Consider the following 57671-nt stretch of genomic DNA (forward strand, 5'->3'; position numbering starts at 1 on the left):
CAGACACAAGATCAGCAGACACCCAGCAGATCCTGCCGACATGTGAACCACCTGCCAAGGGTTGCAACAAACTTCATTCTGAAACGATCAGTTAGAGGAAGCCGTCGCGGTGGGGCGGCCTGCCTTCGAAGCTCCATGGGGAAGCCCCCTGCAAGGGGTGGTGATCCTGCTCGCCGACAACGGGCTCCACGACCGTGCGCTGCAGCTCCTGGACGAGTGCGGCCCGCGACGCAACGCCGTCACAGACCGCGCACCTGCTGGCACGCCGGAACCGTCCCGGGGAAGCGCTGGCCGCCATCCCCGGCGTTGCCGCTCAACGGGAAGCACGGGAAGCGCGGGAAGTACGGGAACACGGGAAGCGCAGGAAGACGGGAAGCACCGGAAGCACGGGAACGCGGTCAGACCTGCACGATCACTCAACCTCCGGTGAGGGAACCGAGCGGTCGCCGGCCTCCGATGACAGCGCTCGATCTTCGCCGCGAGAGGCCGCGGGCCACCTGGGCATGACCGAGCGGCGGCTATGTACTAGAGTTATCTCGACATCGAGATATCTGCCGAGGCGCACCGCAGCCGCCGCCCGGTAAGGGTTACCTAACTAATCCTTACCTTAGCGGATGGTCGGGACCGTAGACGGCAAAACGCGGCGCCGACTGCCAATGAGGCGCGGCGCGGAGATACGCGCACATTGAAGAAGGAGACTGTCGTGTCGGCGAACAGCTTCGACGCCCGCAGCACGCTGCGCGTGGGTGACGAGTCGTACGAGATCTTCAAGCTGGACAAGGTAGAGGGCTCCGCGCGCCTCCCGTACAGCCTGAAGGTCCTGCTGGAGAACCTGCTCCGCACCGAGGACGGCGCGAACATCACCGCCGACCACATCCGGGCCATCGGTGGCTGGAACTCCCAGGCGCAGCCCAGCCAGGAGATCCAGTTCACGCCGGCCCGCGTGATCATGCAGGACTTCACCGGCGTGCCGTGTGTCGTGGACCTGGCCACCATGCGCGAGGCCGTCAAGGAGCTCGGCGGCGACCCGGCGAAGATCAACCCGCTGGCCCCGGCCGAGCTGGTCATCGACCACTCCGTCATCGCCGACAAGTTCGGCACGAAGGAAGCCTTCGGCCAGAACGTCGAGCTGGAGTACGGCCGCAACAAGGAGCGCTACCAGTTCCTGCGCTGGGGCCAGACCGCCTTCGACGAGTTCAAGGTGGTCCCCCCGGGCACCGGCATCGTCCACCAGGTGAACATCGAGCACCTGGCCCGCACGGTCATGGTCCGGGGTGGCCAGGCGTACCCCGACACGCTCGTCGGCACCGACTCGCACACCACCATGGTCAACGGCCTCGGCGTGCTGGGCTGGGGCGTCGGCGGCATCGAGGCCGAGGCCGCGATGCTCGGCCAGCCGGTCTCCATGCTCATCCCGCGCGTCGTCGGCTTCAAGCTGACCGGCGAGCTCCCGGCCGGCACCACCGCCACCGACCTCGTGCTGACCATCACCGAGATGCTCCGCAAGCACGGCGTCGTCGGCAAGTTCGTCGAGTTCTACGGTGAGGGCGTCGCCGCCACCTCGCTCGCGAACCGCGCCACCATCGGCAACATGTCGCCGGAGTTCGGCTCCACCGCCGCGATCTTCCCGATCGACGACGAGACGCTGAAGTACCTGCGTCTGACCGGCCGCGACGCCCAGCAGGTCGCGCTCGTCGAGGCGTACGCCAAGGAGCAGGGCCTCTGGCTCGACCCGGCCGCCGAGCCGGACTTCTCCGAGAAGCTGGAGCTCGACCTCTCCACCGTCGTCCCCTCCATCGCCGGCCCGAAGCGCCCGCAGGACCGCATCGTCCTCGCGAACGCCAAGGAGCAGTTCGCCCAGGACGTGCGCAACTACGTCGTGGACGACATGGAGGCGAGCAAGGAGTCCTTCCCGGCCTCCGACGCCCCGGCCGTGTCCCCGAACGGCGTCCCGTCGAACCCGGTCACCGTGACGGCCCCCGACGGCACGACGTACGAGCTCGACCACGGCGCCGTCACCGTCGCCGCGATCACCTCGTGCACCAACACCTCCAACCCGTACGTCATGGTCGCCGCCGCGCTCGTCGCGAAGAAGGCCGTGGAGAAGGGGCTGACCCGCAAGCCGTGGGTCAAGACCACCCTCGCCCCGGGCTCGAAGGTCGTCACCGACTACTTCGACAAGGCGGGCCTGACCCCGTACCTCGACAAGGTCGGCTTCAACCTCGTCGGCTACGGCTGCACCACCTGCATCGGCAACTCCGGCCCGCTGCCGGACGAGGTCTCCAAGGCGGTCAACGAGCACGACCTGGCCGTGACCTCGGTGCTCTCGGGCAACCGTAACTTCGAGGGCCGGATCAACCCCGACGTCAAGATGAACTACCTGGCGTCCCCGCCGCTGGTCGTCGCGTACGCCATCGCCGGTTCGATGAAGGTCGACATCACCAAGGACGCCCTCGGCGTCGACCAGGAGGGCAAGCCCGTCTTCCTCCAGGACATCTGGCCCTCCGAGGCCGAGGTGAACGACGTCGTCGCCAACTCCATTGGCGAGGACATGTTCAACAAGTCCTACCAGGACGTCTTCGCGGGCGACGCCCAGTGGCAGGCGCTGTCGATCCCGACCGGCAACACCTTCGAGTGGGACTCCGAGTCCACCTACGTGCGCAAGCCCCCGTACTTCGAGGGCATGACGATGGAGACGTCCCCGGTCGAGGACATCACCGGCGCCCGTGTCCTGGCCAAGCTGGGCGACTCGGTCACCACCGACCACATCTCCCCGGCCGGTGCGATCAAGGGCGACACCCCGGCCGGCAAGTACCTCACGGAGCACGGCATCGAGCGCCGTGACTTCAACTCCTACGGCTCGCGCCGTGGCAACCACGAGGTCATGATCCGCGGCACGTTCGCCAACATCCGCCTGCGCAACCAGATCGCGCCGGGCACCGAGGGCGGCTTCACCCGCGACTTCACCCAGGCCGATGCCCCGGTGTCGTTCATCTACGACGCCTCGCAGAACTACCAGGCCGCCGGCGTTCCGCTCGTCATCCTGGCGGGCAAGGAGTACGGCTCCGGATCGTCCCGCGACTGGGCGGCCAAGGGCACCGCGCTGCTGGGCGTCAAGGCCGTCATCGCCGAGTCGTACGAGCGCATCCACCGCTCGAACCTCATCGGCATGGGCGTCCTGCCGCTCCAGTACCCGGAGGGCCAGAACGCCGAGACGCTCGGTCTCACCGGCGAGGAGACCTTCTCCTTCACCGGCGTCACCGAGCTGAACGACGGCACCACCCCGCGCACGGTCAAGGTCACCACCGACACCGGTGTGGAGTTCGACGGCGTCGTCCGTATCGACACCCCCGGCGAGGCGGACTACTACCGCAACGGCGGCATCCTGCAGTACGTGCTCCGCAGCCTGATCCGCAAGTAGGCGGGCAGCGGACCGGCCGGCAGCGGACCGGCAGGTAGCGCGCGGCCAGGCCACGGAACGGAAGGGCCGCACCACGGGTCGCCCCGGGGTGCGGCCCTTCCGCGTTCCCGCGCCGCGGCCGAGGGCCCCGCCTCAGGACTTGCGGGGAGGCAACGCCTTGATCCCCTGCGAGCCCTGAGCGGAGAAGCCGTGCCCGGGCGGGCTGCGCACCGGTCAGCGGTCATGCTGCGCGGCCAGGGCTGTCACGCCGCGTCGCAGGCGGCGGAAGTACGTGGCGCGGCTGAGGTGCAGGCTGTGGGCGACCTGCCAGTGGGTGCCCGACCGGTCGACGTAGTACGCGCGCAGGACTCTCCCGGCATCGGCGTCGGCCACTGAGGGGCTTGCCGCCAGGGCGTCCACGGCTTCGACGAGCCAGGCGCGCAACGCCCGGACCGTCGGTGTGTGCGCGGCGGCGAGGAGCGGACTGCCGGCCAGCCCCTTGGTGGTGTGCAGGTTGCCCAGCGCTTCGGTCAGGTGGGCCGCGGCGGATGCGTCGGCGGCGTCCGGAGCGGCGGCGGTGGCGCTCAGACGGCGGAGCCAGGCGGGGAGCGCCGCGCCGGTGAAGTCGTTGCTGTAGACCTGCGGGGCGCGTCCGCAGCGGTAGATGTCGTCGTGGATCGCCCCATGGCGGCGGAAGGCGAGACTGTCGAGAAGCCGGTGGTAGCCGGGGTCGGCGGTGGACACCAGGAGCCTCCCGCTCGTGACCGCCTGCCGCAGGATGTGGCGCAGCACCTGGGCGTGGACGGCCGGTTCGGGGCAGAACGCCGCCCCCAGGAACAGCCCGCCGCGGTCGCCCGCCGCGAGGCGCTCAGTGTGTTGCTGGAGCAGAGGCTCCATGCCCGCCAGGGTCTGCTCCCGGACGCCGATCAGACTGATCAGCCCGATCGGCTGTCCGTCGATGTCCCGGGCCAGGCGGAACCCGGTGATGTCGTCGTCCAGCCACCGGGTGACCAGCCGTTCCGTCCTGCGCTGGTCGAACCCCTTGAGTGATGCCCAGCCGTGCATCAGGCGGCCGATGTCGTCGGCGTCTGCGCCCCGGGCTGTCACGATCGGGACCGGTGGGCGGCCGGGCGGGAAGAGCACCTCCCGTACGACCCGGTCACCGGCCAGGAGCATGGACTGCTCGGCCAGTTCGGCCCGCCGCTCGGGCGAGGCCGTCCCGGTGAGCATCGCACCGCGGTAGCGCGCCGCGCGGGCGAGCAGCGCGCCGTGCTGGTCCGGCCGCCGCCACTGGTAGGTCATGTCGAGCACGGCGCGGTACGGTTCGGCGACGGCCAGGCCCAGGGCGGTCCGGCGGACCAGGCTGAGCCCGGCCAGCTCCGTGAACAAGTCCGGACCCGTGGCCAGCAGCTTCTCGTCCGCCGCGCCGACGGCGGCGAGCAGCCGGAGCGTATGGGCCCGGCGGCGGCCCGGCATTTCGCGCGCCAGGCGCTGGAGGATCTCGGCGCTGACCTCGTCGGCCACCGCTGCGGGGACGGTGGGCGTGGCGCCGGCGTGCATCGCCCGGCAGGCGGCGAGCGCCAGCAGGGGGATCCCGCCGGCCAGTCGGACGACGAGGTCCCGCGCGTCGGGGTCCGCGAGGCCCGCCCGGCTCGCGAGCGTCCTGATCTCGCTGTCGGGCAGAGGAGGAACGGCGAGGGTGATCATGTCGCCCCCGGCCCATCCCCGAGCCGCCCGCAACGGCCTGCGGCTGAGCACGAGTACGGGGCGGCGGCCGGCGGGGGCGGCGTCGAGCGCCCCGGCGGCGTACTCCATCGCCGTAGCCCCGTCGACGCCGTCCAGCACCAGCGGCCTGCGGTCATCCCCGGTCACGGCCCGCCGCAAGCCGCCGGGGGCGTGCGGGCGGGACAGATCGACGCGCTGGGCGTCGAGCGAGCGGGTGAGCCAGGTCTTCCCCACGCCGAGCGGACCGGTCAGATTCACCAGCGGACGGGCCGCGACCGCCGCGCCCAGTTCGGCGGCCAGGGCCGCCCGTGTACCGCTGTCACCGTCGTTCGCCCCCATCGGGCCCCCCATCGGATGGTCCCCTGACGCAGTCCGAGGCCCCGATACGGGTTGAGACGCATATGAGACTCCCGGCGAGGCGGGAGCCTATACGTTCATCCACGTGTCCTGACCGACTAGCAACGGAGGAACCGTGAAGAAGTTCATCGGGGCGGCCGGAGCCGTGTTCAGCGTCCTCGCCCTCGCCGTGGGAATGGCGCCCCCAGCCGCGGCCGACAGTCCGTCCAACGGCCGTTGGAACAACATGCGGGCCCTGCACACCGGAATGTGCGCCGCCGTGGGCAACAACTCGACCAAAGCGGGCGCCGGGCTGATCCAGTACCCGTGCGACTACAAGTCCAACAAGCAGTTCTACGCCCAGGGGGCGGGCACGAACGCGTACTTCCTGCGGATCAGATCCACCAACATGTGCGTGACCCCGCAGACCGGCGCCGACCACGCCCTCCTCGTCCAGTCCCCGTGCGCCAACGTGGACTCGCAGGTGTGGGTGGCCGAGCACGCCGGCAACGACAGCTGGAAGATGCGGAACCGGGCTACGGGCTTCTGCATGGGCGTCGCGTGGGGCACCACCAACAGCGGCCAGCCGTTGGACCAGTCCGCCTGCGGCTCGTTCAACGGCCAGACCTGGCGGTTCACCGCGGTGTAGTACGCCCGGTCGGCCGGCCGGCCAGGAGGTAGCGCAGCCTTCTCGGCCCCGAACCTCTGCGGGGGTGCGGAGCCCGGGCCCTGTCAGGCGGCCTTACGTTCTTGGCCAGGTTGATCGAGCCATTCCGCAGAGTTGGGTCGCCCAGGGGTGCTGGGTGGGGCTTTGAGACGGCTGCCGTCCGCGGCTGTGCTCGAATCGCCGCCCGGCACCCCGCGACGACCTGGCCGCTGAGCAGCCGGCGCCTCAGCCCGCCGACGCCGACACAGGCTCCGCCTCCGACTCCGAGCCCGCCTCCGGTGCGGCCTCCGACTCCGACGGTGTCCGCGAGAGGTCGTCGATCCGGCACGTCGTGCCGCGGGGCACCTCGCCCAAACCCTGGACCTTCTTCTCGGCGGACCGGCCGGGGCCGAGGCCCAGTATCCCGGTCACGCCCTCCGAGACCTTGACACCGTTCTTGTCGAGGAACTCGACGCTGATGACGTAGTCCGCCGCAGCGGCCGAGCCGTTCACCACCGTCACATCGGCCGACTGCCACCCGATGGCCGGGTCGCGCGTGCACGCCGTGATCGTGACGTCCTCCGCCACATCCGGCTCGGTCGCGGTGGGCTTCGGCGCGGGTTCCACGGGCGCCGCGTCATACGGGGCGTCCCTCCGCTCGGGCGGCAGCGCGATGGAGTCCGAGACCGAGTGCAGCAACGAGTAGACGAGCGCCACCACCGCCCCCGCCAGGACGAGAGCCCCGCCCACGGAGAGCGTCACGACCAGCCCCGTACGCTGCTTGCGCGGCGGCGCGGCGGGAGCGGCCCACGGGGAGGGCACCGGCCCGGCCGCCCACGGGTCCGGCTGCTGCGGTCGCGGCTGCGGCTGTTCGGGCGGCGGAGGCGGAAAGTTCTCGGACATGCGGTCCCCCCACGGGAAGGCGTTCAGGTGCGGGACTTACGGTACGTGGCCCGACCCGAACCACGCGTACCACCACCAGCAGCAACCCACGCCACCAGCAGCAACCCACGCCACCGGCACCACCCGTACCACCCGTACCCGACACACCACCTGTACCCGACACACCCCGTACAGAAAGCGAACGGACCGTCATGGGCGAGCTGATCCTCATCCGGCACGGCGAGACCGAGTGGTCCCGCTCCGGGCAGCACACGAGCTACACCGACCTCCCCCTCACCGACGTCGGTGAGCGCCAGGCCCGCGCGCTCGTGCCGCTGCTGGCCGACCGGCACATCGAGCTCACGCTCGTCAGTCCGCTGATCCGGGCCCGGCGCACCGCCGAACTGGCCGGGCTCACCGCCCCCCGGGTCACCCCCGAGCTGCGGGAGTGGGACTACGGCGGGTACGAAGGCGTCACCACGCGGGAGATCCGCCGCACCCGGCCGTTCTGGAACCTGTGGACCGACGGCGTCGACCCCGGCTCCCCGGAGCACCCGGGGGAGAGCCCCGAACAGATCGGGCAACGGGCCGACCAGGTGCTCGCGGGCGTCCGGTCGGCCGCCGAGGAGATCGGGGACGGGGACATCGCGCTCGTGGCGCACTCGCACTTCCTGCGTGTCCTCACGGCCCGCTACCTCGGGCTGACCCCGGCCGAGGGCCGGCTCTTCCAGCTCGCCACCGGTGCCGTCTCCCGGCTCGGCACCGAACACGGCCGGCCGGTCGTCGTCGCACTGAACCTCGCGCTGCCCGAGCGCCTCCAGGACCGCTGAGCGGCCTTGCGGGAGCCGCGTCGGCGCACCGGAGACCGCCGCGCGGCCCCTCCACGAGTGCGGGGGCCGCGCGGGGCGGCCCAGGACGCCGACGGCCGGTGCCCCGCCACGGGACACCGGCCGCCTGCGCTCACCGCGTACGGGTCAGGAGAGCAGCTCGACCTCCGCGAGCGTCGCCGGACCCGTCAGCACCAGCCGGTACTTCGTGTACGCGCCGGGACGGTCCACCGAGAACACCCGGGTCTGCCGGTCCCAGGCGAACGACTGGCCGGAACGGCGGTCGATGTCCTTCCACTTCCTGCCGTCGGCCGAGCCCTGGAGCGTCCAGCCCGTCGGGGCCTTCTCGGCCGCCGCCGACGTCAGCGTGTACTGGACCCCCTTCGTGGCCGAGGCGGAGCCGACCGGCAGCTCCACCGACTCGACGGTCGCCGAGGTGGCCGAGGTGTCGTCGAAGAGCGCGCCGTCGCCCTGGAGCGCGTCGCTCTTGGGCGTCGGGACCTTGTCGTCCTTCTGGACGGAGACCGGCGCCGCGTCCTTGCCCGTGCCCCACGCCGACGGCTTCGGGCCCATGTCGAACTTCAGCGTGCCGCCCTTCGCCAGCACGTCGTGCGGGAGCGCGGTGGAGGTCCACTTCTTGCCGTTGACCTTCACGCCCTGCACGTAGATGTTCTCCGCGCTGTTCTTCGGGGCCTTCACGACCAGCTTGCGGCCGTTGTCCATGCGGACGGTCACCTTCTTGAAGAGCGGCGAGCCGATCGCGTACTCCCCGCTGCCCATCACCAGCGGGTAGAAGCCGAGCGCCGAGAAGAGGAACCAGGCCGACTGCTCGCCGTTGTCCTCGTCGCCGTGGATGCCCTGCCCGATCTCGCTGCCGACGTACAGCCGGCTCAGCACCTCGCGGACCTTCTCCTGCGTCTTGTACGGCTGCGAGGCCGCGTTGTACATGTACGTGGCGTGGTGGGCGACCTGGTTGCTGTGCCCGTACTGGCCCATCCGCACGTCACGCGCCTCGGTCATCTCGTGGATGACGCCGCCGTAGCTGCCGACGAACTCCGGGCCCGCCGTCTCCGGCGTCGAGAAGTACGTGTCCAGCTTCTCGGCCAGACCCGCCCGGCCGCCGTACAGGTTGGCCAGGCCCCGGCTGTCCTGCGGGGCGGTGAAGGCGTAGCCCCAGCCGTTGGTCTCGGTGTAGTCGTAGCCCCAGACGCGGGGGTCGTAACTGCCCGAGGGCAGGCGCCAGTCGCCGTTCGGCTTCTTGCCCTGGAAGAACCCGGCCTTCTCGTCGAAGAGCTTGACGTACTTCTGCGCCCGGTTCATGAAGTACTCGGACTCTTCCTTGTACCGCGCCTTCTTCGTCTTCCTGTACAGCTCCTGGCCCATCCGGGCGATGCCGTAGTCGTTTACGTAGCCCTCCAGGGACCAGGACAGGCCCTCGTGGGTGGCGGTGTCCGCGTAGCCGGTGAAGACCGAGGTCCGAAGGCCCTTGCGGCCGACGCCCGGGGACGGCGGGGCCACGGTGGCGTTCTTGAGCGCCGCGTCGTACGCAGCCTCGGCGTCGAACTTCACGCCCTTGACGTACGCGTCGGCGAACGCCACGTCCGAGCTGGTGCCGGTCATCAGGTCCGCGTAGCCGGGGGAGGACCAGCGCGAGGTCCAGCCGCCGTCCTTGTAGTGCTGGACGAAGCCGTCCACCAGCTTCCCGGCCTTCTTCGGGGAGAAGAAGGAGTAGGCGGGCCACGTCGTGCGGTAGGTGTCCCAGAAGCCGTTGTTGACGTACACCTCGCCGTCAACGATCTTCGCGCCGGTCCGCGTGGGGGTGTTCTCGCCGACGGCCTTGGAGAAGGGGCTGGCGTACCTGTTCTTCCCCTTCACCTTCTCGTGGCCGGAGTTCGGGTAGAGGTAGAGCCGGTAGAGGCTGGAATAGAGCGTCGTCAGCTGGTCGGCGTTCGCGCCCTCCACCTCGACCGTGCGCAGGATGTCGTCCCAGGCGCTCTGCGCCTTGCGCTGCACCCGGTCGAAGGAGGCGGACTCCGGGATCTCCATGGCCAGGTTCCGCTTCGCCTGGTCGACGCCGATCAGCGAGGTGGCCAGACGCAGGTTGACCGTGCGGTCCTTGCCCGCGTCGAAACGGAAGAACCCGGTGACGTCGTCGCCCCCGCCGCCCTTCAGCCTGCCGCTGTCGGTGACCGGCGCGTCGAAGACGCCGTACACGAACATGCGGGTCGCGCCGGTGGACAGGCCGCTCCTGACGTCCGAGTAGCCGGAGAAGCTTCCGGTCTTCGGGTCCAGGGTGATGCCGCCGTCGTTCGAGACGTTGTCGAAGACGAGGCTCGCGTCCTTGCCGGGATAGGTGAACCGCATCCGGGCCGCGTGGTCGGTCGGCGTCATCTCGGCCTTGAGGCCGTTCTCGAAGGTGACGCCGTAGTAGTGCGGCTTCGCCGTCTCGTTCTCGTGCCGGAACGGCAGCGCGCGGGCGCTCCGGGACGCGTCGGGGGTGCCGCTCGCGGCGGACGGCATCAGCTGGAAGGTCTGCCGGTCGCCCATCCAGGGGCTCGGCTCGTGGCTGGCGCTGAACGCCTGGAGCGTCGGGAGGTTGTCGGCGTTGTTGCCCCGGTGGTAGTCGTACAGCCAGCTGGTGGTTCCGGCGTTGGTGACCGGCGTCCAGAAGTTGAAGCCGTGCGGGACAGCCGTGGCCGGAATGTTGTTGCCGCGTGAGAAGCCGCCGCTGGAGTTCGTGCCGCGGGTCGTCAGCGCGTAGTCCGACAGGTGCGCCTTGCGCTTCTCGGGGGCCTTCGGGGCGATCGTGATGTCGTCGACCCAGCCCTGGAACTTCGCCGGGCCCTTGGGGGAGTCGTACGCCACCAGGATCCGGTCGACCGTCTTGCCCGCGGCGACCGTGCCGAGGCGGGCGGCGACCTTGTTCCACTGGTTGACGTAGAGGCGCTTGGCGTCCGCCTGGCCCCGCGGCGTCAGCAGCCCGCCGTGGCTGTCGGTGGCCTTGAGATCGCTCAGGTACGTGCCGTCGGTGAAGGCCAGGTCCACCGCGACGTGGGTGGCCGGGTAGCTGAGGTCCGTCTCGCCCATCTGCGGGTAGACGAGGTAGGACAGCTCGGTGTCCTTGGTGACGGCCGTGTTCACGTCGAAGATCTTGTTGTACGAGTAGGCGCGTCCGTCCGGGGTGTGGGTGCCCGCGTAACGCAGTGCCTTCTTTCCGGTGAATCCCGCGCCCGACTTCGCGGTGGGGGACCCGGAGGGGCCGCGATCGGGCCGGCTGCGCATCTCGTCCGGCACCGGCGCGGAGGTGTCACCGTTCGAGAACTGAACGTCGGCGAGCTGGAGCACGCCCGAAGCGCCGTTGTTCTTCGTGATCTCCAGCCGGAAGTGCCGGTAGGCGGTGTCGCCCGCGATGTCGTACGTCTTCGTCTCGTGCCGTTTGGCGAAGGTCTCGCCGTCGCGGGTGTCGAGGTCGGTCCACTCCTTCCCGTCCGCCGAGCCCTTGAGCGTCCAGTCCCTCGGATCGCGCTCGGCGTGGTCGTTGGCCGAAGTGAGGGCGTACGTCACGACCTTGACGGGTTCGTCCAGATCGAACTCGGCCCAGCCGGTGGCCTGGAACGTGAGCCACTTGGAGCCCGGTTCGACGTCGACGAGGTTCTCCTTGACCTCGCCGCCGCCGGTGTTCTCGGCGCTCGCGCGGACCTCCGTCACCCGATCGGTGACATTGCCCGGTATGCCGGAGGAGAAGCCTCCGTCGACGCCGGAGGACCGCTTCTCGCCGTCGGGTCCCTCCTCCACGGTGTCGCGCCAGTCCGGCTGCGTCTCGTCCGCCTCGAAGGAGGTGCTGAAGGTCCGGTCGCCGGACGGTTTCCGGTCCGGCGAGGAGGGTTGCGCGGTGGCGACCGCGGGGGCGATCACCACCAGCGCCAGGGATGCAGCCAGGGCGGCTGCTGTGGGGGTCCGTCTCCGGCGCGGGGCCGGGCGGGGGGCCGTGTGAGGGGCCGTGTCGGAGTCGTGTTCGAGGCCGCGTGGTGGCTGCATGCCGAGCCGTTCCTCCCCGGGAAAATGCATGGACAACGTTGTCATTGCGCAAGGCAAGGTCCAGTAGGGAGCCAAGTGACGGGACGTGTCAAGGGTGTTGTCGCGGGACTCGTCGACGAATCGGCCGGAATGCGGAAATAGCCACCGCGGGAGGAGGGCGCACGGTGCCGAGGTGTCCGTGAGGTCTCAACTCGGGAAAGACTGCCGCCCAAACCTGCTTTCGATCTTGCTCAGTTGGCGACAAGTGGACTATACCTGTCGGCATCTGCACGGTCGCTTCACGCGGACGTGCGCGCGGGGGAAACAGGAACGTTCGCGAGGACGCCGGAGGCGTCCGCGCTGTACGGTCTCCCGAACTCCCCGCTGCACCGGCCCGTCCGGTACAGCTGCACATCCGCACGACCCAAGCGCAACTGACCGCGGTGGCGGGCCCCTTCGCCTGAGGCGAATTTTCGACGGGTGACCGGTACACCGCCTGAGTCCTGGAGAAGGCGAGGACTTGAGCATGGGATCCACCTCCGCCCACAACAATGAGGGCCTTGGCCGTCGCGATCTGATCAAGCGTTCTGCCGCACTCGGCCTGATCGCTGTTCCGACGATGAGCTTCCTGTCCGCCTGCGCGAGCGGCGACAGCGGCAGCGACGACAAGGTCGAAAAGGGCGAAAAGACCGAGAAGAACCCGCTGGCCGTCAACGGCAGCGCTCCGCTGGAGATCGTCATCTTCGACGGTGGCTTCGGCACCAAGTACGCCGAGGACGCCAAGGCCGTCTACGAGAAGACCTATCCCGACGCGAAGGTCAAGTTCTCCGCGACGCAGAAGATCCAGTCGGTTCTTCAGCCGCGGTTCAACGGTGGCACCCCGCCGGACCTGATCGACAACTCCGGCGCCCAGCAGATGGACATGGGCGTCCTGGTCGGCAAGAAGCAGCTCACCGACCTGACCCCGCTGCTCGACGCCCCCTCCATCGACGACCCCGCCAAGAAGGTTCGCGACACCCTGCGGCCCGGCATCGTCGAGATGGGCCAGTTCGACGGCGAGCAGGTCTGGATCATGTACTACGCGTACACGGTCTACGGCGTCTGGTACTCGCAGACCGCCCTGGAGAAGCTCGACGCCACGTACCCGGAGACCTGGGACGAGATGCTCGCGCTCTGCAAGAAGGCGAAGAAGGAGGGCATCGCCGGCTGGACCTACCCCGGCAAGCACCCCTACTACCTGCCCTTCTCGCTGTACCCGTTCATCGGGAAGATCGGTGGCGTCGAGGTCCTCGACGCGATCGACAACCTGGAGCCGAAGGCGTGGGAGCACCCCGCCGTCAAGGCGGCCTTCGAGGCGTACTACGAGCTCGTCGCCAAGGACTACATCCTGGAGGGCACCCCGGGCCTGGACCACCGAGGCTCCCAGGGCGCGTGGGCCCGCGGCAAGGCGCTGTTCATCCCGAACGGCTCCTGGGTCGAGAACGAGGAAGCGGCGATCATCCCCAAGGACTTCAAGCTGTCCGTGGGCGCTCCCTCCAGCCTGGACTCCTCGGACAAGCTGCCCTTCGGCACCCTCTGGGCGTCCGGCGGCGAGCCGTTCATCGTCCCGAGCAAGGCGAAGAACCAGGCGGGCGGCATGGAGCAGCTGCGCATCATGCTCAGCGAGGCATCCTCCAAGTCCTTCACCAGCAGCACCAAGTCGCTCTCCGCCTTCAACGGCGGAACGGACGGCATCGAGCTCTCCGACGGCCTGAAGTCCGGTGTCGCCGCGCTGGAGAAGGCCGGCACCAATGTGGTCAACCCGCGCCTGCAGGACTGGTACGTCAAGCTCCAGAAGGAGCAGATCGGCGTCTCCGCGCTCGGCGAGATGATGGCCGGCCGCGCCAAGCCGGCGGAGACCATCAAGAAGATCCAGGCTTTCGCCGACGCGACCGCCAAGGACCAGTCCATCAAGCACTTCAAGCACCAGTGACCACGCGTCACCAGCGGCGGGCAGCACGGGAAGGTCGGAGTCGGTAACGATGCAACACGGTAAATACCGGTTCATAGTCGGGTTCTTGGTGGTCCCGATGGCGTTGTACGTCATCTTCGTCATCTGGCCCTTCATCCAGTCCATCTACTACTCGTTCACGGACTGGACGGGCCTGAGCCCCGACTTCAAGATGGTCGGGTTCGACAACTACACCAAGATGCTCGACGACGACGTCTTCTGGAAATCGCTGCAGCACAGTGTGCTGCTGGCCGTGCTGCTGCCGTTGGTGACGCTCGGGCTCGCGCTGTTCTTCGCCTTCATGCTCAACGTGGGCGGGCGGCGCCGCAAGGGCGCCGCCATCGCCGGCGTACGGGGCTCGGGCTTCTACAAGATCGCGTACTTCTTCCCGCAGGTGCTCTCGATCGCGATCGTGGCGATCCTGTTCCAGTTCGCCTTCGACCCGGCCCAGGGCATGATCAACGGCACGCTCAAGGCCGTGGGGATCAGCGACGTACCCGACTGGCTGGGCGACCCGAAACTGGCCCTGTGGTGCATCATGGCGGTCCTCGTCTGGTGCACGACCGGCTTCTTCGTGGTGCTGTTCTCCGCGGGCATGGCCTCCATCCCCAAGGACTTCTACGAAGCCGCCCTGCTGGACGGGGCGAGCCGCTTCACGACCTTCTTCCGGATCACGCTGCCCCTGCTGTGGGACACGGTCCAGTCCGGCTGGGTCTACATGGGCATCCTGGCGCTCGGCGCCGAGGGCTTCGCGATCGTCCACATCATGAGCGTCGGACCCGGCGGGCCCGACTACTCGACCACCGTCCTGCCGCTGTACGTCTACCAGTCGGCGTTCCGTGACGGACAGGCGGGCTACGCGACCACGATCGGTGTCGCCCTGCTCATCGTGACGCTGGCGTTCGCCGCCGTCGTCATGCGGGTGGGCCGGCGCGAGCGGCTGGAGTTCTGATGAAGACCACTGACACCCCTCCCTCCGACGCCGCGGGGCCCTCCACCGGCGCCGACGCCCCGCGGGTCCCGGCCCAGCGCACCGGCCCGGTGGGCAAGAGCCCCTCGGCCCCCGCGAAGAGCGGTGAGGGCAAGGTCCTCAACGTCTTCTCGCACGGGATGCTCGTCCTGTGGGCGATCATGGTCGTCCTGCCGCTGTTCTGGGCGGTGATGTCCTCGTTCAAGACCGACGCGGACATCTTCAACACGCCCTGGTCGCTGCCCAGTTCGCTGAACTTCGACAGCTGGGGCCGGGCCTGGAGCCAGGCCCACATGAGCGAGTACTTCCTCAACACCATCCTGGTGGTCGGCGGGTCGCTCGTGGGCACCCTGGTCCTCGGGTCCATGGCCGCCTATGTGCTCGCCCGCTTCGAGTTCCCGGGCAACCGTTTCATTTACTTCTTGTTCGTCGGCGGCATGAGCTTCCCGATCATGCTGGCGCTGGTCCCGTTGTTCTACGTCATGGACAACATGGGGATGCTCAACACGATCCACGGCCTGATCCTCGTGTACATCGCGTACTCGCTGCCGTTCACCGTGTTCTTCCTGACGTCGTTCTTCCGTACGCTGCCGACCTCGGTGGCGGAGGCGTCGATCATCGACGGGGCTTCGCACACCCGTACGTTCTTCCAGGTCATGCTGCCGATGGCCAAGCCCGGCCTGATCAGCGTCGGGATCTTCAACTTCCTCGGGCAGTGGAACCAGTACATGCTGCCGACGGTGCTGAACACCGACCCGGAGAAGCGGGTCCTGGCCCAGGGCCTGGTGGAGCTGGCCTCCAGCCAGGGCTACAAGGGCGACTACTCCGGCCTCTTCGCCGGCCTGGTGATCGCGATGCTGCCCGTACTGGCGGCGTACATCGTCTTCCAGCGGCAGGTCGTGTCCGGCCTGACGGCGGGCGCCCTGAAGTAGCCCGCGTCTCGCGTACGGCCCGGTGCCCCGGCGGAATCCCTCCGCCGGGGCACCGGGCCGTTGCGGTGTGCGCGTGCTCAGGTCTTGACGGGAGGCACCCCAGAACGGTCAGCTTAGGGTTCACATGTTGGAGGAAGCCGGGGTCTCATCGCTGCGGCCCCGGCCGGGGCGGTCCTCAGGACCGCCCGCCAAGGGCAGGAGTGGATGAGTCGATGGAGACTCCCGGGTCGCAGACATCGCTGCACAGGGCCAATCTGGAGCGGGTCGTACGCGCCGTACGGATGGCAGGATCGCTCACCCAGGCGGAGATCGCCCGGAGCACCGGGCTCTCCGCGGCCACGGTCTCCAATATCGTCCGGGAGCTGAAGGACGGCGGAACGGTCGAGGTCACCCCGACCTCGGCGGGCGGCCGGCGGGCCCGCAGCGTCTCGCTCAGCGGGGACGCCGGCATCGTCATCGGCGTCGACTTCGGCCATACGCACCTGCGCGTCGCCATCGGCAACCTCGCCCACCAGGTGCTCGCCGAGGAGTCCGAGCCGCTGGATGTCGACGCCTCGTCCGCCGAGGGCTTCGACCGGGCGGAGGTGCTGGTCAAGCGGCTGATCGAGGCCACCGGGATCGGCCCGGGCAAGGTGATCGGCGTCGGTCTGGGCGTGCCGGGCCCCATCGACGTCGAGTCCGGCACGCTGGGCTCCACCTCGATCCTGCCGGGCTGGACGGGCATCAACCCCAGCCAGGAGCTGTCCGGCCGCCTCGGCGTGCCCGTGTACGTCGACAACGACGCCAACCTCGGGGCCCTGGGCGAGCTGGTCTGGGGGAGCGGGAGGGGTGTCAAGGACCTCGCGTACATCAAGGTCGCCAGCGGCGTCGGCGCCGGTCTGGTGATCGACGGGACCATCTACCGGGGCCCCGGCGGCACGGCCGGGGAGATCGGGCACATCACGCTCGACGAGTCGGGCCCGGTCTGCCGCTGCGGCAACCGGGGGTGCCTGGAGACCTTCACCGCCGCCCGCTACGTCCTGCCCCTGCTCCGGCCGAGCCACGGCCCCGGGCTCACCATGGAGCGCGTGGTCCAGCTGGCCCGGGAGGGCGACCCGGGCTGCCGCCGGGTGATCGGCGACGTGGGCCGCCACATCGGCAGCGGTGTGGCCAACCTGTGCAATCTGCTCAACCCCAGCCGGGTCGTGCTCGGGGGCTCGCTCGCGGAGGCCGGGGAGCTGGTCCTCGGGCCCATCCGGGACTCCGTGTCGCGTTACGCGATCCCCAGCGCGGCCCGGCAGCTCTCGGTGCTGCCCGGCGCGCTCGGCGGCCGTGCGGAGGTGCTGGGCGCGCTCGCCCTGGTGCTCAGCGAGATGGGGGATTCGACCCTTTTGGAAAATACCCTCCCCGCGGCGACTCCTGCCTTCACTTAGATAACGAATGGCACCGTTGTCATCTCGTTAAGGATTTACTCCTTGACGCTGACGCTGGGGCCGAGTTGACTTCCAGCCACCTCGGCCGCAACGTCGCGGCCTCGTCAGGGAGGTTCGAGAATGAACACGCGTATGCGTCGTGCCGCCGTTGCCGTCGCCGCCACCACGATGGCGGTCTCGCTGGCCGCGTGCGGGAGCGCCAAGGAGTCCGGCGACAAGGCCGACCAGAGCTCGGAGAAGAAGGGCGACGACCTGAAGATAGGTCTGCTCCTCCCCGAGAACCAGACGGCCCGCTACGAGAAGTTCGACCGGCCGATCATCGAGAAGAAGATCAGCGAGCTCACCGGCGGCAAGGCGGAGGTCGTCTACGCCAACGCCAAGCAGGACGCGACCACGCAGGCGCAGCAGGTCGACACCATGATCACCAACAAGGTCGACGCGCTCATCCTGGGTGCGGTGGACGCCAAGGCGATCGAGAACAGCGTCAAGAAGGCCAAGAAGGAAGGCATTCCGGTCGTCGCGTTCGACCGCCTCGCCGAGGGCCCCATCGACGCCTACACCTCCTTCGACAACGAAGAGGTCGGCCGGGCCCAGGGCACCGCCCTGCTGGAGGCCCTGGGCGACAAGGCCGACGGCGGCACGATCGTGATGATGAACGGCGCGATCACCGACCCGAACGCCAAGCTCTTCAAGAAGGGCGCCAAGTCCGTCCTCGACGGCAAGGTGAAGTACGGCAAGGAGTACGACACCAAGGAGTGGAAGCCGGAGAACGCCAACGCCAACATGGAAGCGGCGATCACCGCGCTCGGCAAGGACAAGATCGACGGCGTCTACTCCGCCAACGACGGCATGGCGGGCGGCATCATCACCGCCCTCAAGGCCGCCGGCATGCCGAAGCTCCCCCCGGTCACCGGTCAGGACGCCGAACTGGCGGGCGTGCAGCGCATCGTCACCGGTGAGCAGTTCATGAGCGTCTACAAGTCCTACCCCGCGGAGGGCATCGTCGCCGCGGAGATGGCCGTCGCCCTCGCCAAGGGCGAGAAGCTCGACTCCATCGCCACCTCCAAGGTCGACAACGCCGGCCAGAAGGACATCCCGACGGTGCTCGTCCCGGTCATCTCGCTGACCAAGGACAACATCAAGGACACCGTCGTCAAGGACGGCATCTGGACGGTGGACGAGATCTGCTCGGCCAAGTACAAGGCCGCCTGCGACAAGATCGGTCTGAAGTAGGCACCCGGGACCCGGCCCGCCCCCGAGCCGCCGGGTCCCGCCGCCCCGACGCCCGCCGCCACGCCCGCCGCGACCCCGCGAGGGCCGGCGGCCCCACCGCCCGCGCACGCCCGCCGGACCCCGGCCCGCACGCGCCACGAAGCCTGTCCGGCGCCCCGCACACCAACCGTCCCGCTACCGGGCGGGGCGCCGGACGGAACGCTCACACCTCATCTGTTCTCTTTGCTCGACACCGCCGCGCCTTTCCCCCGGGCGCGGCATCCCCGCCGGTCAGGCGGCGAAGGAGATGGTTCATGTGTCCGCTACGCCCGTGTTGGCGTTGCGAGGGGTCTCCAAGCGATTCGGTGCCGTACAGGTACTCACCGATGTAGAGCTTGAGGTCCACGCCGGCGAGGTGGTCGCCCTCGTGGGCGACAACGGCGCCGGCAAATCAACGCTGGTCAAGACGATCGCCGGAGTGCACCCCATCGATGACGGCGTCATCGAGTGGGAGGGCAGGGCCGTGCGGATCGACAAGCCGCACGATGCCCAGAACCTCGGCGTCGCGACGGTCTATCAGGACCTCGCGCTGTGCGACAACATCGACGTCGTCGGCAACCTCTACCTGGGCCGGGAGCTGCGCAGATTCGGCATCCTGGACGAGGTGGAGATGGAGCGCCGCTCCCGCGAGCTGCTGTCCACCCTCTCCATCCGCATCCCGAGCGTCCGCATCCCGATCGCCTCGCTCTCCGGCGGCCAGCGCCAGACCGTGGCCATCGCCCGGTCGATGCTCGGCGAGCCCCGGCTCGTCATCCTCGACGAGCCGACCGCGGCCCTCGGGGTCGAGCAGACCGCCCAGGTCCTCGACCTCGTCGAGCGGCTGCGCGAGCGCGGACACGCGGTCATCCTCATCAGCCACAACATGGCCGATGTGAAGGCCGTCGCCAACAAGGTCGCCGTGCTCCGCCTCGGCCGGAACAACGGTGTCTTCGATGTGAAGACCACCTCCCAGGAAGAGATCATCTCCGCCATCACGGGCGCCACGGACAACGCCGTGACCCGACGTGCGGCGCGCAACGCGGAGGTTTCCCAGTGACCACCGACGAGACCACCAACCCGGTGGACCCGACCAGCACCACGCTGGACAAGACTCCTGCCCCGGCGGACGGGCAGGGCGGCAACCCGGAGGCGGCCGACGGCACCGCCACGGCGGTCGACCCCCGCCTGCTCGTCCGCGAGCAGGGCCTCGTCGGCTACGTCACCGAGTTCAAGCGCAAGATCAGCGGCGGCGACCTGGGCTCGATCCCCGTGATCGTCGGCCTCGCGATCATCGCCATCGTCTTCCAGAGCATGAACTCCGAGTTCCTCTCCGCGAAGAACATCAGCGACATCGCCACCACGATGGTCGCCACCGGCATGATGGCCGTGGGCATCATCTTCGTCCTGCTGCTCGGCGAGATCGACCTCTCGGTCGGCTCCGTCTCCGGCGTCTCCGGCGCCCTGATAGCGGTGCTCAGCGTCACCCAGGGCATGAACGAATGGCTGGCGATCCTCGTCGCCATCGTCAGCGGCGCGGTGATGGGCGCCATCCACGGCTTCTTCTTCGCCCGCATCGGCGCGCCCGCCTTCGCGGTCACCCTGGCCGGCCTGCTGTTCTGGCTCGGCTTCATGCTCCAGCTGCTCGGCGACTCCGGCACGATCAACCTGGACGGCGACGGGGTGGTCGGCAAGCTGACCACGTACTACTTCACCGACGTCGCCGCCGCCTACGGGCTCGCCGCGATCGCGGTCATCGGCTACTTCGCCGCCGCCTTCCTGGACACCCGCCGCCGCGAGGCAGCCGGCATCCCGGCCCGCCCGATCGCCGACATCGTGGTGCGCACCGCCGTCCTCGCGGTGTTCGCCTTCGCCGCCGCGTACATGTTCAACCAGTACCGCGGTCTGCCGCTGGCGCTCGTCCTGTTCCTGATCGTCCTGGTCGGCACGGACTTCCTGCTCCGCCGCACGGCCTACGGGCGGAAGATCTTCGCACTCGGCGGCAGCGTCGAGGCGTCCCGGCGCGCCGGCATCAACGTCACCGCGATCCGCATCTCCGTCTTCTCCATCGCGGGGACCTTCGCGGCGATCGGCGGCCTGTTCTGGGCCTCCAAGATCGCGGCGGCCAACCAGGGCTCCGGGACCGGCGACCTCCTGATGAACGTCATCGCGGCGGCCGTCATCGGCGGCACCAGCCTCTTCGGCGGCCGCGGCCGCACCTGGAACGCCCTGCTCGGCGTCATGGTGATCGTCTCCATCCAGTACGGACTGTCGCTGGAAGGCATCGCCACGCCGATCCAGTACATGGTCACGGGCGCTGTGCTTCTCGCCACGGTCGTCATCGACTCCGTCACCCGTAAGACCCAGAAGACCGCGGGCCGCGCCTGACCGCACAACCGCGCAGGCGCCCGGTGCCCCAGGGGTACCGGGCGCCTGCGCGTCCCCGGCGTTCCGCACCCGGACCAGGCGGCCCGGCGCGTACGAACAGGGCCGCCCGATGCCCGCCGCCGGGAGCGGAACATTAGACTCATCGGATCGGCACGCTCGATCAGCTCAAACGCAAGGAGGCACGGGTGGATCTGCTGACCCGCATCAAGGGACCGCGCGACCTGGACCGGCTCAGCCTCGGTGAGCTGGAGCAGCTCGCGGAGGAGATCCGCACCTTCCTCGTGGACGCGGTGTCCAAGACCGGCGGACACCTCGGCCCCAACCTGGGCGTCGTCGAGCTCACCATCGCCCTGCACCGGGTCTTCGAATCGCCCCGGGACAAGGTGCTCTGGGACACCGGCCACCAGAGCTACGTCCACAAACTGCTCACCGGCCGCCAGGACTTCTCCCGGCTCAAGAGCAAGGGCGGCCTCTCCGGCTACCCCTCGCGTGCCGAGTCCGAGCACGACATCATCGAGAACAGCCACGCCTCCACGGTCCTCGGTTGGGCCGACGGCCTGGCCAAGGCGAACGAGGTCCTCGCCAAGGACGACCACGTCGTCGCGGTCATCGGCGACGGCGCTCTCACCGGCGGCATGGCCTGGGAGGCGCTGAACAACATCGCCGCCGCCAAGGACCGCCCCCTCGTCATCGTCGTCAACGACAACGAGCGCTCCTACGCCCCGACCATCGGCGGCCTCGCCAACCACCTCGCCACCCTCCGTACGACCGACGGCTACGAACGGTTCCTGGCCCGCGGCAAGGACATCCTGGAGCGCACGCCCGTCGTCGGCCGTCCGCTGTACGAGACCCTGCACGGCGCCAAGAAGGGCCTCAAGGACTTCATCGCCCCGCAGGGCATGTTCGAGGACCTCGGCCTCAAGTACGTCGGCCCGATCGACGGCCACGACATCGAGGCCCTGGAGTCCGCGCTCCAGCGCGCCAAGCGCTTCGGCGGCCCGGTCATCGTGCACTGCCTCACGGAGAAGGGCCGCGGCTACACCCCGGCCCTCCAGGACGAGGCCGACCGCTTCCACGCGGTGGGCAAGATCCACCCGGACACCGGTCTGCCGATCTCCACCTCCGGCCTCGACTGGACCTCGGTCTTCGGCGAGGAGATGCTCAAGCTCGGCCAGGAGCGGGAGGACATCGTCGCGATCACCGCGGCCATGCTCCAGCCCGTCGGCCTCGGCAAGTTCGAGGAGGCGTTCCCGGACCGGATCTACGACGTCGGCATCGCCGAGCAGCACGGCGCGGTCTCCGCGGCCGGCCTCGCCACCGGCGGACTCCACCCGGTCTTCGCGGTCTACGCCACCTTCCTCAACCGCGCCTTCGACCAGGTCCTGATGGACGTCGCCCTGCACCGGTGCGGCGTCACCTTCGTGCTGGACCGGGCAGGCGTCACCGGCACGGACGGCGCCTCGCACAACGGCATGTGGGACATGTCGATCCTCCAGTGCGTGCCCACGCTCCGGATCGCCGCCCCGCGCGACGCCGACCAGGTCCGCGCGCAGCTGCGCGAGGCCGTCGCCGTCGACGACGCGCCCACCGTGGTCCGCTTCTCCAAGGGCGCGGTCGGGCCCGCCGTCACGGCGGTCGGCAAGGCCGGCGGCATGGACGTCCTGCGCGAGCCGGAGGCCGCCCGCCCGGACGTCCTGATCGTCTCCGTCGGCGCGCTCGCGCCGATGTGCCTGGAGATCGCCGACCTGCTGGACGCCCAGGGCATCTCCACCACCGTCGTCGACCCGCGCTGGGTCAAGCCCGTCGACGAGGCGCTCGCCCCGCTCGCCGAGCGCCACCGCGTCGTCGTCACGGTCGAGGACAACAGCCGCGCCGGAGGCGTCGGCTCCGCCATCGCCCAGGCCCTGCGCGACGCCGGGGTGGACGTGCCGCTGCGCGACTTCGGCATCCCGCCGGTCTTCCTCGACCACGCCTCGCGCGGCGAGGTCATGGCCGAGATCGGACTGACCGCGCCGGACATCGCCCGCCAGGTCACCGGCCTGGTCGCCAAGCTCGACGGCCGCTTCGAGAGCCGCGCCGTGGAGCCCGCCCGCGACTAGGCAGGCCCTCCCCACGGCCGACGGGCCGGGAGAACCGCCCCTGTACGGGTGGTTCTCCCGGCCCGTTCGCGTGAAGGGGGCCGGATACCGCGTTCCTGTGCGGCACGGTCCCCATCATGGCGTTCACAACGAACGCGTGGAGGTACGCAGGTGAGCGCCCAGGTCACCCCACCCCGGGGGAGCGGTACCGGCAACGGCATGTTCCGCACCAAGTCCGTCGAACAGTCGATCCTCGACACCGAGGAGCCGGAACACGCGCTCAAGAAGTCCCTCTCCGCCCTGGACCTGACGGTCTTCGGCGTCGGCGTCATCATCGGCACCGGGATCTTCGTCCTCACCGGAAAGGTCGCCAAGGAGACGGCCGGCCCCGCCACCGCCATCGCGTTCGTCGCGGCGGGCGTCGTGTGCGCGCTGGCCGCCCTCTGCTACGCGGAATTCGCCTCCACCGTGCCGGTGGCCGGTTCCGCGTACACGTTCTCGTACGCCTCACTGGGCGAACTGGTGGCCTGGATCATCGGCTGGGACCTGGTGCTGGAGTTCGCGCTGGGCACGGCGGTGGTCGCGGTCGGCTGGTCCGGTTACGTCCGCTCGCTGCTGGACAACGTCGACCGGCCGATGCCCGCGGCGCTCTCGGGGCCGGACGCGGCGGAGGGATTCGGCTTCGACCTGCTCGCCTTCGTCCTGGTGCTGGCCTTGACGGTCATCCTGGTCGCCGGCATGAAGCTGTCCGCCCGGGTCACCTCGGTGGTGGTGGCGATCAAGGTCGGCGTCGTCCTCATGGTGATCGTCGCGGGCCTGTTCTTCGTCAAGGCCGAGAACTACCGGCCCTTCGTCCCTCCGGCCGAGAAGCAGCCCGCGGGCTCGGGGTGGGACGCCCCGCTCGTACAGCTGATCTTCGGCTACGAACCCACGAACTTCGGCGTGATGGGCGTCTTCACCGCCGCCTCCATCGTCTTCTTCGCCTTCATCGGCTTCGACGTGGTGGCCACCGCGGCCGAGGAGACCAAGCTGCCCCAGCGCGACCTGCCGCGCGGCATCCTCGGCTCGCTCATCATCTGCACGGTGCTCTACGTGGCGGTCTCGATCGTGGTCACCGGCATGCAGCACTACAGCGAACTCTCCGTCAGCGCCCCGCTGGCCGACGCCTTCAAGGCCACCGGGCACCCCTTCTACGCCGGTCTGATCAGCTTCGGCGCGGCGGTCGGCCTCACCACGGTCTGCATGATCCTGCTGCTCGGCCAGACCCGGGTCTTCTTCGCGATGAGCCGCGACGGCCTGCTGCCGCGCTTCTTCTCCCGGACGCACCCGCGCTTCCGCACGCCCTACCGCCCGACGATCCTGCTCGGCGTGCTGATCGCCGTCATCGCGGGGTTCACGAGCATCGACGAGCTGGCCACGCTGGTGAACATCGGCACGCTCTTCGCGTTCGTCGTCGTCGCGCTCGGCGTACTGGTCCTGCGCCGCACCCGCCCGGATCTGCCCCGCGCCTTCCGGACCCCGTGGGTGCCGGTGCTCCCCATCGCCTCGGTGGCCGCCTCGGTCTGGCTGATGCTCAACCTGCCGGTGGAGACCTGGCTGCGGTTCGCCGTGTGGATGGCGCTCGGGGTGATCATCTACTTCTCGTACGGGCGCTCCCACAGCCGGATGGCCGAGCCGGGGCGCTGAGGGCCGTCCCCGCGCGGTGGCAGCGGCCGTACCGTACGGGGGCCCACGCACCGGGCCCCGTACGCCTCGACCCGCTGCCGCAGCCCGCGGTCGGCGGTGACGACGACGCAGTGCCGGTCCGCGGAGGCCCCGGCCGCCAGCTCGGCGATCAGGTCGTCGCCGCTGCCGGGGGCCGAGTCGACCCGCACCCCGGCCACGGACGCGACGCCCCGGGCGGCCCCTTCGACGACGAGCACCAGCTCGACGGGGCCGGGCAGTCCCGGCAGCCCGGCCGCCGCGTACGGGACCAGCGAGTCCCGCAGCCGGGCCGCCGCCCCGCGCCGGTCCCGCCACCACCCGTCCGGCACGGAACCGACCACATTGGCGGCGTCCACGATCACCAGCACCGCGTCGTCGTCACTCATGCCGGCAGGGTGTCACGGGAGGCGCGGTACGACGGGCCGTCAGCCACCGGTGGCGGGGGACTTCTTCGCTTCCTCGGGGATCGTGGCGTCCTCGCGGATGGCCTTCCACAGCTGACCGGCCTGCGGTTCGGCGGCGATCACCCGGTTGTCGTCGATCGTGTCGTACTTCACCGGCAGCATGATGGTCTCCATGGATGCCGGGTCGACGCCGTTCATCGAGCGGGCGAACTCCGCCAGCGAGGTGAGCGAGGCGAGCCCGGAGTCCGTGGTGAGCGCCTTGGTGGCCGAGTTGGCGATCTTGTAGGAGCTGGCCGGACTGCCCAGCAGGTCCTGCGACTTGACCTCGCTGAGCAGAGCCAGGAGGAACTGCTGCTGGAGCCCGATGCGGCCGAGGTCGCTGCCGTCGCCGATGCCGTGCCGCGTCCGGACGTACGCCAGGGACTCGGTGCCGTTCAGCTTCTGCGGGCCCGCGGTGAGGTGCAGGCCGGACGCCTTGTCGTCGATGTCCTGGGGCACGTCGACGGTGACCCCGCCGATGGCGTCGACCAGGTCCTTGAACCCGGCGAAGTTGATCTCCAGGTAGTGGTCGATGCGGACGCCGGACATCTTCTCCACCGTCTTCACCACACAGGCCGGGCCGACCTGGGCGTAGACGGAGTTGAACATGACGCGTTCCTTGCCCGCCACCTCGGAACCGTCGTCCTTGACGCACTCGGGCCGGGTCACCAGGGTGTCGCGCGGGATGGAGACGGCGACGGCCTTCGACCGGCCTTCGGGTATGTGCACCACCATCGCGGTGTCGGAGCGCGCACCACTGACGCTCCCACCGCCGCCCAGCTCCTTGTTCTCCGCCCCGGCGCGCGAGTCGGAGCCGAGGACCAGCAGATTCTGCCCGCTGGTGGGCAGCTTCTCCGGGCGGTCCTCACCGAGCGCCTTGTCGATGTCGACGGCCTTGATGTTCCCGTCTAGCCGGCTGTAGAGCCAATAGGCGGTTCCGCCGGCGGCGAGCAGCAGGACGAGCAGGACACTGAGCGTGATCTTGAGGCCGCGGCGGGATTTGCGAGGTTTGGCCAAGCGCCGGGATGCGCGGGGGCCCGGAGGCATGACGTCGTTGCTCATCCTGTTTCGAGTCCCTAGGTCTCGCGGCCCCGTGGGGCTGTGGCGGGTGGACTCGGGTGGGGGGAGGGCCGGTCCGACATGCGTGGTGCGTAGAACTATAGACAACGGGTCGAGCGCTCGTGCGAGTCCTATGGGACACCGCACAGTCGTGCGGCCGTCATGACTGCGTTGCTTCGCACGGGATCTTCATCTTCTGAGCGCCAGCTGTTCGCTCGTTGTGAGGGTCTAGGATGAGTCCGATTCGAAATCACGTGCCATGGGTCGAACGTCTGGAAGGGTGACTCGGAACGATGCTCGGACGGACTGCCCGCCCGGCCGCCAGGGTCGCTCCCGCGGTCGGCACCCTGCGGGGAATCTGGCTCGCCAAGGGCAGGGACGGGAGCCTTACGGTCTACGCTCCGGCCGAGGGCGGACTTCGGCGCTGGACGGAGACCCGGCCGGGGGCGCGTGACTGGGGGCAGCCCGCCCTCGTCCCGGTAGCCGGCCTCACCCACCTCTCCGTGACGCAGGACGCGAACGCGTACGTGCACTTCGTCGGCCGCCGCGAACGGCAGAAGGCCGACGGGCGGACCATCGTCGATGTCGTATACGCCATCCAGTACCAGACGGGCCGCCCCGTCTCCGAGTGGCGCTCGCTGGGGAATCCGCACAAGGACGCGGAGTCGGCCGGCCGGCTCGGGGAGCCCGTGGTCGTGGTGACGCCCTCGGGAATGGTGCACATCTTCGTCCGGAACGCGGGCGGCGGACTGGCCCTGCGCAGGGAGCAGAGCGACGGCAAGTGGCGGCCCTGGGACGACCGCCGAGGCAGCGGCATCGCGTCGACGCTCGCGGCGATCGCCCTCGCGTCCGGTCGGATCGAGCTGTTCGCGACCACGACGGACGGGATCCTGCACTGGTCGCAGCGGACCCCGGGCGGGGCGCTCGGGGAAGGGCATCCGGCGCGCCTCGCGGCGGCGCCGGGCACCGTGGCGGTCCTGGAGACGGGGCCCGACCGGCCCACCTACTACTGGACCGACCCCGCGGGCCACGGTGTCGTGGCCTACCGGGCGGGGGCCTGGCCGACGGCCCTGGGCGGGACCCCGGGCGAGGGCCCGCACGCCGCGCTCCGCGTACTCCTGGACGGATACGACTGCACGGTGCTGGCCCATCGCGGCGTCGACGGAAGCGCCGTGGTCGGAGTGGGCGTCACCGAGGACGAGGGGAACGGGGTCTGGTGGTCGGACACGGGAGTGCAGTGCCTGGGGACGCCGGCTCTGGCGCTGGACGTCTTCGGCCGGGTGGTGATGGCGGTCGTCGACGAGGACGGGGTTCCGCGAGTGGCCCGGCAGACGGACGGCCCGGGCCTGACGCTCTCGGAGTGGCGACGACTCTGATGCGGGCACTCCGCACGCGGGCCATCGGCCCCACGTTCGCTTTCTCGCGCGCAAAGGCCGGCGATATCAGATCGCCGAGACCCGTCGAAGGTTGTGCGCGGCGCAGTATGGCGCATGTCACGCGGAAGTGTCGAGTGCATCGTTGAGCTATGCGCAGGATCTGCACATTGACATCTTTTAACGTTCACTTAAGATTTGCGTCTGACGCAACAGTTCGAGAGCTGGGCCGCAGGCGATCGACGGGGGTGTGCCCGATCTTCGAGTCGACGGGGATTCGTCGGGGGCAGTGTGCGGTGGTCGGGAAGTTGTCATTGCGCAGGTGATTGCCCTGCGTCGAACTGGAGTGTGAAGTATGGTCGCCGGGCCCCGTTTGAGTGTCATCGTTCCCTTTCAGGACGTTGAGACGTACCTCACGGAGTGCCTGGAGTCCATCGCGCGCCAGACCTTCCGTGACTTCGAAGTGATCATGGTGGACGATGGTTCCACCGACACCTCCACCGCGATCGCTCAGAGGTTCTGCGCGGCTGACCCGCGCTTCCGGCTGATCCAGCAGGAGTCGCACGGCCCCGGGCACGCCCGCAACACCGGGCTCCGCGCCATGCATCCGGACGGCGAGTTCCTCGTGTTCGCGGACGGCGACGACGTCATCCCCGAATACGCCTACGAGTTGCTCGTCCGTACGCTGACCGAATCCGAATCGGATTTCGTCTCCGGCAATGTCCAGATGATGAACTCCACCAGGAAGTGGCAGTCGCCGCTCCACAAGGGCCCCATGCAGCGGGATCGGAAGGGCACGCACATAACGCGCTTCGAGGCCCTGATCTACGACCGAACCGTGTGGAACAAGGTGTTCCGCCGGTCCTTCTGGGACCACCACTTCATCGAGTTCCCCGAGGGCGTCCTCTACGAGGACTCGTGGGTGAACATGTTCGCGCACTTCCGGGCTAGCAAGGTCGACGTCATCACGGACATCGTCTACTTCTGGCGTCGCCGCGACGGTGGTGCGGCCCCGTCCATCACCCAGCGCCACACCGAGGTGTCCAACCTGCGCGACCGTGTCGCCGCCGTACAGTCGGTGAGCCGCTTCCTCGGGCAGCACCGCTCGCGGCAGTTCCGGGAGCACAAGCGCAAGTACGATCTCGCCTGCCTCAAGTCGGACCTCATGCTGCACCTCAAGGTGCTCCCGGACGCGGACGACGACTACCGCGACGCGTTCATGCACTGGGCCCAGGAGTTCCTCGCCGAGGCGGACTACGACATCATCGAGGAGCTTCCCGCCGACGCCCGTGTCAAGTGGCTCCTCGTCCACCAGGGTCGGCTCGACGAACTCCTCGATGTCCTGGAGTTCGAGCGCAAGGGCGGTCCGCTGCCGGTCCGCCGACGGCTGCGCCGCTACCTCAACTATCCGCACCTGGAGAACCGAAAGACCGGTCTCTACAAGAGTGACTACCGGCTCGACAAGGAGCTCTCCCCCTACAGTTCGCTCTCCGAGGCGGAATGGGACGGCGACTCCCTGGTCCTCAGGGGCTCCGCCTACATCAGGTTCATCAATGTGCACAAGCGGCACATGTCTACCAAGATGCTCGCCCTCCGCAACAAGAAGTCCGGCAGTAAGCTCGTCAACCTGGCCAGGACGACCTACTTCCCGCAGGCCACCGAATACTCCAACCAGAGCCGGTACTGCTACGACTGGGCCGGTTTCGAGAGCCGCTTCGACGTCACCCGGCTCCAGCGGAAGGGCCAGTGGGTCGAAGGGACCTGGGACGTCGCCGCCGGCGTGTTCAGCCGGGGCCTGTTCCGGTACAAGGGCATCGGCCGGGGCAGTGCCGGAACGGCCGCCAATCCGGCATACCGCTATGTCGACAAGAACACCCGTATTCTCCCTCTCTTCATGCAGGGCAGTCTGAAGCTCCGCGTGGAGATCGTCCGCAGCCGCATCACCCGCCACCGGGTGGTCGGAAACCATCTGGAGATCGGTGGGGTCCTGCTGGCCCCCGGCATCCCCGAGTGGGGCAAGTTCCGTGTCACCAGCATGAACGGTGCCGGCCGGCACGACGCCCGGATGACGTTCCAGCCCGGCGGCGAGGGTTGGTGCACCTTCGCCACCCGTATTCCGCTCACCAGTCTCGTCCCCGGCTCCCGGGCGACCGGCGACACCGTCCCGCAGGCGTGGACGATGGGCAGCAACGGCTGGAAGGTCACCCTCCACCTGGAGGGGCGGAAGACGCCGCTCTACCCGGTGATGGCCCAGGACGTCGAGGACGGCCACTACCGCATGCCCACGGCGCTCCAGACCGAGGAGCGAGACCGTGAGGTCGTCGTCCACCGCAACGGCTCCGGCTACGTGGTGATCTTCGAGCGCGCCGCCCTGCCACTGCTCAGCGACGGCGAGTGGCTCGCGGACGGCTCGCTGGAACTCGTCTGCGACTACGCCGGAGCGGACCTGCTTCCACCCGCCGAGCGGATCAGCGCCCACCTCGTCGTACGTTCGCGTGCACACGGAGCCGAACGGGCGGTGCCGATCCAGTGGGACGGGCGGCGGTTCCGTTCGGTGCTGACCCCGGCCGCCATGCGTACCCTCGCCGGAGGCATTCCGCTCGCCGCCGGCCGCTGGGACTTCTTCCTGCGCCGCCAGGACCCGTCGGCGGTGGCCCCGGAAGACCGCTCCCCGGACCTCATGGTCAAGATCGGTCAGGGAATCATCCCGTCCATGCCCCAGAGCCTGGAGGTGGGGGAGCGGCGCTACGAGCTCCAGGCCGAGGCGTACGACAGGCTGTCGATGCTGGTGCATTCCGCGATGCCCGAGGACGCGCGAGGGCCGTACCGGCAGAAACTGCTGCGGACCAAGGCGTACCCGCAGGCCCGGCGTGAGCCCGTTCGCCCCGCCGTGCTGTTCGACGCCTTCAAGGGCACGCAGTACTCCGACAGCCCCCGCGCGGTCCACGAGGAGATGATCCGCCGGGGCGTGGACCTCGAACACCTCTGGGTCGTACGGGACGACCAGGTCGACGTGCCGCCGACGGCACGACCCGTGCGCATGTGGTCGCCCGACTGGTACGAGGCGCTGGCGACCTCCCGATACGTGGTGGCCAACAACCACCTCCCCGACTGGTTCGCCAAGCGCCCCGACCAGATCGTCGTACAGACCTGGCACGGCACCCCCCTCAAGAAGATCGGCCACGATATCGAGTCGGTGCACTTCGCCGACCAGCGATATCTGGAGCGGGTGGAGAAGGAGGTGCAGAACTGGGACATGCTCGTGTCGCCCAACAGCTTCTCCACCCCGATCCTCCAGCGGGCCTTCAAGTTCCCCGGCGAAATGGTGGAGTGCGGCTACCCGCGCAACGACATCCTGCGCCGCCCCGGCATGGAGCGCCGCGCCGCGGAGATCCGGCAGCGGATCGGCCTGCCCCACGGCAAGCGCATCATCATGTACGCCCCCACCTGGCGCGACGACCAGTTCTACGCGCCGGGGAAGTACAAGTTCGACTTCAGGATCGACCTCGACGACGCCCGGGCGAGGCTGGGGGACGACCACGTCCTCATGGTCCGCCGCCACCCCAACGTCGTGGACCCCGTTCCCGGCGCGGGCGACGGCTTCGTCTTCGATGTTTCCGACTATCCGGACATGGCGGACCTGTCGCTGATCAGTGACGTGATGATCACCGACTACTCGTCCCTGATGTTCGACTACGTGAACACCGGGAGGCCGATCCTGTTCTTCACCTACGACCTGGACCACTACCGGGACACCCTGCGCGGTTTCTACTTCGACTTCGAGCAGAGCGCCCCGGGCCCGCTGCTCTACGAATCGGCCGAACTGATCTCCGCCATCCGGAACATCGACCGCATCGAGATGGAGTACACCGATCGCTACCGCTGGTTCCAGCGAGAGTTCTGCGACCTGGACGACGGATACGCCTCCGCCCGGTTGACGGACCGCATCCTGGTGGCCGGAGGGGATCTGGAACCGGACCAGGCCCGCGCGGGAGAGCCGCACGTCACGTCGCACCAGCCGCGTGAGCACCTCGTACAGGCAGTCCCCGGCGACCACGGGCAGCGACCGGAACCGTCCGTCTCGCGGCCGACCACCTACACCGTGACCGCAGCGCAGTACTCCGCGAGGACGGACTCCCTTCATGTCTAAAGCAGTGTCGAGCCGCACGACCATCACCGGGATCGAAGCCTCCGGCGCTTATCCGGTCCACTACCGGTTCTCCCACGCCAAGAGCGGCAACCGGCACTTGGTGGTGGTCTTCGCCAACTTCTCGGCACCGGACGACTACGGCTGGTCGAACGGCGTCTTCGACAACGTGCGAGCCAACATCCTCTGGGTGCGGGACATGTTCGACGGCAAGAACAGTTACTACCTCTGCAAGGACATGGACTTCGAGCTCGAGCGGTCCGTCATCACACTGATCTCGAACGTGATGAACTCCCTCGGCCTCACCCCGGACCAGTGCACGATGTGGGGCGGTTCGAAGGGCGGCAGCGCGGCGCTGTTCTTCGGCCTGAAGTACGGATTCCGGAACATCGTCTCCATCGTGCCGATGTTCCGGATCGGCACGTCGGTGCAGAAGCGTCCGGTCATCGCGGACTTCATGATGGGCGGCCACGTCACCGAGGAGAAGATCCGCGTCCTCGACAGCGTTCTTCCCGACCTCGTGCGAGCGGGAGCCAACCCCTCGGCCAATCTCTACCTGTTGTCCTCGCCCCAGGACGAGAACTACCAGGTCCAGGTGGAACCCTTCCTGGGTCTCTTCCAGAACTACGAGAACTTCAACTTCATTTACAGCGACTCCCCCTTCATCACCGACCACACGACGGTGACCCGGCGCAACGTTCCGGCGCTGATGGGGCTGCTCAACCTCCTCGTCGACGGCATCGCCCCCCGGATCGGATTCGTCACCAACGGTCATGAGCAGCCCGACGTCGGCACGTCCGGGATCGACGGGTACCTGAAGGCGACGTCGCAGGTGCGTGCCTCCTTCGCGGCTCCCTCGGTCGACAGCCCCTCGCCCGGCGAACACGTGCACACCGGGGTCGTGGAGTTCAGCGGTGCGGCGCCGGGAGCGGTGCGGCTGAGCTTCTGGGAGAAGGGGAAGTACATCGGGTCTCCGAAGGTCGGCCCGGACGGAAGGTGGGTCTGGACCCGGGAACACGGCTGGTCCGCGGGTGAGCACGTCATCCGCATGTTCGCGGTGGACGCGACCGGATTCCACTCGCCGCGCACAGAGGTCCGGTTCACGGTTCCCCCCGGTGGCACGGCCGCACCGGCACGGCCGGCGGCCGTGGGGGCTTCCGCGGCCGCCGCGGGGGGAACCGCCCCTGTGACTCCCGCGCCTTCCCTGGCTCCTGCGCCCCCCGTGGTGACGCAGCCCGCGCCGGACCAGCACTTGCCGGGGCCGGGAGTCGTCATCGCCGGGTATGCCCCGGGCGCGCTCCAGGTGGCGTTCGCCGAAGGGGGCGTGTCACTGGGAGCGACCGTGGTGGCCGCCGACGGGACCTGGACCTGGGACGCGCGCTGGGCTTGGCCCCAGGGGCCCCACCGGGTCGAGTGCTACGCGATCGACGGGCAGGGCGGGGAGTCCCACCGCAGCCAGGTCGGCTTCCACGTGGCCAGCGCCTTCATCCCATCGGCGGCCCCGCACGAGGCCCCCCGATACTGACGCCCCGGGCCGGTCCTGGCCGGACCGGCGACCAGGCTCTCCGCCGCACCAGATTGGAACCTTGAGCCGTGCCAAAAGCAGCCCCGACCCGTCCCTTCGAGAACGGGATCGACGCCTCCGGGACGTATCCCGTGGAGTACCGGTTCTCCCATGCCACCAAGGGCAGCCAGCACCTGGTCGTCGTGTTCGCCAACTTCTCCGTCCCGGGCGACTTCGGCTGGTCCAACGGGGTGTTCGACAAGCTGCGCTCGAACGTCCTGTGGATCCGTGACCGCTTTCACGGGAAGAACAGCTACTACCTGTGCAAGGGCATGGACTTCGGCCTGGAGCAGTCGGTCGCCGGTCTCATCTCGAACGTGCTGCGCTCACTCGGCCTGACGCCTGACCAGTGCACGATGTGGGGCGGCTCCAAGGGAGGCAGCGCCGCGCTCTACTTCGGTCTGAAGTACGGCTACCGGAATATCGTCGCCATCGTTCCGCAGTTCCGGATCGGCACCTACATCCTCAAGTACCCCTCCGTGGCGGCGCACATCATGGGCGAGGTGACGGAACAGAACACCCGGGCGATCGACGACGTCATCGCGAACCTGGTGCGTGCGGGAGCGAACCGCGATGCCAACATCTACGTTCTCTCCTCCCCCCAGGACGAGCAGTACCCGGAGCAGGTGGAGCCCTTCCTGCCGCTCTTCGCCGGCTACGAGAACTTCAACTTCATCTTCAGCGACTCTCCCCACATCTCCGACCACGCTCGTGTGACCAGCAGGAACGTACCCATGCTCATGGGTCTCCTCAACTTCCTCATCGACGGTGTGGCCCCGCGGCTCGGGTTCGTGCGCAACGGCGGGGAGCGTCCGGACGCCGACCGGTCCGGGATCAAGGCGTTCCTCCGGGCGACCGCCAAGGTCCAGCCGGGGTTCGCCCCTCCGGTGGTCTTCACGCCGGCCTCCGGCGGGACTGTGTACGAGCAGAGCGTCGTGTTCCGCGGGAGTGCGCCCGGCGCGGTGCGGCTCAGCGTCTGGGAGCGGGGCAAGTTCCTGGCATCGCCCGAGGTCGCCCCGGACGGGTCCTGGAGCTGGCAGGCCGAGCGGGCGTGGAGCGTGGGCGACCATCCCGTGCGCATCCTCTCCGTGGACGCCGCCGGCTACCACTCGCCCTGGGCCGAGGCGAACTTCACCGTGGCCGGTCGGGCGGAACCGGCGTCCGGGCAGATGGCCGAAGCCGCGCCGGCCGGGGCCGCGTTCCCGTCGCCGCCCGCCGTGGCCGTGCCTCCGGGCCCGGTGGTCGTCCACCCTGCCCCCGGGCAGCATGTGCCGGGGCCGGTCATCGGCCTCCTGGGCCACGCCGTCGGCGCGGTGCGGGTGGAGTTCGTCGAGGGCGGGCTGCGGCTTGGCACGGCCCCGGTCGGTCCCGACGGCGGATGGTCATGGGAGTCGGGGTGGTCCTGGACCCAGGGGCCGCACACCGTGGAGTGCCACGCCGTCGACCCGCACGGCAACCTGTCCCCGCCGGCCGTGGTCGCGTTCAGCGTCGTGAACGCCGATGCCGCGCCTGCGGGTCTCCGCTACTGAACGGTCAACCGGTGGTGACCCGCATCAGCAGGGCCCAGTGGTCCGAGGCCGGGGAACGGACCACGGAACATTCCTCCCGAGGCAGATCGCTGAAGAGATAGTCGATCTTGTACCCGCTGCGATGGGTCTTCCGGGCCTCCCCGGACGACGCGGACTGGTCGCACTCGCGGTAGACGCCGTACGGGCCGTCGACCCGGGCCCAGACTCGCGATCCGGCCTGCTCCGGCGGGCCGGTGTTCAGGTCGCCGCCGAACACGGTGCGCGGTCCCGCCGCCCCGACCAGCGCCCGCAACTGCTCCGCGCGCAGTTCGGACGTCACCGAACCGACCCCGTCCCTCTGGGGATTCAGGTGGGCGGTGCAGATCCGGACGTCGTCCTCCGGGACCGTGGCGCAGAGGACGGACCGGCGCATACCGGCGTCCGGCTGCGGCAGGGAGACGTCGGTGACCCGATCCAGGGGCACGGCGGAGAGAATCCCGTAACCCGCCGTGCCCCGCCCGTCGCCCGTGCAGCGGGCCGTCGCGGTGCCGCGCTCCTTCCGGACCGCCGTGTACGGGCGGAACAGGCTGTGCCACTCGCCGCCCAACGACGTCTCCACGGTGGCCAGGTCCTCGGAGCACATCTCCTGGAGCAGGACGACGCGCGCCCCCGACTCCCGTACGAGGGCCTCGATGCGCGCCCGCTTCTCCTCGGCCGACCCCGTGTTCTCACAGTTCCACTGGCGTACCCCGCAGACGTTCCACGTCGCGACGGACAGGGTGCCCGGCGTGTCGGCATACGGCCGCCCGGCGGCGTCCGGGGCCGGCGGGGTCCCGCCGAACAGCCGGAGGCCGAGGGCCAGTCCCGCCAGCGCCGCGAGGAGCCCGGCCCCCGCCACCCACAGCAGCCCGAGCCGTGCGCCGTGTGGCGAGCCCGTTCGTCGTCCTGGCATCTCCCGGCCTCTCCTCGGCATGACGGAGCGGGCCGCACAGCCTCTCGGCCGTGCGGCCCGCTCCGGGACCACTTCTACACCATGGTTACGCAGGCACGCTCGCCACGCCCTGCTCCAGGAACGGCTTGCCGTTCACCCGCTGGGAGACGCCCTCGCGGTCCAGGTACGGTGTGATGCCGCCCAGGTGGAAGGGCCAGCCCGCACCGGTGATCAGGCACAGGTCGATGTCCTGCGCCTCGGCGACGACGCCCTCGTCCAGCATCAGGCCGATCTCCTGCGCCATCGCGTCGAGCACGCGGTCGCGGGTCTGCTCCTCGGTGAGGACGGTGTCGCCCTGCTTGAGGAGGGCCGCGACCTCGGGGTCGAGGACCGGCGCGCCGGAATCGTAGACGTAGAAGCCGCGCTTGCCGGCCTTCACGACCGCCGCGAGGTTCTCGGAGACCGTGAAGCGCTCCGGGAAGGCGCGGTTCAGGGTCTCGGAGACGTGCAGGCCGATGGCCGGGCCGACCAGTTCCAGGAGCACCAGCGGGGACATCGGCAGGCCGAGCGGCTCGACGGCCTTCTCCGCGACCTCGACCGGGGTGCCCTCGTCGATGACGTTCTGGATCTCGCCCATGAAGCGGGTGAGGATGCGGTTGACGACGAACGCCGGGGCGTCCTTCACCAGGACCGCGGTCTTCTTCAGCTTCCGCGCCACACCGAACGCCGTCGCCAGCGAGGCGTCGTCGGTCTGCTCGCCGCGGACGATCTCCAGGAGCGGGAGGATCGCGACCGGGTTGAAGAAGTGGAAGCCGACGACCCGCTCGGGGTTCTTCAGCTTCGACGCCATCTCGGTCACCGACAGCGAGGAGGTGTTGGTGGCGAGGATCGCGTGCGCCGGGGCGACCGCCTCGACCTCGGCGAACACCTGCTGCTTGACGCCGATCTCCTCGAAGACGGCCTCGATGATGAAGTCCGCGTCCGCGAAGCCCTCGGCCTTGTCGAGGACGCCGGAGACCAGGCCCTTGAGGCGGTTGGCCTTGTCCTGGTTGATGCGGCCCTTGCCGAGCAGCTTCTCGATCTCGGCGTGGACGTAGCCCACACCCTTGTCGACGCGCGCCTGGTCGATGTCCGTGAGGACGACCGGGACCTCCAGGCGGCGCAGGAACAGCAGCGCCAGCTGCGAGGCCATCAGACCCGCGCCCACGACGCCGACCTTGGTGACCGGGCGGGCCAGGTTCTTGTCCGGGGCGCCGGCCGGGCGCTTGGCGCGCTTCTGGACCAGGTTGAAGGCGTAGATGCCGCTGCGCAGCTCGCCGCCCATGATCAGGTCGGCCAGCGCCTGGTCCTCGGCGTCGAAGCCGGCGGACAGGTCGCCGTCCTTCGCGGCCGCGATGATGTCCAGCGCGCGGTACGCGGCCGGGGCCGCGCCGTGCACCTTGGCGTCGGCGATGGCCCGGCCGCGGGCGACGGCCTGGTCCCAGGCGTCACCGCGGTCGACCTCGGCACGCTGAGGCGTCACCGAGCCCTTCAGTACGTTCGCGGTCCAGATCAGCGACTGCTCCAGGAAGTCCGCACCCTCGAACAGCGCGTCCGCGATGCCGAGTTCGAAGACCTGCTTGCCCTTGAGCTGGCGGTTCTGGTTCAGCGAGTTCTCGATGATCACGGAGACGGCGCGGTCCGCGCCGATCAGGTTCGGCAGCAGCGCGCAGCCGCCCCAGCCGGGGACCAGGCCGAGGAAGACCTCGGGCAGTGAGAACGCCGGGACCGCCTTGGAGACGGTGCGGTAGGTGCAGTGCAGACCGACCTCGACACCGCCGCCCATGGCCGCGCCGTTGTAGTACGCGAAGGTGGGGACGGCGAGGCCGGCCAGGCGGCGGAAGACGTCGTGGCCGCCCTTTCCGATGGCCAGCGCGTCCTCGTGGCGGCTCAGCAGCTCGACGCCCTTGAGGTCGGCGCCGACCGCGAAGATGAACGGCTTGCCGGTGATGCCGACGCCTGTGATGGTCCCCTCGGACGCCTCCTTCTCGACCTGGTCGATCGCGGCGTTCAGGTTCGCCAGCGACTGCGGTCCGAAGGTGGTCGGCTTGGTGTGGTCCAGGCCGTTGTCCAGCGTGATGAGGGCGAACCGCCCGGCGCCGTACGGCAGCTCCAGGTGGCGTACGTGCGCCTGGGTGACGACCTCGCCGGGGAACAGCTCGGCCGCACCCTTCAGAAGCTCAGTGGTGGAGCTCACTTGTTGCCTCCGTCAGCGTTGAAGTGCGGGTTCTCCCAGACGACCGTGGCGCCCATGCCGAAGCCGACGCACATGGTGGTCAGGCCGTAGCGGACCTCGGGCTGCTCCTCGAACTGCCGGGCCAGCTGCGTCATGAGCCGGACACCGGAGGAGGCCAGCGGGTGGCCGTAGGCGATCGCGCCGCCGTACTGGTTGACGCGGGCGTCGTCGTCGGCGATGCCGTAGTGCTCCAGGAAGGCGAGCACCTGCACGGCGAACGCCTCGTTGATCTCGAAGAGACCGATGTCGGAGATGGAGAGACCGGCCTGCGCCAGCGCCTTCTCGGTCGCCGGGATCGGGCCGTAGCCCATGACCTCCGGCTCGACGCCCGCGAAGGCGTAGGAGACGAGGCGCATCTTGACCGGGAGGCCCAGCTCGCGGGCGACGTCCTCGGCGGCGAGCAGCGAGGCGGTCGCGCCGTCGTTGAGGCCCGCGGCGTTTCCGGCCGTCACACGGCCGTGGGCGCGGAAGGGGGTCTTCAGGCCCGCGAGGGACTCCATCGTGGTGCCCGGGCGCATCGGCTCGTCGGCGGTGGCCAGGCCCCAGCCCGTCTCACCGGCCTCGGCGTCGGTGCGGCGCACCGAGACCGGTACGAGGTCCTGCTGGATCTTGCCGTTGGCGTACGCCTTGGCTGCCTTCTCCTGCGAACGCACCGCGTAGGCGTCGGCGCGCTCCTTGGTGATCGTGGGGTAGCGGTCGTGCAGGTTCTCCGCCGTCATGCCCATGAACAGGGCGGACTCGTCGACCAGCTTCTCCGACACGAAGCGCGGGTTCGGGTCGACGCCCTCGCCCATCGGGTGGCGGCCCATGTGCTCGACGCCACCGGCCACGACGACGTCGTACGCGCCGAACGCGATGGAACCGGCCGTCGAGGTGACGGCGGTCAGCGCGCCCGCGCACATGCGGTCGATCGAGTAGCCGGGGACGGACTGCGGCAGACCGGCCAGGATGCCGGCGGTACGGCCGAGGGTGAGGCCCTGGTCACCGATCTGCGTGGTCGCGGCGATGGCGACCTCGTCGATCTTCTTGGGGTCCAGGTCCGGGTTGCGGCGCAGCAGCTCCCGGATGGCCTTCACGACGAGGTCGTCGGCGCGGGTCTCGTGGTAGATGCCCTTGGGGCCCGCTTTGCCGAACGGGGTGCGGACGCCGTCGACGAAGACGACGTCCCGGATGGTACGAGGCACGGTGGCTCTCCTCCAGGGTGCGGGGTGGCACTGCTGCGGGGTGCGTCACGGGGACGTACCGCCGGTCATCATGCTACTTGCGGGTAACCAGACTGCCCACCCCCCACGGCCGGAGCGTCGAAGGTCACACCGCCCCGGCGCCCGGTACGGGCCGCCGAAGCCGCTGCGGGACGGAGGAAGGGCGCGTGAACCTGGCGCGATTTCGACCCTCGGTCCGGCGCGCCCAAGGGGCCCGGGACGCGGAAAACCCCCGGTCGGTGACCGGGGGTGTCCGCTGCGTCACGGGATCAGGAGGCGTTCAGCGCCCGGACCAGGAGCGGGGCGACCTGCTGGATCTGCCAGTTCCGCGCCCCGTACCCGGCGAGGGCGTCCTCGACGGTGCCGGGGGCCGGGTTCTTCGGCGGCTCCCAGCAGATCCGGCGCACGGTGTCCGGGGTGATCAGGTTCTCCTGGGGCATGCGGAGGCGTTCGGCCAGCTCGGAGACGGCGGTGCGGGCGGCCGAGAGCCGGGCGGCGGCGGCCGGGTCCTTGTCGGCCCAGGAGCGCGGCGGCGGAGGTCCGGCCGGCTGCTGCCCGGGCTGCGGCAGCTCCGTCTCGGGCAGCGCCTTGGCCCGCTCCACGGCCGCCTGCCACTGTTCCAGCTGACGGCGTCCCATGCGGTGGCCGAATCCCGGCAGCGCGGTCAGGGCCTGCACATCGACCGGCAGCGCGAGGGCGGCCTCGACGATCGCGGCGTCGCCGAGCACCTTGCCCGGCGAGACGTCACGGCGCTGGGCCACCAGGTCACGGGCGGTCCACAGCTCCCGGACGACCGCCAGTTGCCGACGGCGGCGCACCTTGTGCATGCCGGACGTGCGGCGCCAGGGGTCCTTGCGGGGCGGTGCGGGCGGCGCGGAGGCGATGGCGTCGAACTCCTCCCGGGCCCACTCCAGCTTGCCCTGCCGCTCCAGCTCCTCCTCCAGCGCGTCGCGCAGGTCGATCAGCAGCTCCACGTCGAGCGCGGCGTAACGCAGCCACGGCTCGGGCAGCGGGCGGGTGGACCAGTCGACCGCGGAGTGGCCCTTCTCCAGGGCGTATCCGAGGACGTTCTCCACCATCGCGCCGAGACCCACGCGCGGGAAGCCCGCGAGCCGACCGGCCAGCTCGGTGTCGAACAGCGAGGTGGGCGTCATGCCTATGTCCCGCAGGCACGGCAGGTCCTGGGTCGCCGCGTGCAGGATCCACTCCGTGCCGGTCAGCGCGGAGCCGAGGCCCGAGAGGTCGGGGCAGCCGACGGGGTCGACCAGGGCGCTGCCCGCGCCCTCGCGGCGCAGCTGCACGAGGTAGGCGCGCTGGCCGTAGCGGTACCCCGAGGCGCGTTCGGCGTCGACGGCCACCGGGCCGGTGCCCGCGGCGAAGGCCGCGATCACCTCGGCGAGGGCGTCGTGGGACGTCACCACCGGGGGAACGCCCTCGCGTGGTTCGAGCAAGGGGATCGGCGCCGGGGCGACGTCGTCCGGGGGAGCGCCCCCGGTGGTTCGCAGTGATGTGTCTGCTGCGGTCTCTTGGGCGTCGGTCACGTGTCAAGGGTATCTGTGTATGCGCGGAGCCCGTCGACGGAATGTTCCGTCGACGGGCGGCCATGCGCGTATTCCAGCCGGAGGCGCATCGGTGCACGTCCCGGCGGGGGTGCGGTCAGTGGATGATGCCCGTCCGCAGGGCGACCGCGACCATGCCGGCACGGTCTCCGGTGCCGAGCTTGCGGGCGATCCGGGCGAGGTGGGACTTGACGGTCAGGGCGGAGAGGCCCATCGAGACGCCGATGGCCTTGTTGGACTGGCCTTCGGCGACCAGGCGGAGCACCTCCACCTCACGTCCGGACAGTTCGCGGTAGCCGCCCGGGTGGCTCGGGGACCCGGGAGGCCGGCGGTGCATACGGGCGGCGTTGGCGCCGATGGGGGCGACGCCGGGGCGGGTGGGGTGGCCGATGTTGGTTCGGGTGCCGGTGACGACGTAGCCCTTCACGCCGCCCGCGAGGGCGTTGCGAACGGCGCCGATGTCGTCGGCGGCGGAGAGGGCGAGGCCGTTGGGCCAGCCGGCGGCCCGGGTCTCGGACAGCAGGGTCAGCCCGGAACCGTCGGGCAGGTGGACGTCGGCAATGCAGATGTCGCGCGGATTGCCGACGCGGGGGCGTGCCTCCGCGATGGACGACGCTTCGATGACGTCGCGAACTCCGAGGGCCCACAGATGGCGGGTGACGGTGGATCGGACGCGCGGGTCGGCCACGACGACCATGGCCGTCGGCTTGTTCGGGCGGTAGGCGACCAGGCTTGCGGGCTGCTCAAGGAGAACGGACACCAGGCCTCCTGGGGGGAGTGGCGGGACGGGCCGGCTCGGGGGATGAAGCCGGGGGCGAACCGTGCTTGAAGGGTCATTGACCTCTTCGGCAGCGGACCCGTCCTCCTTTAGGGGAAGATCGCGATTTGGTAAGTAACAATTCGGGCAAATAGGACGCGCGATCGATTGCACGAAAAGAGAGCCGGTGCTTGTGCGATGCGAGTGACGCAGCGTTACGGAACCTGCGGCCCGCGCCGCTGCGGCAGCGTCACCACGGCCGCGTCGGCCGGATCCGACGGCGGGAGTCCCGCGATCTGGCACAGCAGATCGCCCCAGGCCATCAGGTGTGACGCCGTGTCCGGCACCCCGCCCCGCCCCTCGCGCGGCGTCCACGAGGCGCGGATCTCGATCTGCGTCGCCGGACGGCGCGCGGACAGCGCGCCGAAGTAGTGCGATCCGGCGCGTGTCACCGTTCCGCCGGCCTCTCCGTACGACAGGCCCCGCGCGTCCAGCGCACCCGTCAGCCACGACCAGCACACCTCCGGGAGGAGGGGGTCCGCCGCCATCTCCGGCTCCAGCTCCGCCCGGACCAGCGTCACCAGCCGGAACGCGCCCTGCCAGGCGTCGTGCCCCGACGGATCGTGCAGCAGGACCAGCCTGCCGTCGGCGAGATCGTCCTCGCCGTCCACCACCGCCGCCTCCAGGGCGTACGCGTGCGGAGCGAGGCGCTGGGGCGGCCTGGTCGCCTCCACCTCCAGCTCCGGGCGCGGGCGCGCCGAGCGCAGTGCGTCGACCGCCGCCAGGAACGCGGGCGGCACGGAAGGTTCCTCCGCGCGGTCCTTGCCTGCGACGCCATCGGAATGATCGGAAAATTGTCCCTGAGCCGGAGCCATGCGGGGAAGAGTAGGCGGAAGGCGGGCCTCGCGCAGGGAGAGACACCCGTGCGGGGGCGGGCTCCTTCGGCACGCGTGCGAAGATTCTGTGCGTGAGTGCCAACGACAGCCCTTCGGGCCAGCAGACGACGACCTCCGCCAGCCTCGACGCGGTCCGCCACGCCACCCACGACTCGGCGTTCCTGCGGGCCTGCCGCCGCGAACCCGTCTCCCACACGCCGGTCTGGTTCATGCGTCAGGCGGGGCGCTCGCTGCCCGAGTACCTGAAGGTCCGCGAGGGCATCGCGATGCTCGACTCCTGCATGATGCCGGAGCTGGTCGCCGCGATCACCCTCCAGCCCGTACGCCGCCACAAGGTCGACGCCGCGATCTACTTCAGCGACATCGTCGTGCCCCTGAAGGCCATCGGCATCGACCTCGACATCAAGCCCGGCGTCGGCCCCGTCATCGCCGAGCCGATCCGCACCCGCGCCGACCTGGCCCGGCTGCGCGACCTCACCCCCGAGGACGTCCCGTACGTCACCGAGGCCATCGGGATGCTCACCGCCGAACTGGGCGCCACCCCGCTCATCGGCTTCGCCGGGGCCCCCTTCACCCTCGCCAGCTACCTCGTCGAGGGCGGCCCCTCGCGCAACCACGAGCGCACCAAGGCCATGATGTACGGCGACCCGCAGCTGTGGGCCGACCTCGTCGACCGGCTCGCCGAGATCACCGGCGCCTTCCTCAAGGTGCAGATCGAGGCCGGCGCGTCCGCCGTCCAGCTCTTCGACTCCTGGGTCGGCGCGCTGGCCCCCGCCGACTACCGCCGCGCGGTGCTGCCCGCCTCCGCGAAGGTCTTCGAGGCCGTCGCCCCCTACGGCGTCCCCCGCATCCACTTCGGCGTCGGCACCGGCGAACTCCTCGGCCTGATGGGCGAGGCCGGCGCGGACGTCGTCGGCGTCGACTGGCGGGTCCCGCTGGACGAGGCCGCCCGCCGCGTCGGCCCCGGCAAGGCGCTCCAGGGCAACCTCGACCCGGCGGTGCTGTACGCGCCGACCCCGGCCGTCGAGGAGAAGGCCCGCGAGGTGCTGGACGCCGCCGCCGGCCTGGAGGGCCACATTTTCAACCTGGGCCACGGCGTCATGCCGACCATGGACCCGGACGCGCTCACCCGGCTCGTGGAGTACGTGCACACGCAGACCGCGCGCTGAACCGGAGGAGGTCCGGGGCCGGCCCGTGAAGGCGGCCGGCCCCGGCGGACTCGTCAGCTCACCGCGCCCCGCACCGCCGCCACCGCCCTGCGCGCGGCGACCAGCACCGGGTCCCAGACCGGCGAGAACGGCGGGGCGTAACCCAGGTCGAGCGCCGTCATCTGCTCCACCGTCATCCCGGCCGTCAGCGCCACCGCCGCCACGTCCACCCGTTTCGCCGACCCCTCGCGGCCCACGATCTGCACCCCGAGCAGCCGGCCCGTGCGGTGCTCGGCGATCATCTTCACCGTCATCGGCTTCGCCCCCGGGTAGTAGCCCGCCCGCTGCGTCGACTCGATGGTCGCCGTGACGTAGCGCAGCCCGACCGCACGCGCGTCCTTCTCCCGCAGCCCGGTCCGGGCGATCTCCAGGTCGCAGACCTTGCTCACCGCCGTACCGACGACACCCGGGAACGTGCCGTAGCCGCCCCCGACGTTGGAGCCGATGACCTGGCCGTGCTTGTTGGCGTGCGTGCCCAGCGCGATGTGCCGGGTACGGCCCGCCACCAGGTCCAGGACCTCCACGCAGTCGCCGCCCGCCCAGATGTTCTCGTGGCCCGCCACCCGCATCGACAGGTCCGTCAGCAGCCCGCCGTGCGGGCCCACCGGCAGCCCCGCGGCGCGCGCCAGCGCCGTCTCCGGCTCCACGCCGATGCCGAGGACCACGAGGTCCGCCGGATACGTCCCCGCCTCCGTGGCCACCTCGCGCACCCGGCCGTCCGCACCGGTCGTGATCCCGGTGACCGCGGCCCCGTTGACCGTGGTGATGCCCAGTCCGTCCATCGCTTCGTGGACGAGCCGCCCCATGTCCGGGTCGAGCGTCGCCATCGGCTGCTCGCCCCGGTTGAGGACGGTCACCTCGAAACCCCGCTTGAGCATCGCCTCGGCCATCTCGACGCCGATGTAGCCGGCGCCCACCACGACCGCCCGCCGGCCCCTGTCGGAGCCCAGGGCGTCCAGCGAGTCCAGGAGTCCCTGCCCGTCGTCCAGGGTCTGCACCCCGTGCACGCCGGCCGCGTCCATGCCGGGCAGCGCCGGGCGCACCGGGCGGGCCCCGGTGGCGATCACCAGCTTGTCGAAGCCCGTCCAGTACGTCCGCCCGCTCTCCCGGTCCAGGGCCCTCACCCGCCGCCCCGGCACGTCCAGCTCCGTCACCTCGGTGCGCATCCGCAGATCGATGTCCCGCTCCCGGTGCTCCTCCGGAGTGCGGGCGATCAGGTCGTCGCGCGCCTCGACGTCGCCGCTCACCCAGTACGGGATGCCACAGGCCGAGTAGGACGTGAAGTGGCCGCGCTCGAAGGCGACGATCTCCAGCGCGTCCGGCCCCCTCAGCCTGCGCGCCTGCGACGCGGCGGACATGCCCGCCGCGTCACCTCCGATGACCACCAGTCGCTCCGCCGCCATGCCGGGTCCCCTTTCGCCGCTTCGCCGATCCGGCGATTTCGTCCCCACGCTACGGCGCTGGAGCGCCTCCGGGCGCCGGTGCGCCCTCCTGCTCCTCGGCGACCGCCGGGACCGCCGTGCCGGAGCGCGTACGGGCCGCCGTGCGGCGGCGCAGCGCCCGCCGCACCAGCAGCGCCAGGGCCCCGGTGACCAGGAACGGGAACGAGGCCCCGAACGCGACCGCCGTCCACCGCAGCATCGTGACGAACGCGTCCCAGCCGCCGCCCAGCGCGTCCAGGAACCCGGTGTCCTCCTCCCCGCCGTCGTCGCCCGGGGCGTCCGGCGGCGTCAGGTCCAGGGTGATCGTCGCCAGTGACGTACGGTCCTTCAGGCTCGCCCGCTGGGCGAGCAGCGACTCCAGATCGGACTGACGGCTGCTCAGCTCGCCCTCCAGCGCGACCACATCGCTGATCCGCTCCGCCTTGTCCATCAGCTCCCGCACCCGCGCCACACTCGCGCGCTGGGTGGCGATCCGGCTGTCCACGTCGACCACCTGGTCGGTGACGTCCTTCGCGTCGGAGGTGCGCGACAGCAGCTTGCCGGAACCGCTCAGGGCCCGCAGCACCTCCTGGAACCGGTCCTGCGGCACCCGCAGCACCAGGTGCGAGGTCTCGTAGGTGTCGTCGAGCCGCTCGGTGTTCTCCGTCGCCACCAGACCGCCCGCGCCCTCCGCCGCGGCGCGTGCCGCGGCGACGGCCTTCGGCACGCTCTTGACCTCGACGGACAGAACGGCCGTGCGGATGACGTGGGAGGCCGTCGCACCCGGCTTCGGCGGGGCCTTCGCCCCGGACGGCTTCCCGTCCGCCCGCTTCTCGGCCGACGACGCGGCCCCGTCGGCGTCCGCCGGTCCCGTCCCGGCCCGTTCGTCGGCGCGCCCCTCGGGCCCGGCGTGCTCGGCGTCCGCCGTCCGCGCACCGCTGTCCGACGCGTCGTCCGCCGCCCCGCAGCCGCCGACGGCGAGCAGGAGGCCGAGCGCCCCGGCCGCCAGGGCCGTCCGGCGGCGGGCGCGCGCCCGGCGGAGGTGCGCGATGACGGGCCGCCGGACCGCGGACCGACCGGCAGCGCTGTCCACATCCATAACTGGTCCCCCCAGGAAGGTGGTTGATGGTGTCCGTTCGACGTGGCGGCTCCGGGACCGGTTGCCGGACACCGGTTTCGAAGTGGTCACGGTCACGACGCGGCGGGGATTTGAGAGAGTGGTCCCATGCAGCGTTCTCAACAGCGTGCGGAAACGCCCCCGGGCCACGTCGTCGTCATCGGCGGCGGCATCGCCGGCCTGGCCGCCGCCCACCGCCTGGTCGCCACCGGACTGCGGGTCACCCTCCTGGAGGCGACGGACCGGCTCGGCGGCAAGCTCATGACCGGCGAGGTCGCGGGCGTCCAGGTCGACCTGGGGGCCGAGTCGATGCTCGCCCGGCGCCCCGAGGCGGTCGCCCTGGCCCGCGAGGTGGGCCTCGCCGACCGGCTCCAGCCGCCCGCCACCGCGACCGCCTCGCTGTGGACGCGGGACGCGCTGCGCCCGATGCCCCAGGGGCACGTCATGGGCGTCCCCGGCGACCCGGCGGTGCTCGGCGAGGTGCTGTCCCCCGAGGGCCTGGCCCGGATCGCGGAGGAGCGCGACCTCACCCCGACCCCCGTCGGCGACGACGTCGCCGTCGGCGCGTACGTCGCCGACCGGCTCGGCCGCGAGGTCGTCGACCGGCTGGTGGAGCCCCTCCTCGGCGGGGTCTACGCCGGCGACGCCTACCGGATCTCGATGCGCGCGGCCGTACCCCAGCTCTTCGAGGCGGTGAAGGAGGGCGGCCCGCTGCTGGACGGCGTACGCCGCATCCAGGAGCGGGCCGCCGCCCGGCAGCGGACCGGACCCGTCTTCCAGGGCCTCGAAGGCGGTATCGGCATCCTCCCGGCCGCCGTGGCCGACGCCGTACGGGCCGGCGGCGGCGAGATCCTCGACCGGACCCCCGTCCTCGGCCTGACCCGCACGGAATCGGGCTGGGCCGTCCGCACCGACGCCCGGACGATCGCCGCCGACGGCATCGTCCTGGCCACCCCCGCCTGGTCCGCCGGAACCCTGCTGGCCGCCGAGTCCCCGGCCGCCTCTGCCGAGCTGTCCGGCGTCGAGTACGCCTCGATGGCCCTGGTCACCCTGGCCTTCCGGCGGGCCGACATCGAGCGGTACGAGGCCCTGCGCGGCCGCTCCGGCTTCCTCGTGCCACCGGTCGACGGCCACACGATCAAGGCGTCCACGTTCTCCAGCAACAAATGGCAGTGGGTCGCGGGCAGCGCCCCCGACCTGTTCGTGCTCCGCACCTCCGTCGGCCGCTACGGCGAGGAGGACCACCTGCACCGCGAGGACGGGGAACTCGTCGCCGTCTCGTTGCGCGACCTCGCCGCCGCCACCGGGCTCACCGCCCGGCCCGTCGACACCGAGGTCACCCGCTGGATCGGCGGCCTGCCGCAGTACCCGGTCGGCCACCTCGACCGGGTCGCCCGGATCCGCGACGAGGTGGCAAAGCTGCCCGCCCTGCGGGTCTGCGGCGCGGTCTACGACGGAGTCGGCATCCCCGCCTGCGTCGCGAGCGCGCACCGCGCGGCCGACGAGATCGCGGGAGAGATCATCGCCACGTCGACCCTGGTTCGGGGCACGGGGAGCGAGGCGGGACAATAGCCGTATGAGTGCTCCTGAGACTGTGACATCAAGCAAGAGTCCGAACGCCGGCAAGAAGGCCAAGGACCTCAACGAGGTCATCCGCTACACCCTGTGGTCGGTCTTCAGACTGCGCGACGTCCTCCCGCTGGACCGCGCGGGGTACGCCGACGAGGTCCAGGAGCTGTTCGACCAGCTCGCGGCCAAGGACATCACCGTCCGCGGCACCTACGACGTGTCCGGTCTGCGGGCCGACGCCGACCTCATGATCTGGTGGCACGCCGAGACGTCGGACGAGCTCCAGGAGGCGTACAACCTCTTCAGGCGCACCAGGCTCGGCCGCGCACTCGACCCGGTCTGGTCGAACATGGCGCTGCACCGGCCGGCCGAGTTCAACAAGTCCCACGTCCCGGCGTTCCTCGCCGACGAGACGCCGCGCGACTACATCAGCGTCTACCCCTTCGTCCGGTCCTACGACTGGTACCTGCTGCCCGACGAGGACCGCCGCCGTATGCTCGCGGACCACGGCAAGATGGCCCGGGGCTACCCGGACGTCCGCGCCAACACCGTCGCCTCGTTCTCGCTGGGCGACTACGAGTGGGTCCTCGCCTTCGAGGCGGACGAGCTGTACCGCATCGTCGACCTGATGCGTCACCTGCGCGCCTCCGAGGCACGTCTCCACGTGCGCGAGGAGGTCCCGTTCTACACGGGCCGCAGGAAGAGCGTCGCAGACCTGGTGGCCGGGCTCGCATAGCCAGCGAGTCCCGCACCACCCCAACCCGGAAGATCAGAAGGGCGGGCACAGGGCACCGACCGTGCCGCCCGCCGTTCCAGCGACACCGGGTTCGGCTTCGGGGCCGTCGCACCGTGAGGTGCGGCGGCCCCCGCTTCGTCCCGTCCGCCGCCCGCCGGCGCGATCAGTCCAGCGAGACCGGGTTAGGCTCCGGGTGCGCGGCGCAGTCCGCACTCCGCCCGGGCGTCTCGCCGGTCAGCAGGTACCGGCGCAGATGGTCGTCGACGCAGGCGTTCCCGGCCCCGCCGATGCCGTGCGTACCGGCGTCCCGCTCGGTCACCAGCGACGAACCCGGCAGCCGCCTCCGCAGCTCCAGCGCCCCCCGGTACGGGGTCGCCGCGTCCCGCTCCGCCGCCAGGATCAGCACCGGCGGCAGCTCGCCCCACCGCGTCCCGACCTCCAGCGGCCGCTGCCGGGGCGCGGGCCAGAAGGCGCACGGCAGGTTCGCGAACGCGTTGTCCCAGGTCTCGAACGGCGCGACGCGCGCCAGTTCGGTGTGGTCGCGGTCCCACACCTCCCAGTCCTCGGGCCACGGCGCGTCGTTGCACTCGACGGCCGTGTACACCGCCCGGGCGTTCTCGCTGTCCCTGGCCGCCACCGCACGCGGAGTGGCCTGCGTGACCAGCGGCTCGGGGTTGCCCCGGACGTACTCCGAGAGCGCCGTCGCCCGCATCGCCCAGTAGTCGTCGTAGTAACCGGCCCCCAGGAACGCCGCGTGCAGCTGCCCCGGCCCCACCGTGCCGCCCGCGGGCTTCACCGCCAGCTCGGCGCGCACCTCGTCGTAGTGCTTCTGCACCGAGGCGGGCGTGGTCCCCAGGCGGTAGACGTCGTCGTGCTTGGCGACCCAGCGGCGGAAGTCCTCCCAACGGGACTCGAAGGCCAGCGACTGGCCCATGTTGGAGCGGTACCAGATCTGCTCCGGGTCCGGGTCGACCACCGAGTCGAAGACCATGCGGCGTACGTGGGAGGGGAACAGCGTCGCGTACAGCGCCCCGAAGTAGGTCCCGTAGGACGCCCCCATGAACGTCAGCCGACGCTCGCCGAGCGCGGCCCGCAGGACGTCCAGGTCGCGGGCGTTGTTCAGCGAGGTGTAGTGCCGCAGCGTGTCGCCCGCGTGCCGCGCGCAGCCCTCCGCGTACGCCTTCGCGCGGGCGACCCGCCGCTCCTTGTACTCCGGCGTGGGGTGGATCGGCGCGTCCGTCGGACCCTTCGTGTACGAGGCGGGGTCCTGGCAGGTCAGCGGGGCGGAGGAGCCGTTGACCCCGCGCGGGGCGTAGCCGACCAGGTCGTACGCCCCGGCGATCTCCTTCCACTCCGGCAGCTCTCCGGCCAGCGGGAAGGTGATGCTGGACGCGCCGGGACCGCCCGGGTTGTAGACGAACGCTCCCTGCCGACTCGCGGCCGGGCCGGTGGCGGGGGTACGGCTGACGGTCAGTTCGAGCTGCCGTCCGTCCGGGTCGGCGTAGTCGAGGGGCACTTTCACCGTGCCGCACTTCAGGGAGTCCGGGAGCATCTCCTCCTCCGGGCAGGCGACGAAGTCGATCCCGGCGGCCGTGGCACGGGCGGCGGCGATCGCGGTGCCCCGGGCCTCGGCGGACCCCCGGACCTCCCCGGCCGCGGCGGGAGCGGCCAGGGCCGACAGGACCAGGGAGCCGATCGATGTGTACAGCGCAGCAGTTCTCACGCGCGGTGCCTCTCTGCGGATACGGAGAGGGATGGTCGGGCGGACGGGCGGCGATGTCCAGCACCGCCCCGGCATGTCCGCCACCGTGACCCCGATGGGCCGTCAGCGAGGGCGACGAGCGGCCGGGTTCAGCCCCCGCCGCCGCAGCCGCCCGAGCCGCCCCCACAACTCGACCCGCCCCCGCCCCCGCAGCCGGACCCGGCTCCACAGCCCGATCCGCTCCCGCCCCCGCTGGTCCCGCCGCGACTGGAGCCGTCCGGACCGGAGGCGGCGCACCAGACCGCCGTCGCGCCGACGGCGACCGGCGCCGTGCTGCTCCCCGACGCGTACACCGACGTAACGCCGTGCGGACCGCTCAGCCGCGCCGCCGCGACCAGTTGGGCCTGGAGCACCGGGTCCGGCAGGGCGCGGAGCCCCAGTGCGGCGACCAGATGGGCGTGGGTGATCACGTGGGCGTAGGCGTTCCGGAACCCCAGGGCGGCCCGGCGGCCCGCCCCGGTGACGCGGGCGGCGGTGGACGCCGCGACGATCAGCCCGCTGAAGCCGCCGATCAGGATCGGCGGCACCATCAGCACCACGAACGGGAACGGCCGGTCGTGGGTGGCGACCTGGAAGAAGGTCAGCACCACGCTCAGCGGCAGGGCGGCGACGCACGCCAGCCCCTGGATCATCGCCCACCGCCGCAGCGGCCGGGTCTCCAGGGGCGACACGAGCAGCCCGCGCGCAGCGAGCCCGTCGCCGATCTCCTGGACCGCGGGGTGTCGCATCACCGCGTCCCGCAGCACGTGCAGGGCGCCGTTCGGCGCGGCGGCCAGCTCCTGGAACACCGCGCGTTCCACCGGGCCGCCGGCCCACGCCCGCGCCACGGCGACGATGCCGGGCCCGCCGACGACCAGCCGGCCGTCCGCGTGCAGGGCACTGAGGGCGGTGTCCACGACCCTGGCCGGGCCGCCGTTGAGGAACGCGGCCTCGTACAGGTCGTGCAGCGCGTGACCGGGGGCCGGGCGGGGGCGCCGGGCCCGCTCCCGCACGGCCTTGACGAGAAGCACCCCCGAGGAGACGACGACCACGACGGTCACCAGCAGAGCCGCCGCGTACACGGCGGATCACCTCCCCACGAGGGCGGCACGGGCCGCCCGGACCAGCCGGGTGGCCAGACGCGGGGGGCGGGCCCCCGACCGGTCCTGCCACCAGGACGTCAGCCGCCGCCGCGCCGCCGGATCGGCGGGCCCGCCCGCGATCAGGACATGCTCCGCGAAGTCCAGGGCGTCGCGCCGGTACCCGCCGTACATCGGGCGGCCCCCGGTGTACGCGAGGAACGCGGGGCGGTAGCCCTCGCCGAGGATCTCCGGCAGCTCCGGTGCGACCTTGGCGACGACGTCCGCGCGCTTGGCGGCCAGCGCCCGGCTCTGCACCCGCAGCCGCCGGTTGTCGAAGCCCTCGGGGGCCGGCGTGCCGGCCACCAGGGCGGAGAGCAGGGCGGCCTGCGCGACGGCGGTACGGTCCCGGGTGCCGTCCGGCACGGGGGCCGCCGCCCGGTCACCCGCACCGGAAGGCCCGGGCACAGCCGTCGCCCGCCCTCCCGACGATCCGGGCGGCGCGGCCGACGCGCGGGCCGCGCCGCCCTCCCCGCCCAGTGGCGCCGGCGGCGGGCCCGCCGGATCAGCCGACTGCCGCAGCGTCGCCCGGATCGCGTCCAACTCGCCCGCCAGCTCCGCGGCCGGCGGGAAGGCGTCGTCCCGCTCCAGCAGCACGCCCGGCGGGTCGACCCGGGAGCGCAGCTCGGCCAGCACCTCCAGGACGGGAGCGGTCACCGGGTGGGCGTGCGTGTCGTGCCAGACGCCGTTCCGCTCGACGCCCCCCGCCACGTGGACGTACGCGATGGCCTCCACCGGCAGCTCGTCCAGCGCTTTCGCCGGGTCGTGGCCGAGGTTGACGTGGTTGGTGTGCAGGTTGACCACGTCGATCAGCAGCCGTACCCCGGTCCGCCCGACCAGCTCCGCCAGGAACTGGCCCTCGGTCAGCTCCTCGCCCGGCCAGGTGATCAACGCCGCGATGTTCTCCAGGGCCAGCGGCACCGGCAGCGAGTCCTGGGCGATCCGCACGTTCTCGCACAGCACGTCCAGCGCGTCCCAGGTGCGCGGCACCGGCAGCAGATGCCCCGCCTCCAGCCTCGGCGACGCGGTCAGCGGCCCCCCGGCCCGGACGAACGCGATGTGTTCGGTGACCAGCGGCGCCCCCAGCAGTTCGGCGCGCGCCGCGAGCGAGGCGAGGCGGGCCGCATCCGGCCGGTCGGCGCCGCCCAGGCCGAGTGCCACCCCGTGCGGCACGACCCGCACGCCGCGCTCCCGCAGCCGTAGCAGGGAGTCCGGGAGGTGGTCGGCGCAGAGGTTCTCCGCGACCGCCTCGACCCAGTCGATCCCGCTCAGCGCCTCTACGCCGTCCGCGATCTCCGGCCGCCAGCCGATGCCGATGCCCAGTTCCATGGTGTCCCCCCGCTTCACCGTGCTCTGTCGGGGTCATAGCCCCTTCGGGCGGTGATGAACCCGACCCCTGGGACGTTCAGAGGTGGATTTGAGGTTCCGGGGTTCCCGCCTTGGAGCGTCGGCGCGGGCGGGAGCGGACTTCCCCGGCCCGGTGCGGCGGGCGCTCAGCGGCGCAGTGCGGGATGGTCGGCGACCACGGTGCAGGACCCCGGGGCGATCTCGGTGAACCCCGCGTCGCGCACCACGGGCAGCCCGCTCGCCGTCAGCTCCCGCCAGCGCTCCGCACCGGGGGTGGCGACGGCGAGCGGGAACCCGGCCTCGCGCCACGCCTTGCGCGCGGTGTCGGACAGCTCCCACCACGCGAGCTGCGCCCCGTGCCCCGCCTGGGCCATCGTCTTGCCCGCCGACATGTCCAGATCGGGGTTCAGCCACAGCACCGGGCCAAAGGGGCCGGGGGCGGCGGGCGGCTCCGGGTCCTCCAGGTCGGTGCCCGACACCTGGAGCTTGGCCAGCTCCTTGGGCCAGCCGTCCAGCGGGATCGGCGGGAACACCCGTACCTCCGCGCCTTCCTCGCCCGTCACCGTGATGCCGTCGAGCGCCGCCGCCTTGCGCCACTCCGCACCGCGCGCCCGGCGTACGACCTTGCGGATGCGGGCGTCCTGCCAGTCGCGCATCGCCTCCGCCCACGCGCCGCCCCCGAGGGACCGCTCGTCGGACAGGATCGTCAGCACCGCGCGGGCGGCGGCCCGCAGCGCGTCGGTGCGGGCGGGCGGGTCCGTCTTCTCCAGGTGGAGCACCAGCGGCAGCACGAACTGCCGAGCCTGGTCGCGGTCGTCCGGGCCGCCGGGGAGCGGGTTCTCGGGAGCGGGAGTGTCGTTGCTGGTCACCGTCCCAGTCTGCCAGGCGGACGGATCACCCTCCGGGGCACCTTCTTGGCGGAACGACCGGGTCCGGGTGAGGATGCTCCGCATGAAGAGCGACCTCTTTTCCAGCGAGCACATGGCCCAGCCGGCCACCGCCCCCGGAATGACCCTGCAGAACTCCAAATCGATCAAGTACGCGGTGAACGGGGAGATGCACGCCCGGCAGGGCTCGATGATCGCCTTCCGCGGCAATCTCCAGTTCGAACGCAAGGGCCAGGGCATCGGCGGCATGCTCAAGCGCGCGGTCACCGGCGAGGGCCTCGCGCTGATGGCCGTCCGCGGGCAGGGCGAGGCGTGGTTCGCGCACGAGGCGGCGAACTGTTTCATCGTGGAGCTGGACCAGGGCGACTCCATCACCATCAACGGCCGCAACGTCCTGTGCTTCGACCCCACGCTCTCCTACGAGATCAAGACGGTGAAGGGCGCCGGAATGGTCGGCGGCGGCCTCTTCAACAGCGTCTTCACGGGCTACGGCAAGCTCGGGCTGATGTGTGAGGGCACCCCCATCGTGATCCCCGTGACGGCCGCTCAGCCGGTGTACGTGGACACGGACGCGGTCGTCGGCTGGAGCCAGCAGCTCACGACGAGCCTGAACCGCTCGCAGAGCGTCGGCTCGATGGTGCGCGGGGGATCCGGCGAGGCCGTCCAGCTGATGCTCCAGGGCGAGGGCTTCGTCATCGTGCGCCCCAGCGAGGCCAGGCCCGAGAAGACCTCCAACTGATCCTTAACCCGCGAGGTGCGGGCCACCGGTAGGGCCTCCGCGGCGCCTGGGTGCTGCGCGGGGCGGTGGCCCTCGCCGCGGCGGCGGCGTGCCTCGTCTGCCGGATCGCCGCCCGACGCGGTGAGTAGCCTGGTGGACATGGACATGGACGACACGTACTGCGAGGCTCCGGAGCCCGTCGCACCGGCCCCGCCGGACGGGGCGGAAGGCCCTCCGTACGCGGAGTGCGTGCTGTGCCGCGAGCCGACCGCCCACCCGGAGTCGACGAAGGGCGCCACGCTCTGCCCGGTCTGCGCCTGGCAGGAGGCGAGCCGCACGGCCTGCTCCGGCTGAGGAGCTCGTCAGCCGGACCGGCGGGGGCGTCCGGACGGCGCTCAGGGGCTGTCCTCCATCAACTCCGACACCTTCACGAAGCGGTAGCCGCGCTCGCGCAGTTCCGGCACGATCCGGCGTACCGCCGCCTCGGTGGCCGGAGCCGCGCTGCGGGTGCAGTGCATCACCACGAGGGACCCCGGCCGCACCCCGTCCAGCACCTGTTCGGCGACCGCGTCCGCATCGGTGGCGAAGGCGTCGCCGCTGACCACGTCCCACTGCACGGCCGTCACGTTCGCCGGGGCCAGCGCGCGCAGCGCCGTGTCGTCGTAGCACCCGCCGGGGAAGCGGAAGTACGGCACCACGTTCCGCGCCCCCGCCTCCCGGAACGCCGTGAAGGCGCGCTCCACTTCGCGGGTCATCGCCGTCCTGTCCACCACGGGCAGGCCGTAGCAGGGGGTGCTGAAGGCGTGGTGGCTGTAGGAGTGGTTGGCGATCTCGAAGAGCGGGTCCGTGCCGATGGCCTTCGCCTGTGCCGGGTACTCCTCGGCCCAGCGCCCGGTCATGAAGACGGTGGAGGGCACCTTCAGCCGGCGCAGCAGCCCGATCAGCTCCGGATTGTCGAAACGCTCGCCGGAGGCCGCCCGGGGGCCCTGATCGGCCGTCATATCGGCGTCGAACGTCAGCGCCACGACCTTGTCCGCCGCGGCCTTCTCCGCCGCGCCGCCCGCCGCGCCCCCGCCCGTCGGTCGCCTCTCGAAGACCGGAGTGCGGCCCGCCGGACCCGGCGCCATCGTGGGCGGCTTCCTCGGCGGCGCGGGCGTGGCGGGCCCCGGGGTGGGCGGGGGAGCGGGTGCGGGGGCGGAGCCCCCGCACCCGGCCAGGGCGGCGCAGGCCAGCACCCCCGCGACCGCCAGGAACGTCGTCTTCCGTGCAGTAGTGATCACTCACGGAAAATATCCGACATTCCAGTCATATCTTCTGACGGCGCTCCGGCGCTCCGGTGATCCAGGGCGGACCCCGGATCACCGGAGCGCCGCGGCTACCTCAGCACCACGGCCCCGTCACCGCGAACGTCGTCCCCGGCGTGTAGCAGTTCACGTACATCGTCGAACCGTCCGGGGAGAAGGCCACCCCGGCGAACTCCCCCCACTCCGGCTCCTCGGGCGTCCCGATGTTCTGCCGCCCGCGCGCCATCGGGTACACCTCGCCGCGCCGGGTCACCCCGAGCACGTGCTGGGCGCCGCCGCCGTCCTCACAGACCATCAGCCCGCCGTCGGCCGCCAGGCAGATGTTGTCGGGCGACTCGCCGGGCAGCTGGATGTCGGTGTCCGGGCCGAAGACCACGACCAGCGTGAGGCGGCGCCTCCGCGGTTCGTAGCGCCACACCTGGCCGTAGTGGTCGGCCGCCGAGCCGTCGTCGCTGCGGGCGAAGCTGGACACGAAGTAGACGGACGAGCCGCCCCAGTAGCAGCCCTCCAGTTTCTGCGCGTGCGTGATGCCCTTCGGGCCGAAGTCCTGGAAGCGGATCGCGGTTTCCGCGGCCAGCGGATCGGGTACGGGGGCCCACTCGATCCGGTCGAAGCTCGTGCCGGTCTCCAGGACGGCGGAGAGATCCGGTACGCCCGGCACCCGCATCGCCTCCAGCGCCCCGCCCGCCCGCAGCGAACCGGTGCCGCCGAGCGGCTTCTCGGGAAGGAAGCGGTAGAAGAGTCCGAACGGCTTGTCGAACGCGTCCTCCGTCTCGTACACGATCCCGGACCTCGGGTCGACGGCGATCGCCTCGTGCTGGAAGCGGCCCATCGCGGTCAGCGGGACGGCCCCGGTGCGGCGCGGATCGGCGCCGTCCACCTCGAAGATGAAGCCGTGGTCCTTGGTGTACCCGTTGCTCCCGGCCCTGTCCTCGTTCTCCTCGCAGGTCAGCCAGGTGCGCCACGGCGTGGGCCCGCCCGCGCAGTTCACCGCCGTGCCGGCGATGGCGACGCGCTCACCGAGCACCCGGTTGCGGCCGTCCAGCTCCAGGGACGTCACGCCGCCCTTGGCCATCGGGTCGTAGGTCAGTCCCTCGACGGTCGGCACACCGGTCCTGGCGGTGTGCCGGTTCTCGTGGTTGCGGACGAGGTGGACCCGCCCGTGGCGGCCGGGCAGCGCGGCCATGCCGTCGTGGTTGCCGGGCACCGGCCCCTCGCCGGAGCGCAGAGGCTCGCCCTCCCGGGACAGCACCCGGTAGCGGAAACCTTTCGGCAGGTCGAGCAGGCCGTCCGGGTCGGGGACGAGAGGACCGTAGCCGTTGTGGCCGCGCGCGGCGGCCGTGCCCGCGAAGAGTTCGGAGAAGGCCCCGGTGAAGGCGATCGCGGCGGCTGCGCCGCTGCCTGCCAGGACCTGGCGTCGGGTGGCGGTGGGGCGGGGTGCGGATGACATGAGGTGACTCCCTGCTGGCGGACAGGTGAAGTGACCCGCACGTGTGTAGCACGCACAAAGGCGCGGGGGAACCATGCGCGCCCCCGCGCCCGTGTCGTTGCCGGGACGGCCCCGACGCCGGCGGCCGTCCGAGGCAGGTCAGGCCAGCGAGGCCGACAGGGTGATCGTCGTGCCCGTCAGCGCCTGGCTGACCGGGCAGTTCGCCTTGGCGTCCTCGGCGGCCTTCACGAAGCCCGCCTCGTCGAGACCGGGGACCTCGCCCTGGACCGTGAGGTGGATGCCGGTGATGCCGGTGCCCGGCTGGAAGGTGACCTCGGCCTGCGTGTTCAGCTTGGTCGGCGGGGTGCCGGCGGTGGCGAGGCCGTTGGACAGCGCCATCGAGAAGCAGCTGGAGTGCGCCGCCGCGATGAGCTCCTCGGGGCTCGTCCTGCCGTTCGCCTTCTCCGAGCGGGACGGCCAGGAGACGTCGTACTCACCGATGCCGGAGGAGTCGAAGGTGACGACCCCCTTGCCCTCGATCAGGTTGCCTTCCCAGACCGTGTGCGCCTGACGCGTGGTAGCCATGCTGGATCCCTTCGAACGGTGTGCGCGGTTGTACGGGACATGCGGTTGTACGGGATGTGCGGGGCGCACCGGCGTGCGCTGTGCCCCATCGCGTTACGCCCCCGAACCTACTGGGCCACCAGCCCCTTCGCGTCACGCGCCAGCGCCGTCAGCCGGGAGATCGCCCGGAAGTACTTCTTCCGGTACCCGCCGTTCAGCATC

42 protein-coding genes (1 of these 42 running past the window's edge) are annotated in these 57671 nt (G+C 70.8%); 21 read left to right on the forward strand and 21 right to left on the reverse strand.

Annotation, left to right across the window (positions count from 1 at the left end):
• The first annotated feature begins 703 nt into the window (after nucleotides 1–703).
• Nucleotides 704–3421 carry an aconitate hydratase AcnA gene (gene acnA, locus ACIQMU_RS18245; protein WP_402689221.1) on the forward strand — a complete coding sequence of 906 codons (2718 nt, stop codon included), beginning with the start codon at nucleotides 704–706 and terminating at the stop codon, nucleotides 3419–3421.
• A gap of 213 nt (nucleotides 3422–3634) precedes the next feature.
• Here acnA and ACIQMU_RS18250 read toward each other — a convergent pair whose 3' ends face one another.
• Nucleotides 3635–5464 (reverse strand): DUF1492 domain-containing protein, encoded by a 1830-nt coding sequence (locus tag ACIQMU_RS18250; RefSeq protein WP_402689222.1) that lies wholly within the window; start codon nucleotides 5462–5464, stop codon nucleotides 3635–3637.
• Between the two features lie 133 nt (nucleotides 5465–5597).
• Between ACIQMU_RS18250 and ACIQMU_RS18255 the strand changes: the two genes are divergently transcribed.
• On the forward strand, nucleotides 5598–6110 hold the full coding sequence (locus tag ACIQMU_RS18255; RefSeq protein ID WP_352240557.1) for an RICIN domain-containing protein: 513 nt from the start codon (nucleotides 5598–5600) through the stop codon (nucleotides 6108–6110).
• Between the two features lie 243 nt (nucleotides 6111–6353).
• Here ACIQMU_RS18255 and ACIQMU_RS18260 read toward each other — a convergent pair whose 3' ends face one another.
• Nucleotides 6354–7010, reverse strand: coding sequence for a hypothetical protein (locus tag ACIQMU_RS18260; protein WP_402689223.1), 657 nt, complete (start codon nucleotides 7008–7010; stop codon nucleotides 6354–6356).
• 191 nt (nucleotides 7011–7201) lie between these two features.
• Here ACIQMU_RS18260 and ACIQMU_RS18265 point away from each other — a divergent pair, with 191 nt between their 5' ends.
• Nucleotides 7202–7819 carry a histidine phosphatase family protein gene (locus tag ACIQMU_RS18265; RefSeq protein ID WP_356724323.1) on the forward strand — a complete coding sequence of 206 codons (618 nt, stop codon included), beginning with the start codon at nucleotides 7202–7204 and terminating at the stop codon, nucleotides 7817–7819.
• A gap of 144 nt (nucleotides 7820–7963) precedes the next feature.
• On the opposite strand, the gene ACIQMU_RS18270 is transcribed toward ACIQMU_RS18265, so the two are convergent.
• A complete protein-coding gene (locus tag ACIQMU_RS18270; RefSeq protein WP_352240560.1) occupies nucleotides 7964–11854 on the reverse strand; it encodes a GH92 family glycosyl hydrolase in 3891 nt (1296 codons plus the stop codon).
• Between the two features lie 505 nt (nucleotides 11855–12359).
• On the opposite strand from ACIQMU_RS18270, the gene ngcE reads away from it, so the two are divergent.
• The 9 genes from ngcE to ACIQMU_RS18315 all read left to right on the forward strand — a co-directional run bounded on the left by ngcE (nucleotide 12360) and on the right by ACIQMU_RS18315 (nucleotide 24537).
• On the forward strand, nucleotides 12360–13805 hold the full coding sequence (ngcE, locus tag ACIQMU_RS18275) for an N-acetylglucosamine/diacetylchitobiose ABC transporter substrate-binding protein (RefSeq protein ID WP_352240561.1): 1446 nt from the start codon (nucleotides 12360–12362) through the stop codon (nucleotides 13803–13805).
• A gap of 49 nt (nucleotides 13806–13854) precedes the next feature.
• Nucleotides 13855–14775, forward strand: coding sequence for a sugar ABC transporter permease (locus ACIQMU_RS18280; RefSeq protein WP_352240563.1), 921 nt, complete (start codon nucleotides 13855–13857; stop codon nucleotides 14773–14775).
• Nucleotides 14775–15725 (forward strand): carbohydrate ABC transporter permease, encoded by a 951-nt coding sequence (locus ACIQMU_RS18285; RefSeq protein ID WP_352240564.1) that lies wholly within the window; start codon nucleotides 14775–14777, stop codon nucleotides 15723–15725. Before ACIQMU_RS18280 ends, ACIQMU_RS18285 begins: the two co-directional genes overlap by 1 nt.
• Nucleotides 15726–15937: 212 nt before the next feature.
• Entirely contained in the window at nucleotides 15938–17137 is a 1200-nt protein-coding gene (locus tag ACIQMU_RS18290; RefSeq protein ID WP_402689224.1) for an ROK family protein, read from the forward strand.
• A gap of 120 nt (nucleotides 17138–17257) precedes the next feature.
• A complete protein-coding gene (locus ACIQMU_RS18295; RefSeq protein WP_352240566.1) occupies nucleotides 17258–18370 on the forward strand; it encodes a substrate-binding domain-containing protein in 1113 nt (370 codons plus the stop codon).
• A 286-nt stretch (nucleotides 18371–18656) separates the two neighbouring features.
• Nucleotides 18657–19445: an ATP-binding cassette domain-containing protein gene (locus ACIQMU_RS18300; protein ID WP_352240567.1), complete on the forward strand. Its 789-nt coding sequence runs from the start codon at nucleotides 18657–18659 to the stop codon at nucleotides 19443–19445.
• Nucleotides 19442–20773: an ABC transporter permease subunit gene (locus tag ACIQMU_RS18305; RefSeq protein WP_352240568.1), complete on the forward strand. Its 1332-nt coding sequence runs from the start codon at nucleotides 19442–19444 to the stop codon at nucleotides 20771–20773. Before ACIQMU_RS18300 ends, ACIQMU_RS18305 begins: the two co-directional genes overlap by 4 nt.
• Nucleotides 20774–20958: 185 nt before the next feature.
• The gene (dxs, locus tag ACIQMU_RS18310; protein ID WP_402689225.1) at nucleotides 20959–22872 is read left to right on the forward strand and encodes a 1-deoxy-D-xylulose-5-phosphate synthase; all 1914 of its coding nucleotides are present in this window, start codon (nucleotides 20959–20961) and stop codon (nucleotides 22870–22872) included.
• Nucleotides 22873–23070: 198 nt separating this feature from the next.
• The gene (locus tag ACIQMU_RS18315) at nucleotides 23071–24537 is read left to right on the forward strand and encodes an amino acid permease (protein ID WP_402689286.1); all 1467 of its coding nucleotides are present in this window, start codon (nucleotides 23071–23073) and stop codon (nucleotides 24535–24537) included.
• On the opposite strand, the gene ACIQMU_RS18320 is transcribed toward ACIQMU_RS18315, so the two are convergent.
• Entirely contained in the window at nucleotides 24486–24941 is a 456-nt protein-coding gene (locus tag ACIQMU_RS18320) for an NTP pyrophosphohydrolase (protein ID WP_352240570.1), read from the reverse strand. The two genes, ACIQMU_RS18315 and ACIQMU_RS18320, sit on opposite strands and share 52 nt — an antisense overlap.
• Before the next feature lie 39 nt (nucleotides 24942–24980).
• Entirely contained in the window at nucleotides 24981–26060 is a 1080-nt protein-coding gene (locus tag ACIQMU_RS18325) for an LCP family protein (RefSeq protein ID WP_352240571.1), read from the reverse strand.
• Between the two features lie 290 nt (nucleotides 26061–26350).
• Here ACIQMU_RS18325 and ACIQMU_RS18330 point away from each other — a divergent pair, with 290 nt between their 5' ends.
• The 4 genes from ACIQMU_RS18330 to ACIQMU_RS18345 all read left to right on the forward strand — a co-directional run bounded on the left by ACIQMU_RS18330 (nucleotide 26351) and on the right by ACIQMU_RS18345 (nucleotide 34670).
• Nucleotides 26351–27433: a hypothetical protein gene (locus ACIQMU_RS18330; RefSeq protein ID WP_402689226.1), complete on the forward strand. Its 1083-nt coding sequence runs from the start codon at nucleotides 26351–26353 to the stop codon at nucleotides 27431–27433.
• A 370-nt stretch (nucleotides 27434–27803) separates the two neighbouring features.
• Nucleotides 27804–31580 (forward strand): CDP-glycerol glycerophosphotransferase family protein, encoded by a 3777-nt coding sequence (locus ACIQMU_RS18335; protein ID WP_402689227.1) that lies wholly within the window; start codon nucleotides 27804–27806, stop codon nucleotides 31578–31580.
• Nucleotides 31573–33102, forward strand: a complete 1530-nt coding sequence (locus ACIQMU_RS18340; protein ID WP_352240574.1) for a hypothetical protein — start codon at nucleotides 31573–31575, stop codon at nucleotides 33100–33102. Before ACIQMU_RS18335 ends, ACIQMU_RS18340 begins: the two co-directional genes overlap by 8 nt.
• A gap of 68 nt (nucleotides 33103–33170) precedes the next feature.
• Entirely contained in the window at nucleotides 33171–34670 is a 1500-nt protein-coding gene (locus ACIQMU_RS18345) for a hypothetical protein (RefSeq protein ID WP_352240575.1), read from the forward strand.
• A gap of 4 nt (nucleotides 34671–34674) precedes the next feature.
• On the opposite strand, the gene ACIQMU_RS18350 is transcribed toward ACIQMU_RS18345, so the two are convergent.
• From ACIQMU_RS18350 to ACIQMU_RS18375, 6 genes are all read right to left on the reverse strand, one after another.
• Complete coding sequence (locus ACIQMU_RS18350; protein ID WP_352240576.1) at nucleotides 34675–35601, reverse strand: endonuclease/exonuclease/phosphatase family protein; 927 nt, start codon at nucleotides 35599–35601, stop codon at nucleotides 34675–34677.
• Nucleotides 35602–35686: 85 nt separating this feature from the next.
• The gene (locus tag ACIQMU_RS18355; RefSeq protein ID WP_402689228.1) at nucleotides 35687–37816 is read right to left on the reverse strand and encodes a 3-hydroxyacyl-CoA dehydrogenase NAD-binding domain-containing protein; all 2130 of its coding nucleotides are present in this window, start codon (nucleotides 37814–37816) and stop codon (nucleotides 35687–35689) included.
• Nucleotides 37813–39039 (reverse strand): acetyl-CoA C-acyltransferase, encoded by a 1227-nt coding sequence (locus ACIQMU_RS18360; RefSeq protein ID WP_352240578.1) that lies wholly within the window; start codon nucleotides 39037–39039, stop codon nucleotides 37813–37815. The genes ACIQMU_RS18355 and ACIQMU_RS18360 overlap by 4 nt, the downstream gene beginning before the upstream one ends.
• Nucleotides 39040–39326: 287 nt before the next feature.
• The gene (locus ACIQMU_RS18365) at nucleotides 39327–40598 is read right to left on the reverse strand and encodes a ribonuclease D (protein ID WP_352240579.1); all 1272 of its coding nucleotides are present in this window, start codon (nucleotides 40596–40598) and stop codon (nucleotides 39327–39329) included.
• A 115-nt stretch (nucleotides 40599–40713) separates the two neighbouring features.
• Nucleotides 40714–41376: a response regulator transcription factor gene (locus ACIQMU_RS18370; protein ID WP_003965521.1), complete on the reverse strand. Its 663-nt coding sequence runs from the start codon at nucleotides 41374–41376 to the stop codon at nucleotides 40714–40716.
• A 212-nt stretch (nucleotides 41377–41588) separates the two neighbouring features.
• Nucleotides 41589–42248 carry a DUF3000 domain-containing protein gene (locus tag ACIQMU_RS18375; protein ID WP_352240580.1) on the reverse strand — a complete coding sequence of 220 codons (660 nt, stop codon included), beginning with the start codon at nucleotides 42246–42248 and terminating at the stop codon, nucleotides 41589–41591.
• 92 nt (nucleotides 42249–42340) lie between these two features.
• On the opposite strand from ACIQMU_RS18375, the gene hemE reads away from it, so the two are divergent.
• Nucleotides 42341–43438: a uroporphyrinogen decarboxylase gene (hemE, locus tag ACIQMU_RS18380; protein ID WP_402689229.1), complete on the forward strand. Its 1098-nt coding sequence runs from the start codon at nucleotides 42341–42343 to the stop codon at nucleotides 43436–43438.
• A gap of 53 nt (nucleotides 43439–43491) precedes the next feature.
• Here the strand turns inward: hemE and ACIQMU_RS18385 are convergent, their stop codons facing one another.
• Entirely contained in the window at nucleotides 43492–44880 is a 1389-nt protein-coding gene (locus ACIQMU_RS18385; RefSeq protein ID WP_352240582.1) for an FAD-dependent oxidoreductase, read from the reverse strand.
• A gap of 49 nt (nucleotides 44881–44929) precedes the next feature.
• A complete protein-coding gene (locus ACIQMU_RS18390; protein ID WP_402689230.1) occupies nucleotides 44930–45997 on the reverse strand; it encodes a DUF4349 domain-containing protein in 1068 nt (355 codons plus the stop codon).
• Nucleotides 45998–46123: 126 nt separating this feature from the next.
• On the opposite strand from ACIQMU_RS18390, the gene hemG reads away from it, so the two are divergent.
• Nucleotides 46124–47587, forward strand: a complete 1464-nt coding sequence (gene hemG / locus ACIQMU_RS18395; RefSeq protein WP_352240585.1) for a protoporphyrinogen oxidase — start codon at nucleotides 46124–46126, stop codon at nucleotides 47585–47587.
• Between the two features lie 4 nt (nucleotides 47588–47591).
• Nucleotides 47592–48320 (forward strand): hydrogen peroxide-dependent heme synthase, encoded by a 729-nt coding sequence (gene hemQ, locus ACIQMU_RS18400; RefSeq protein WP_352240587.1) that lies wholly within the window; start codon nucleotides 47592–47594, stop codon nucleotides 48318–48320.
• 163 nt (nucleotides 48321–48483) lie between these two features.
• On the opposite strand, the gene ACIQMU_RS18405 is transcribed toward hemQ, so the two are convergent.
• The 4 genes from ACIQMU_RS18405 to ACIQMU_RS18420 form a co-directional block, all read right to left on the reverse strand.
• Nucleotides 48484–50043 (reverse strand): alpha/beta hydrolase, encoded by a 1560-nt coding sequence (locus ACIQMU_RS18405; protein WP_352240589.1) that lies wholly within the window; start codon nucleotides 50041–50043, stop codon nucleotides 48484–48486.
• A gap of 128 nt (nucleotides 50044–50171) precedes the next feature.
• Nucleotides 50172–51143, reverse strand: coding sequence for a TIGR04222 domain-containing membrane protein (locus ACIQMU_RS18410; protein WP_402689231.1), 972 nt, complete (start codon nucleotides 51141–51143; stop codon nucleotides 50172–50174).
• A gap of 6 nt (nucleotides 51144–51149) precedes the next feature.
• Entirely contained in the window at nucleotides 51150–52529 is a 1380-nt protein-coding gene (locus tag ACIQMU_RS18415) for a DUF692 domain-containing protein (protein ID WP_402689232.1), read from the reverse strand.
• A 164-nt stretch (nucleotides 52530–52693) separates the two neighbouring features.
• A complete protein-coding gene (locus ACIQMU_RS18420; RefSeq protein ID WP_352240593.1) occupies nucleotides 52694–53416 on the reverse strand; it encodes a peptidyl-tRNA hydrolase in 723 nt (240 codons plus the stop codon).
• A gap of 82 nt (nucleotides 53417–53498) precedes the next feature.
• Between ACIQMU_RS18420 and ACIQMU_RS18425 the strand changes: the two genes are divergently transcribed.
• Together ACIQMU_RS18425 and ACIQMU_RS18430 are read left to right on the forward strand one after the other, a co-directional pair.
• Nucleotides 53499–54173: an AIM24 family protein gene (locus ACIQMU_RS18425; RefSeq protein ID WP_352240594.1), complete on the forward strand. Its 675-nt coding sequence runs from the start codon at nucleotides 53499–53501 to the stop codon at nucleotides 54171–54173.
• A gap of 144 nt (nucleotides 54174–54317) precedes the next feature.
• Nucleotides 54318–54506, forward strand: a complete 189-nt coding sequence (locus ACIQMU_RS18430) for a hypothetical protein (RefSeq protein WP_352240792.1) — start codon at nucleotides 54318–54320, stop codon at nucleotides 54504–54506.
• A gap of 41 nt (nucleotides 54507–54547) precedes the next feature.
• Here ACIQMU_RS18430 and ACIQMU_RS18435 read toward each other — a convergent pair whose 3' ends face one another.
• The 4 genes from ACIQMU_RS18435 to zapE all read right to left on the reverse strand — a co-directional run.
• Nucleotides 54548–55279, reverse strand: a complete 732-nt coding sequence (locus ACIQMU_RS18435) for a polysaccharide deacetylase family protein (RefSeq protein WP_352240793.1) — start codon at nucleotides 55277–55279, stop codon at nucleotides 54548–54550.
• Between the two features lie 253 nt (nucleotides 55280–55532).
• The gene (locus ACIQMU_RS18440; protein WP_402689233.1) at nucleotides 55533–56906 is read right to left on the reverse strand and encodes an alkaline phosphatase PhoX; all 1374 of its coding nucleotides are present in this window, start codon (nucleotides 56904–56906) and stop codon (nucleotides 55533–55535) included.
• A 138-nt stretch (nucleotides 56907–57044) separates the two neighbouring features.
• Entirely contained in the window at nucleotides 57045–57470 is a 426-nt protein-coding gene (locus ACIQMU_RS18445) for an OsmC family protein (protein WP_352240597.1), read from the reverse strand.
• 107 nt (nucleotides 57471–57577) lie between these two features.
• Nucleotides 57578–57671, reverse strand: partial view of a cell division protein ZapE gene (zapE, locus tag ACIQMU_RS18450; RefSeq protein ID WP_352240598.1) — the final stretch only. The gene runs 998 nt beyond the window's last position; 94 of the gene's 1092 nt are visible here — the last part of the coding sequence; the start codon falls outside the window, past its right edge; the stop codon is at nucleotides 57578–57580.

This window comes from Streptomyces sp. NPDC091649, from assembly GCF_044756785.1.
Classification (GTDB): Bacteria; Actinomycetota; Actinomycetes; order Streptomycetales; family Streptomycetaceae; genus Streptomyces.

What these genes read in the sequence shown, in the direction of transcription:
- ACIQMU_RS18250 (WP_402689222.1), bottom strand. Translation starts at nt 5,464, where the DNA reads ATGGGGGCGAACGACGGTGACAGCGGTACACGGGCGGCCCTGGCCGCC.
- ACIQMU_RS18260 (WP_402689223.1), bottom strand. Translation starts at nt 7,010, where the DNA reads ATGTCCGAGAACTTTCCGCCTCCGCCGCCCGAACAGCCGCAGCCGCGA.
- ACIQMU_RS18265 (WP_356724323.1), top strand. Translation starts at nt 7,202, where the DNA reads ATGGGCGAGCTGATCCTCATCCGGCACGGCGAGACCGAGTGGTCCCGC.
- ACIQMU_RS18270 (WP_352240560.1), bottom strand. Translation starts at nt 11,854, where the DNA reads ATGCAGCCACCACGCGGCCTCGAACACGACTCCGACACGGCCCCTCAC.
- ngcE (WP_352240561.1), top strand. Translation starts at nt 12,360, where the DNA reads ATGGGATCCACCTCCGCCCACAACAATGAGGGCCTTGGCCGTCGCGAT.
- ACIQMU_RS18280 (WP_352240563.1), top strand. Translation starts at nt 13,855, where the DNA reads ATGCAACACGGTAAATACCGGTTCATAGTCGGGTTCTTGGTGGTCCCG.
- ACIQMU_RS18285 (WP_352240564.1), top strand. Translation starts at nt 14,775, where the DNA reads ATGAAGACCACTGACACCCCTCCCTCCGACGCCGCGGGGCCCTCCACC.
- ACIQMU_RS18290 (WP_402689224.1), top strand. Translation starts at nt 15,938, where the DNA reads ATGGAGACTCCCGGGTCGCAGACATCGCTGCACAGGGCCAATCTGGAG.
- ACIQMU_RS18295 (WP_352240566.1), top strand. Translation starts at nt 17,258, where the DNA reads ATGAACACGCGTATGCGTCGTGCCGCCGTTGCCGTCGCCGCCACCACG.
- ACIQMU_RS18300 (WP_352240567.1), top strand. Translation starts at nt 18,657, where the DNA reads ATGGTTCATGTGTCCGCTACGCCCGTGTTGGCGTTGCGAGGGGTCTCC.
- ACIQMU_RS18315 (WP_402689286.1), top strand. Translation starts at nt 23,071, where the DNA reads ATGTTCCGCACCAAGTCCGTCGAACAGTCGATCCTCGACACCGAGGAG.
- ACIQMU_RS18320 (WP_352240570.1), bottom strand. Translation starts at nt 24,941, where the DNA reads ATGAGTGACGACGACGCGGTGCTGGTGATCGTGGACGCCGCCAATGTG.
- ACIQMU_RS18325 (WP_352240571.1), bottom strand. Translation starts at nt 26,060, where the DNA reads ATGAGCAACGACGTCATGCCTCCGGGCCCCCGCGCATCCCGGCGCTTG.
- ACIQMU_RS18330 (WP_402689226.1), top strand. Translation starts at nt 26,351, where the DNA reads ATGCTCGGACGGACTGCCCGCCCGGCCGCCAGGGTCGCTCCCGCGGTC.
- ACIQMU_RS18340 (WP_352240574.1), top strand. Translation starts at nt 31,573, where the DNA reads ATGTCTAAAGCAGTGTCGAGCCGCACGACCATCACCGGGATCGAAGCC.
- ACIQMU_RS18350 (WP_352240576.1), bottom strand. Translation starts at nt 35,601, where the DNA reads ATGCCAGGACGACGAACGGGCTCGCCACACGGCGCACGGCTCGGGCTG.
- ACIQMU_RS18375 (WP_352240580.1), bottom strand. Translation starts at nt 42,248, where the DNA reads ATGGCTCCGGCTCAGGGACAATTTTCCGATCATTCCGATGGCGTCGCA.
- ACIQMU_RS18385 (WP_352240582.1), bottom strand. Translation starts at nt 44,880, where the DNA reads ATGGCGGCGGAGCGACTGGTGGTCATCGGAGGTGACGCGGCGGGCATG.
- ACIQMU_RS18390 (WP_402689230.1), bottom strand. Translation starts at nt 45,997, where the DNA reads ATGGATGTGGACAGCGCTGCCGGTCGGTCCGCGGTCCGGCGGCCCGTC.
- hemG (WP_352240585.1), top strand. Translation starts at nt 46,124, where the DNA reads ATGCAGCGTTCTCAACAGCGTGCGGAAACGCCCCCGGGCCACGTCGTC.
- hemQ (WP_352240587.1), top strand. Translation starts at nt 47,592, where the DNA reads ATGAGTGCTCCTGAGACTGTGACATCAAGCAAGAGTCCGAACGCCGGC.
- ACIQMU_RS18415 (WP_402689232.1), bottom strand. Translation starts at nt 52,529, where the DNA reads ATGGAACTGGGCATCGGCATCGGCTGGCGGCCGGAGATCGCGGACGGC.
- ACIQMU_RS18425 (WP_352240594.1), top strand. Translation starts at nt 53,499, where the DNA reads ATGAAGAGCGACCTCTTTTCCAGCGAGCACATGGCCCAGCCGGCCACC.
- ACIQMU_RS18430 (WP_352240792.1), top strand. Translation starts at nt 54,318, where the DNA reads ATGGACGACACGTACTGCGAGGCTCCGGAGCCCGTCGCACCGGCCCCG.
- ACIQMU_RS18435 (WP_352240793.1), bottom strand. Translation starts at nt 55,279, where the DNA reads ATGGCGCCGGGTCCGGCGGGCCGCACTCCGGTCTTCGAGAGGCGACCG.
- ACIQMU_RS18440 (WP_402689233.1), bottom strand. Translation starts at nt 56,906, where the DNA reads ATGTCATCCGCACCCCGCCCCACCGCCACCCGACGCCAGGTCCTGGCA.
- ACIQMU_RS18445 (WP_352240597.1), bottom strand. Translation starts at nt 57,470, where the DNA reads ATGGCTACCACGCGTCAGGCGCACACGGTCTGGGAAGGCAACCTGATC.